Below are 55,563 nucleotides of genomic sequence, written 5' to 3'. Positions count from 1 at the left end.
CTGACAGCACAACGAGGGGTACGCCCCTTCGGCTGGGCACACGGCGGAGCAAGCTCGCCGTGGCCCAGTCCGGACAGGTCGCCGACGCGGTCCGCGAGCTGACGGGCCGCCCCGTCGAGCTGGTGGAGATCACCACGTACGGCGACACCTCCCGCGAGCAGCTCGCGCGGATCGGCGGCACCGGCGTGTTCGTCTCCGCGCTGCGCGACGCGCTGCTCGCCGGGGAGATCGACTTCGCGGTCCACTCGCTCAAGGATCTGCCGACGGCGCAGCCCGAGGACCTGACGCTGGCGGCGGTGCCGCGGCGCGAGGACCCGCGGGACGCGCTCATGGCCCGTGACGGGCTCACCTTCGAGGAGCTGCCGGACGGCGCCCGGGTGGGGACGGGCTCCCCGCGGCGGATGGCGCAGCTCAACGCCTGGGCGCGGTCGCTGGGCCGCCGTATCGAGGCGGTGCCGATACGCGGGAACATCGACACCCGGATCGGCTTCGTCGAGAAGGGCGAGCTGGACGGCGTCGTACTGGCGGCCGCCGGGCTCACCCGGATCGGCCGTATCGACGAGGCGACGGAGCTGCTGTCGCCCGACATGGTTCTGCCCGCCCCCGGCCAGGGGGCACTGGCGGTCGAGTGTGCCGCGGCCCACGCGGACCTCGCCGCCGCGCTCGCCGGACTCGACGACCCCTTCACCCGGGCCGCCGTGACCGCCGAGCGTTCCCTGCTCGCCGCCCTGGAGGCCGGCTGCTCCGCACCCGTGGGTGCGCTGGCCGACTCTCCCCCGAACGCTCGGCTCCGTTCGAGCGGAGGAGGCCCCGCGGCCGGCGAACAGGCTGTCACCGAAATGCGCCTGCGCGGCGTCGTCGGCACGACCGACGGCAGCGCGCTGGTGCAGCTGTCCACCACCGGGCACGTACCCGCCTCTCCCGACGACGTCACGATGCCGCTGCGCATGGGCCGTGAACTCGCCGCCGAGATGCTCGCCAAGGGTGCGGCCGGTCTTATGGGGGAGCGAGCACTTTGAACCCCACCGCCCCGAATCACTCCGCCTCCGGTCAGGTCACCTTCCTCGGTGCCGGGCCGGGAGATCCGGGTCTGCTGACGCTGCGTGCCGTGGAGGCACTGGCTCAGGCGGACGTCCTGATCGCCGACCCGCAGGTGCTGGACGTCGTGCGTACGCACGCCCGCCCGCAGGTGGACACTCCGCTGCAAGCGTCAGCTGACGAGGCGTCAAAGCCCGTCATGCCCGCAGAAGTTTCCTCGCTGCGCGACACCGCCAATCTTGTCATGGGGGCCGCGCGCTCCGGCAAGCGGGTCGTCCGTGCCGTGACCGGCGACCCCGGCCTGGACGGCAACGTCGCCGAGGAGATGCTGGCGTGCGCCGCCGAGGGCATCGTCTTCGAGGTCGTGCCCGGTATCGCCACCGCCGTGGGGGTGCCCGCGTACGCCGGGGTGCCGCTGCGCGACGCCGAGGGCACCGACGTCCGGTTCGTCGACGCGCGGACGGCGACCGGCCGCTGCTGGGCCGAGCTGGGCGGCTCCGACGCGACCGCCGTCGTCTCCACCAGCCTCGACTCGGTGGCCGCGGCCGCCGGTGAGCTGGTGTCGGCGGGCCGGAAGCCCGACACCCCGATGACGGTCACCGTCGCCGGGACGACGACCCGCCAGCGCACCTGGAACGCCACCCTCGGGTCGGTCGCGCAGGTGCTGAAGGCCGCGAAGGTGCTGCCGTCGCCGGACGGCGGGCAGCCGGTCATAGCCGTGGTCGGTGAGCGGGGCGCCGTGGCGCAGCGCGACCGGCTGTCGTGGTTCGAGTCCAAGCCGCTGTTCGGCTGGAAGGTCCTCGTACCGCGGACGAAGGAGCAGGCCGCGTCGCTCTCCGACCAACTCGTCTCGTACGGCGCGGTGCCGCACGAGGTCCCGACGATCGCCGTCGAGCCGCCGCGTACCCCGCAGCAGATGGAGCGGGCGGTCAAGGGCCTGGTCACCGGCCGGTACGAGTGGATCGCCTTCACCTCGGTCAACGCCGTCAAGGCGGTCCGGGAGAAGTTCGAGGAGTACGGGCTCGACGCCCGCGCGTTCGCCGGGATCAAGGTCGCGGCGGTCGGTGAGCAGACCGCGAAGGCGCTGATCGCCTTCGGCGTGAAGCCCGATCTGGTGCCGTCCGGTGAGCAGTCGGCGGCCGGGCTGCTGGAGGACTGGCCGCCCTACGACGCGGTCTTCGACCCGATCGACCGGGTCTTCCTGCCGCGCGCCGACATCGCCACCGAGACGCTGGTGGCGGGCCTGATCGAGCTGGGCTGGGAGGTCGACGACGTCACCGCGTACCGCACGGTGCGGGCGTCGCCGCCGCCGGCCGAGACCCGGGAGGCGATCAAGGGCGGCGGGTTCGACGCGGTGCTCTTCACCTCGTCCTCGACCGTCCGCAACCTCGTCGGTATCGCGGGCAAGCCGCACAACGTCACGGTGATCGCCTGTATCGGCCCGGCGACCGCGAAGACGGCGGAGGAGCACGGGCTGCGGGTGGACGTGATGTCGCCGGAGCCGTCGGTGCACAAGCTGGCCGAGGCGCTGGCGGACTTCGGCGCTGCGCGCCGGGACGCCGCGATCGAGGCGGGCGACCCGGTGACCCGGCCCAGCGAGCGGCGTCCGGGCTCGCGCCGCCGCCGCGCGACGCCGTAACGCCGGTCTCTGCCGTGCCCCGCCCCGTATCCGCTCCGGCGGGTGCGGGGCGGCGGCGTTTCCGGGGGCGGGGGCCCGACGCCGCGTCGGCAAAGGCAGCGGGAAGGCGGGCGTAGCGTGGACGGCATGACGAAGTACGGAACCTTCCCCGGCGCGCGGCCCCGGCGGCTGCGGACCACCCCCGCCATGCGGCGGATGGTTGCCGAACACCGTTTGCACCCGGCCGATCTGATCCTCCCGGCGTTCGTCCGCGAGGGGATCTCGGAGCCGGTGCCGATCTCGGCGATGCCCGGCGTCGTCCAGCACACCCGCGACACGCTCCGTAAGGCGGCGGTCGAGGCGCTGGAGGCGGGCGTCTCCGGGATCATGCTCTTCGGCGTGCCCGAGGAGGCGAAGAAGGACGCGGCGGGCACCGTCGGCACCGACCCGGACGGCATCCTCCAGGTCGCGCTGCGGGACGTGCGCGCCGAGGTCGGCGACGATCTGGTGATCATGTCGGACCTGTGCCTGGACGAGTTCACCGACCACGGCCACTGCGGGGTGCTGGACGCGGACGGCCGGGTCGACAACGACGCGACGCTGGAGCGGTACGCCGAGATGGCGCAGGTCCAGGCGGACGCGGGCGCCCATGTGGTGGCGCCCAGCGGGATGATGGACGGTCAGGTCGGCGTCATCCGGGACGCGCTGGACCAGACCGGCCACGAGGACGTGTCGGTCCTGGCGTACACCGCGAAGTACTCGTCGGCGTTCTACGGGCCGTTCCGCGAGGCGGTCGGCTCGTCGCTGCGGGGCGACCGCAAGACCTACCAGCAGGACCCGGCGAACCTGCGCGAGTCGATGCGGGAGCTGGCGCTCGACCTCGACGAGGGCGCCGACATGGTGATGGTCAAGCCGGCGCTGCCCTATCTCGATGTGCTGGCGAAGGTCGCGGACGCGGTGGACGTACCGGTCGCCGCGTACCAGATCTCCGGGGAGCTGGCGATGGTCGAGGCGGCGGCGGAGAAGGGCTGGATCGACCGGGACAAGGCGATCCTGGAGACGCTGACCGGCATCAAGCGGGCGGGCGCCGATCTGATCCTGACGTACTGGGCGACGGAGGTCGCGCGTGGGCTGTGAGCGGGAGCGCGCCCGTGGGGTGCGCACCCGGTGGTGCGGCGTCCGGTGACCGTGGAGGCGGTCACCGGACGCCGTCGTCGCTCCCGGCGGCAGCGGCGGTGGCGGCGTGCAGGAACGCGCGGAGCAGCGGGCGGCGCGCGTCGGCGGTGAGGTGGACGAGGCGGACGGGGACGGCGGGGGCGCCGGTCAGGGGGACGAAGCGGACGCCGGAGTGGGTGACGCGGCGGGCGGCCGGCGCCGGGACGACGCCGACGCCGCGGTCGGCGGCGACGGTCTCCAGCCATTCGTCGTAATTGGCGCACGGAATGACCGTGCGCGGGGCGGCCCCGGCGGGCCAGGAATCGGGGGTGGTGGTGCCGGTGACGGTATTCACCACCAGCGGCCACGCGGGCAATTCCGACCAGTCGAGGCTTTCCCGGTCCGCGAGAAAGGAAGAAGCCGACACGGCGGCGACGCGTTCCTCGTCGAAGAGCGGATGGACAGCCGCCCCGGCGGGCGCGGTGTGCCCGCGGAACACGGCGATGTCGACGGTCGCCGAGGCGAGGGCGGCGGCCGGATCGTCGACGCGTACGAGGGTGACCTCCGCGTCGGTGGCCCGCTCGAAACGGGCGAGGGTGCGCTGCGCCCACGGGTCGGGCAGCAGCCAGCTGAAGCCGAGGCGGAGCGTGCGGTGGGCGCGCGTCTCCCGGACCGCGCGGTCGAGGTCGCCGAGGACGCGGCGGGCGTGGCCGAGGAAGTCCCGGCCCGCGGGGGTGAGGGCGGTGTGCCGGGACGAGCGGTCGACCAGGCGGACGTCCAACGCCGCCTCCAGCTGCTGGATCGTGCGGGAGAGCGCGGGCTGGGTGAGGTGGGAGGCGGCCGCGGCGCGGGTGTAGGAGCCGTGGTCGGCGAGCGCGGTGAAAGCGCGCAGATGCCGCAATTCCAGATCCATGTCCGCGAAGCATAGTTCAGCGCCCGGAAGCATTTCCCGGCGCTGCGCCGGCTCCGTAAAGTGGCGGAGCGGCCGGGTTTTCCGGGCGGTTTCCGCTTTCGGCCCGTTCCGGCTTCCGGCCTTTCGCCGATTTCCGGTGGCGGGCCGGGAGGCCGTGTATTCCGGTTCGCCGGCCACGTCAGTTCCGTGCCCCGCACCGAAGGAGCCACCGTGTTCGACCTGTCCCAGTTGCGTATCCCGCTCGTGCAGGCGCCGATGGCCGGGGGCCCGGGTTCCGTCGCACTGGCGGTCGCCGTGAGCCGGGCCGGTGGCCTCGGCACCCTCGCCGCCGGGTACAAGACCCCGGCGCGGCTCGCCGAGGAGATCGCCGGGGTGCGGGCGGGGACCGGCGCGCCGTTCGGGGTCAACGTCTTCGTCCCGCAGGACGTCCCGCACCCGGACACGGTCGCGCCGTACCGCGCGGAGCTGGCGGCGGAGGCGGCGCGCCGTTCGGTGACGCTGCCCGAGCCCGACCGGGACGACACCGACTTCTGGGACGAGAAGATCGCGCTGCTGACCAAGGACCCGGTGCCGGTCGTGTCGTTCACCTTCGGCGCGCCGCCCGCCGAGGTGGCCGGGGCGCTGCGGCGGGCGGGCAGCCGGGTGGTCGTGACGGTCACCACGCCCGCCGAGGCGGCTCGGGCCGAGGCGGCGGGCGCCGACGCGCTCTGTGTGCAGGGCCCGGAGGCGGGCGGCCACCGCGGCACCTTCGACCCGTACGCCGAGCCGGACCCGACGCCGCTGGCCGCGCTGCTGCCGGCCGTCGCGGCGGGCACCCGGCTGCCGCTGATCGCGGCCGGCGGCCTGGCGACCGGCGCGGACATCGCGGCCGTCCTGGCCGCCGGGGCGACGGCGGCACAGCTGGGCACCGCGTACCTGCGGACCCCGGAGGCCGGTACGGACCCGGCGTACCGGGAGGCGCTGACCGGTCCGGAGTTCACCGCCACGGCCGTCACCCGGGCGTTCTCCGGCCGCTGCGCCCGCGGACTGCGCAACCGCTTCATCGAGGACCACGACGCGACCGCCCCGGCCGCCTACCCGCTCGTCAACCAGCTCACCAAGCCCCTGCGGGCCGCCGCCGCGGCCGCGGGCGACGCCCACGGCCTGAGCCTGTGGGCGGGCGTCAACCACCGCGGCACCCGGGCCGTCCCGGCGGGGGAGCTGACGGCGGCGCTGTGGGCGGAGGCGGCGGCGGTGTCGTCGGCTTCGTGACGGCGGGCCGGTGCGGTGGCCCGCCACCGCGGGCACGCGGGCCGGTGCGTCGGCGGATCAAGGAGCGGCGTAAGCGCCCAGCAGGGCTGTGTATGCCTCTTCCGCCGCACGGGCCGGGGCGCTCCCGTGGGGGGCGTGAGCGAGGAACGCGGCGGTGGTGCCTGAGTGCAGGAGCCGGCCGTCGTGCAGGACCGCCACATGGCCGGCCTCTTCGGCGAGGTCGGTGACGTCGTGGGTGGAGAGCAGAACTCGTACACGGTCGGTCAGCCCGCCCAGCAGGGTGCGGAAGACGCGCCGCTGGTGCGGGTCCATGCCGGCGGTGGGCTCGTCGAGGAGCAGGACCCGGGCGTCGTGGACCAGCGCGCCTGCGACACCGACGCGACGCAGTTGCCCGCCGGAGAGCCGGTCGGTGCGGACACCGGACCGCTCGCCGAGCTCGACGGCGGCGAGGGCTCCGGCGGACCGGTCCCACGCGTCGCTGCGGCTCAACCCCTTCAGCCAGCCCACGTAGGCGACGTATTCCCGCGCGGTGAGACCGGGCATGGCGGTGATGTGCTGCGGCATCCAGGCGACGGCGGCTCGGTACGCCGCACTGCGGGAGGACAGCCGTCCCAGACGGACGCTGCCGGAGCGCGGCTGCACCACGGCCGCCGCCAGCTTGAGCAGCGTCGATTTTCCGGCACCGTTGGGTCCGAGCAGGATGGTGAGGCCCTCCGGCAGCCGGAAGTCGAAGTCCCGCAGGACGGGGGCCTTGCGGCGGCCGTAGGAATAGGTGCAGGCAGTCAGTTCCAGGGTCATGACAGCTTCCTCGACATACGCGGCAGGGTCGCGATCCCGGCCAGGAACAGTGCGGCCGCCCCGAGGGCGGCGTGCGGGGCGCCGGGCGGTTCGGGCACCACGGTCCAGGGATACGGGTCGCCCGAAGCACGGAATCCCAGCAGGACGACGGCCATCAGCCAGGCGACCGGAACGAGAACGCCGCGCGGGCCGGTGACGGCCCGCGCACAGAGGAACAGCCCGGCGAGGAAGGCGGTGTTGCGCCCGGCGGCCGCCGCCTGTGTGGTGCCAGTGACGGGCACGAGCAGCAGCCCGAGGAGCACAGCTGTCATGACGACGGCTGTGACCAGCGTCGTGTCCCATCGGGCGACGCGGCGGGTACCCGAGACCTCGGCCGCGGGCAGCCGGGCGGACAGCACGACGGCGAGTCCGGCCACGACAGGCATGGGGGCGAAGGACGACAGCACCACGTTGCTCCCGCCGACGAGCGAGGGCAGCGCGACGAAGGCGTTGCGGGACACCAGGACGTACAGCAGATACGCGGCCAGCGCAGCCGGGAGGACGATCAGGGCGCGGCGTGCCTTGAGCCACCAGAGCAATTCCGTCACCCGCCGCCGTGGCACGCCTGACGGCGGCTTTCCTCGAACCAGCGGGCCTGTTCTGCGGCGGGCTCGCGGTACACCCTCCGCAGCAGCGTCTCCGCCGCCTTCCGTCCGCTCCGGGCGTCCGGGGCCTTCTCTTCGGACTGCCGGTGGCGCAGGGCCGACTCCTCGCCGGTGGTACGTGCTGCCCAGGAGGAGAGGGCGGTCGCCAGAACGGGGGAGGGGCGGCGGCAGCCGAGTCCGACGGCGGCGTCGGTGAGGAGTGCGCGGGCCTGTCCGGTGGCGGCCGCGGCGGAGAGCGGGATCTGCCACTCGCCGTGCCGGGAACGTCCGCCGAAACGCCCGTGGTTGATGCTGTCCGTGATGCGCCGTGGTGAGCGGTGGATGCCCGCCGCGGCGAAGTCCGCGAGGACGGACACGGCGGTGCGCCGCACGGCTTCCAGATGCTCCGACCGCTCCCGCGGCATGCACACCTCGGGTGCCGTTCCGGCGCAGCGCATCGCGCCGCGGCCGGTCGCCAGCGGTGGGTTGTGGTCCCAGTCGCCCACGAGGTGCAAGGCGCCCGCGGCCGGTACGACCGCGAGGGCGGCGGCCGGGACGAGGCGCAGCAGGCCACGCCGGACGGGAAGCCACAAGGCCGCCACCGCGAGGCCGATTCCTCCGGTGAACAACAGCGGCGGTGCGAGCGAGAGCCACGTCGCCTCCTCACCGAACATGAGGTCGCCCGGGAACTGCCCGGCCACATGGCGGGGCCGGTAATCCGTCGTGCTGTGGGAGAAGGCGACGAGGATCCACACGGCCACCGCGAGCAGAGGTGCGGAGATGAAGCGGGGGACGCGCTGCCCGGCACCGAACCCGATGACGGCGTGCGCGGCGCAGAGCACCACGGCCATGAGCAGCGGCTTGAGGCTCCCGGCGGTGGGAGTGGCCCCGGCGGCGACGAGCGCCAGCGCCGCCGGAAGTGTGAGAGTCAGCGACGCGGCGCAGACGACGGGCAGCAGGACCTCGGCCGCGACGCGGTACCGGGACCGGGCCGGAGCCAGGTCCCACACCCCGTACTCCTTGAGCCGCCCGCTCTCCCAGGCACCCAGGCACGATGCCATGGCGTACGCGAACGCGTACATGGGGGTGAGCGAGAGGGAGACGGCACGCGGCGCGTAGCGCAGGCCGTCATCCACAACCGGAAGGACGGTGACGAAGAAGTAGAAGGACGTCAGCGGGATGGCGAAGAGGGCGCCCCATGCGGCGCTGCTGCTGCGGAACCGCAGTAAGAATCTCAAAGTTTCTCCGATGGGGAGCGGTGCCCGTGCCTCCGGGCGCCGGTGAGCCGGCACGGCTTCGACGGTCCCGGGCCGGCCACGGACCGCCGCCGGATTCTCAAGGTGGCGGCGGCCCGCATACCGTGCTTCTGCATTTCCGGTGGTGTGGCGGCGAGTTCCCCGAAATCGCTGCTATTTATCAGCCGCACTGGTGTCGACGGCGACTTTTTCCACATCGACGTAAGCATTTCCGGCTTTGTTGCTCACGCCCGTGATGGCGAAGTAGTAATTTCCACTCGGGAGATTGTGCCACTCGCCCATGGAGCTGTCCGACGAGTTGAAGCAGGCGGTGAAACGCTTTTCGTCGTAGCCCGGGTCGGGCTGGAAAGGGAGGTCGCGGTAGTACCGGATGTCCGCGTTGTGGGACGTGGACCCCGACCCCGAGACGTAGCAGCCCTTCCACCAGAGCTGTGAGTAGGAACCGTCGGCCCAGCGCCGGGACTCGAAGCCGTCCCCGCCGTCCTTGATGGAGCTGGTCCAGTTCGCCCAGGCGGCCGGTGCGGCGGCGAGGAGAAAAGCGCCGCTTATGCCGATGACTGCCGCAACTCTTTTCTTTTTTAACACTGATTCCCCCCCGTGGGGATATTTTCCAGGGCGCTTTGATGCGACCTTGGGTGCCCAGTGATATTAAAGAGGTTCCCTTGTGTTGTCAAAAGGTTCTTGCTGGTTGGTTTTTGGTGCGTGAAGGGAAAAGCGGGGCAGCGAATTCCGCTGCCCCGCGGTTGTGCCGGGGGGATGCCTGCAGGGCCCGTCCCCTCACGTGAACGCCCAGATCCCCGCCAGCGACAACGCCCCCGCCAGCACCGTCGAGCCGGCTCCGAGGGCTACCGGGCGGGCGCCCGTGCGGATCAGTGACATCAGGTGGACCGAGGTGCCGAGGCCGAAGAGGGCGCCGGCCAGCAGCAGGGTGGTCAGGGTCTGGGCGGCGGTCAGGACGGACGCGGGCAGGACGCCGGAGCTGCGGACGGCGACCATCGCGATGAAGCCGAGGACGAAGAGCGGGACCAGGGGAGGGCGCTTGCCGGTGGCGTCGGCGGTGCCCCTGCGGCGGCGGAGGACGCTGTAGCCGGCGATGAGGGGGGCGAGCAGGACGACGCGGGTCAGCTTGACGACGGTGGCGACGGCGAGGGCGGCGGGCCCGGCGACCGAGGCGGTGGCGACGACCTGGGCGACCTCGTGGACGCTCGCACCGGACCAGACGCCGAAGGCGGTGTCGGACAGGCCCAGCGGGTGCTGGAGCAGCGGCAGCAGCACGATCGCCAGGCTGCCGAAGATCGTCACCAGGGCGACGCCGGTGGCGAGGTCCTCCTCGTCGCTGTCGCTGACCGCGTCCATCGCCGCGGCGGCGGAGGCGCCGCAGATCGAGAAGCCGGTGGAGACCAGCAGGGTGGTGCCGGGGCGGACGCCCAGCCGGCGGCCCAGCCACATCGTCCCGGCGAACGTCCCGGCGACGGTCACCGCGACCACCAGCAGCACCCCGGGGTCGAGCTGGAGCACCTGGGAGAGCGCGAGCTGGAGGCCCAGCAGGACGACGCCGGTGCGCAGCAGCTTCCTGGTGGCGAGCTTCGCGCCGGGCAGCACCCGGTCGCCGAGCAGCCCGGTGTTGCGGGCCAGCGCGCCCAGCAGCACCGCGATCGTCAGGGCGCTGACCGCCGGGACGAGCCGGTTGAGCCCGTACGAGACGGCGACGCCGACGACGACCACCGCCAGCCCCGGTCCGTGGTGGGCGAGCCACCCGGAGCCCTTGCCGGCACCGGGCGCGGGCCGTTCCGAAGAGGGCGGCGCGGCGCTCGGCGGGAGGGGAGTGGCGGCCGGTTCCGGGTCGCTGCGGTGGTCGGGGCGGGCGGTCCCGTCAAGAGAGGGCATGCCCTGATCGTCCGATCGGGGGACACCTCGCGGTAGCCACCAACCCCCTATGCACCCATAGACTTGTGCTATGGACGGCCAATACGCTATGAGGACGGACCTGCGGTCGCTGGAGATGCTGCTCGCGGTCGTCGACCAGGGCAGCATCGGTGGCGCCGCGCGGGCCCTGCAGGTCGCGCAGCCCTCCGTCACCAACCGCATCAAACGGCTGGAGCGGCACCTCGGGCTGACCCTCGTCGTCCGCTCGCCGCGCGGCTGTCGGCTCACCGACGAGGGCGTGGCGGTCGCCGACTGGGCCCGCGAAGTCCTCAGCGCCTCCGACCAGTTGGAGACCGGCGTCGCGGCCCTGCGCCGCAGCCACGACTCCCAGCTCAGCGTCTCCGCGAGCCTGACCGTCGCGGAGTACCTGCTGCCCCGGTGGCTCGCCGACCTGCGGCTGCGCTCACCGCGGACGGGGGTGGCGCTGCGGATGTGCAACTCCGAGCAGGTCGCCCAGGACGTGCTGCACGGCGCCGCCGACCTCGGCTTCATCGAGGGCCCGCGCACCACCGGCGGACTGCACGCCCGGGTCGTCGCCGTCGACGACCTCGTCCTCGTCGTCGCGCCCGGCCACCCCTGGTCCCGGCGCCGCCGCCCGCTCACCGCCGCCGAACTGGCCGCCACCCCGCTCATCGCCCGCGAGAAGGGCTCCGGCACCCGCGACACCCTCGACCACGCCCTCGTCCGCGCCGGGGCGGCGGGCTCCGCCGCGCCCCGTCTCGAACTCGCCTCGACCGCCGCGATCCGTACGGCGGTGCTCACCGGGCAGGGCGTCGGCGTCCTCAGCCGGTTCGCGATCAGCGACGACATCCGGGGCGGGCGGCTGCGCGAGGTCGCCGTCGAGGACGTCGATCTGCGCCGGCGGCTGCGGGCCATCTGGCGCGCCGGGTCCCAGCTCTCCGGACCCGCCGCCGACCTCACCAACTGCGCCCTGCAGTCGAGTTGGGGCCGCCCCGCCCCCGCGACCCGTCCGCGTACCGCTCCGGCGGAGCCGGCGGCGGGCTGACCCGGGCCGTCCGCGGACGGCCCCGAGGACGCGTACGGCCCCGGCGGGAAACCGGGGCCGTACGGTGCGCCGGGCGGGCGCGGGACGGATCAGAGGCGCTCGGGGGTGCGGATGCCCAGCAGCGCCATGCCCTGGTGGAGGGTGCGGGCGGTCAGGTCGCAGAGGAAGAGGCGGTTCTCCACCTGCTCGGGCGTCTCGGCCTTCAGGACCGGGCACTGGTCGTAGAAGGTCGTGTAGAGCGACGCGAGCTGGTAGAGGTACGCGGTCACCTTGTGCGGCGCGTACTCGGCGGCGGCGTCCGCGACGGTCTCCGCGAACTGGTCCAGGTGCAGTCCGAGCGCCCGCTCCGCCGGGGCCAGCGCCAGCTCCGGGTGGGCGGCGGGCGCCGCGTCGCCCGCCTTGCGCAGGATCGACTTGATCCGGGCGTGCGCGTACTGGATGTAGACCGAGGTGTCGCCGTTGAGCGAGACCATCTGGTCGAGGTCGAACTTGTAGTCGCGGTTGGCGGAGGTGGACAGGTCCGCGTACTTCACCGCGCCGATGCCGACCTGGGCGCCGCGCTCGGTGATCTCCTCCTCCGTCAGGTCCTGGGCCTTCTCCCGGACGACGGCCGCCGCCCGGTCGATCGCCTCGTCGAGGAGGTCCACCAGCCGCACCGTCTCGCCCGCGCGGGTCTTGAACGGCTTGCCGTCCGCGCCGAGGACGGTGCCGAACGCCAGCTGCTGGGCGGTGGTGCCGTCCTTCAGCCAGCCCGCCCGGCGCGCCGTCTCGAAGACCATCTTGAAGTGCAGCGACTGCCGGGCGTCGACGACGTACAGCAGGGTGTCGGCGCCGAGCTCGCCGACCCGGTCGCGGATGGCGGAGAGGTCGGTGGCGGCGTAGCCGAAGCCGCCGTCGGACTTCTGGACGATCAGCGGGACGGGGTTGCCGTCCGGGCCCTTGACGTCGTCGAAGAAGACACAGAGCGCGCCGTTGGAGCGGACCGCGACGCCCGACTCCTCCAGCAGGCGGCAGGTCTCGGCGAGCATGTCGTTGTAGCCCGACTCACCGACCACGTCGGCGTCGTGGATCTCCATGTCGAGCTTGTTGAAGACGGAGTAGAAGTAGACCTTCGACTCGTCGACGAACTTCTGCCACAGCGCGAGGGTCTCCTCATCGCCCGCCTGGAGGTCGACGACCCGGCGGCGGGCCCGGTCCTTGAACTCCTCGTCGGAGTCGAAGAGCGCCCGGGACGCCTTGTAGAGGCGGTTGAGGTTGGACATCGCCGCCTCACCGGCCTGCTGCGACGCCTCCTCGGGCTTCTCGGCGGCCTGGTGGTCCAGCTCCTGCGGGTGCTCGATGAGGTACTGGATGAGCATGCCGAACTGGGTGCCCCAGTCGCCGATGTGGTGGCGGCGGACCACCTTCTCGCCGGTGAACTCCAGGATCTGCACGACGGCGTCGCCGATCACCGCGGACCGCAGGTGGCCGACGTGCATCTCCTTGGCGACGTTCGGCTGCGCGTAGTCGATCACCGTCGTGCCGGGCTGCTCGGCGTACGGAACGCCCAGCCGGTCGTCGGCGGCGCGGGCGGCCAGCGTCGTCACGATCGCCTCGTCGCTGAGGGTGATGTTGAGGAAGCCGGGGCCGGAGACCTCGATGTCCTTGATCAGCTCGGGCGCGGAGATCTCCCCGACGACCTTCCCGGCCAGCTCCCGCGGGTTGCCCTTCAGCTTCTTCGCGAGCGCCAGCATGCCGTTGGCCTGGAAGTCGGCCCGGTCGCTGCGTCGCAGCAGCGGGTCGGCGGGGCCGGCCTCCGGCAGGGCTGCCGAGAGGGCGTCCGCGACGCGCTGGTGGACCGTAGCTGCGAGGGAGGGGACCGAAGCCATGGGGTGCTGCCGTTCCGTTGAAGGCGATCAGGGAAGTTGATCTGTCGGTAAAGGGTTTGCGGTCAGTATTCCACGGCGGTTCCATCGGTTTTCCGTCTGGGAGAATGGGGGAACCGGGCGCGTGCCCGGCACAGCAACCGTGAGCGAACGAACGCAGCGCGCAGCGCGGAGAGCGCCGTGAGCGCAGAAGAGGAAGGGCCGACCGTGGCTCAGAGCACCGAGACAGCCGACTGGGTCTCCCGTTACGCGGATGAGGTCATCGCCGAGTCGGAGCGTCGCGCGCCTGGCAAACCGGTCGTCGTCGCCTCCGGCCTGTCGCCCTCCGGCCCGATCCACCTCGGCAATCTCCGCGAGGTCATGACCCCGCACCTCGTCGCCGACGAGATCCGCCGCCGCGGCCACCAGGTCCGGCACCTGATCTCCTGGGACGACTACGACCGCTACCGCAAGGTCCCCGCGGGCGTCGACGGCGTCGACGAGTCCTGGGCCGAGCACATCGGCAAGCCGCTGACCTCCGTCCCGGCGCCCAAGGGCTCCACGTATCCGAACTGGGCCGAGCACTTCAAGGCCGCGATGGCCGCCGCTCTGACCGAGCTGGGCGTGGAATACGACGGCATCAGCCAGACCGCGCAGTACACCTCGGGCGTCTACCGCGAGCAGATCCTGCACGCGATGAGGCACCGCGGCGACATCGACGCGATCCTGGCGCAGTACCGCACCAAGAAGGCGCCCGCCAAGAAGTCGCAGAAGCCCGTCGACGAGGCGGAGCTGGAGGCGGCCGAGGGCTCCGGCGCCGCCGCGGAGGACGACGGCAGCGCCGGCGGCGCGGGCTACTTCCCGTACAAGCCGTACTGCGCCGGGTGCGGCAAGGACCTCACCACCGTCACCGCCTACGACGACGCCACCACCGAGCTGACGTACACCTGCGCCTGCGGCCACGGTGAGACGGTCCGCCTCGCCGAGTTCAACCGCGGCAAGCTGGTCTGGAAGGTCGACTGGCCGATGCGCTGGGCCTACGAGGGCGTGATCTTCGAGCCGTCCGGTGTCGACCACTCATCGCCGGGCTCGTCGTTCCAGGTCGGCGGCCAGATCGTCGGCATCTTCGACGGCACGCAGCCGATCGGCCCGATGTACGCCTTCGTCGGCATCAGCGGGATGGCCAAGATGTCGTCGTCCAAGGGCGGCGTGCCGACCCCGGCCGACGCGCTGAAGATCATGGAGCCGCAGCTGCTGCGCTGGCTCTACGCCCGCCGCCGCCCCAACCAGTCCTTCAAGATCGCCTTCGACCAGGAGATCCAGCGGCTGTACGACGAGTGGGACCGCCTCGGCGCGAAGGTCGCCGACGGCTCCGCGCTCCCCGCGGACGCCGCCGCGTACGCCCGTGCCGTCGGCACCGCCGCCGGTGAGCTGCCGAAGACGCCGCGTCCGCTGCCGTACCGCACGCTCGCCTCCGTCGCCGACATCACCGCCGGCCACGACGAGCAGACCCGCCGCATCCTCAGCGACCTGGACCCGGCCCACCCGGTCACCTCGCTCGACGAGGTCCGGCCCCGCCTCGACCGCGCCGAGCACTGGATCACCAGCCAGGTCCCGGCCGATCAGCGGACCATCGTCCGCGCCGAGCCGGACGCCGAGCTGCTGGGCTCGCTGGACGACGCGGCGCGCGCCTCGCTGCGGCTGCTGCTCGACGGACTGGAGACGCACTGGTCGCTCGACGGCCTGACGCACCTCGTGTACGGCGTGCCGAAGGTGCAGGCCGGGTTCGCGGCGGATGCCACGCCGAAGGAGCTGCCGCCGGAGATCAAGGTCGCCCAGCGGACGTTCTTCGCGCTCCTGTACCACTTGCTGGTCGGCAAGGACACCGGCCCGCGGCTGCCCACCCTGCTGCTCGCGGTCGGCGCCGATCGCGTCCGCACGCTGCTGGGCGGCTGACCCGGCCGGTACGCGGTCCGTACGCGACGGCGCCCGCCATCCCCTCGGGGGTGGCGGGCGCCGTCGCGTACGGGGGCGGGCCGTGAGGCGTCAGCTCTTGGCGTCCTTGGAGTCGTCCGCGCCCTTGGCGTCCTTGCCGTCCTTCGCGTCCTTGCCGTCGGACTTGCCGTCCTCGGACTTGTCGCCGTCCTTGGACTTCTCGTCCTTCTCGGCCTTGTCGGTGGGCTTGCCGCCGGCGCTCTCGGAGGCGTCCGGGGCGGCGGGCTTGCCGGTCGCCGCCTCCAGCGCCTCCTTGGCCGCCTTCTCCGCGTCCTTCAGCAGGTCACTGGCGTCGGGGGTGTCCCCGCCGGCCAGCCCGGCGCCGTTGTAGTTCAGCGTCAGCACGATGTTGGCGGCGCGGACCACGACCGTCTGGTTGCGGTAGTCGTTGCCCTTGCTCTTCATGTTGTACGTGATCCAGGTCGCCGCGTCGCCGGTGCCGTCGACCGCGCCGGACTTCACCTTCGTGGCGTCCTTGGTGGCCTTCGCCAGCTCGACCTGCTTGGCGTAGAACTCCTCGGCGCGCTTCTCACCGGTGGCGTTCACCGCCGCCTCGGAGTCGTACCGCTTGAAGCTGACGTCCAGCCAGCGGAACTGGCTGCCGTCGACGCCCTCGGACTTCGAGCTGTACCAGGAGCAGGTGGCGCTGGTGTTCGGGTCGGAGCTCTTGCCCTTCTCACCGGCGTCGTTCTTCGGCTTGGGCAGCAGCTGCTTGAGCGTGCCGTTGGAGAACACCGTGCACGGGTCGGGCAGCTTCGCGTACTTCGCCGGGGCCAGGCTCGGCGACGCCTTGCCCGCGGAGGTGGCGGACGACGCGGAGTCCGAGGCGTCGGCGGCGTCCTTCGAGCCGGAGTCGGAGCAACCGGCGACGAGCATCACCGGTACGGCCGCGCAGGCGAGAATGCTGGCGAGTCGCTTGGATGAACGGTGCATGGTTCCTTCGCTGTTCGTCGTTGTTCCGGCACATCAAGGCCGTTCCGGTGCGCCGGAACGTACGGCACCGGCGGTGTCCGGACCAGGGCGTACGGCGACAGACCCTAGACCGCACCGTACGTGGCGCGCGGACGATTCGCCCCGTAGATCACCTGGCGAAACGGACTGTTCGGCGACAAGCCGACAGAAGGATCAATCACCGCGAAGGGCGCATTACTCGCTGAGCGAGTCGGCCAGCTCCTCGGCCAGCGCATGGGCCTTGTCCTGCAGTTCCCCGCTTTCGGGGACCCGCGTCTTGTCGGTCGACCACTGGTCGTAGGTGAGTGTCACGATCACGTTCGACGTGCGGAACACCACAGTGATGTCGCGGTGCACCCCGGAGTCCGCCGTGGCCAGCGCGTCCTGGAGGAAACCCGCGTCACCGAGGTCGTCCAGGGTGTGCGCGGTGGTCCCGGTGGACGGCGAACCGCTCGGCGCGCCGCCCTTGCCGTCCTTGCCCTTGCCGCCGGAGCCGCCGTCCGCCCGGACCCCGCCCGCGGCGTCACCGGCCGCCCGCCGCGCCTCGGTCCCGCCGTCCTTGCCGTCCTTACCGCCCTTGCCGTCCTTCTTCCCGGGCTCCGAGGACGAACTGGGCGCGTCGCTCGGCGGCGCGGACTCCGTCCCCTCCTGCGGCACCCCCGCGGCCAGCGCCCGCTCCCCGTACAGCTCCCGCGCCCGGTCGTCGTCGCTGGTCTTCGTGGAGTACGAGACGACCCGCTGGATGTCGAGGGTCAGATGCCGGGTCCCGGCGGTGGACTCCCGCTTCCAGCGGCAGCCGACGCGGCGGTCCGTGTCGTACGTGACATCGGCCTGCCCGCCGTAGACCTGCGCGGCTTCCTCGCCGGTCAACCGCTTGCCGTCGCCGGGCAGCAGGGACCGTACGGTCGACTCGGCGGGCAGCCGGCAGGCGTCGGGGAGCGTCGAGTAGCGGCCCGGCTGACCGGACTGCGCCAGCGCCGCCGGGTCACCGCCCTTCTCGTCGGCGCCGCCCGTGGCGGAGGAGCCGCCCGAGCAGCCGGCGAGGCCGACGGTCAGTGCCGCGACGGCCGCCAGTGCGGCAGTGGGGACGAACGACCTGCGCTGCATCGTCCGGTGCTCCTTCCTGCGAATGCCCGGGAAATCCGGTTGCCGCCGGACGGCGGGCGATGGACACAATGTCTACCGCACGTCTCACCGCAGGCGCCGTCCGACCGTCCCGCATCGCATGGATGGTCCGCGTTTTGCGTTCTATGTCTTTTCGGGGGAATGAGGAAGGTATGTCGTACACCGAGCTGCCCGGTGCGCAGGTGCCGATCCGGATGTGGGCCGACCCGTCCACCGTCGAGGGCGCCGCGATGCAGCAGCTGCGCAACGTCGCCACCCTGCCGTGGATCAAGGGCCTCGCCGTGATGCCCGACGTCCACTACGGCAAGGGCGCCACCGTCGGCTCGGTCATCGCCATGCACGGCGCGGTCTGCCCCGCCGCCGTCGGCGTCGACATCGGCTGCGGCATGTCCGCCGTCAAGACCTCCCTCACCGCCGCCGACCTGCCCGACGACCTCTCCCACCTGCGCTCCCGCATCGAACGGGCCATCCCCGTCGGCCGCGGTATGCACGACGAGCCGGTCGACCCGGGCGCCCTGCACGGCTACCCGACGGCCGGCTGGGACGACTTCTGGTCCCGTTTCGACGGCGTGGCCGAGGCGGTCCGCTTCCGCCAGGACCGCGCCACCAAGCAGATGGGCTCCCTCGGCTCCGGCAACCACTTCATCGAGTGCTGCCTCGACGAGGACGGCGCCGTCTGGCTGATGCTCCACTCCGGCTCCCGCAACATCGGCAAGGAGCTGGCGGACTTCCACATCGGCCAGGCCCAGAAGCTCCCGCACAACCAGGGCCTCGTCGACCGCGACCTCGCCGTCTTCATCGCCGACACCCCGCAGATGGCCGCGTACCGCAACGACCTCTTCTGGGCCCAGGAGTACGCCAAGCACAACCGCGCCGTGATGATGGCCCTCTTCCAGGACGTCATCCGCAAGGAGTTCCGCAAGGCCCGCCCGGCCTTCGACCCTGTCATCAGCTGCCAGCAGGAAGATAGTCAAGGTCAGATGAGGACGGTCGAGTACCGCCCTGGCGTGATCAGCTGCCATCACAACTATGTCAGCGAAGAAACGTACGACGGGATGAACCTGCTCGTGACCCGCAAGGGCGCGATCAGTGCGCGCGGTGGGGAGTGGGGGATCATCCCGGGGTCGATGGGCACCGAGTCGTACATCGTCCGTGGTCTGGGCAACGAGAAGTCCTTCAATTCGGCCTCGCACGGCGCCGGCCGTCGGATGAGCCGGAACGCTGCGAAGAAGCGGTTCTCGACGCGGGACCTGGAGCAGCAGACGGCGGGTGTGGAGTGCCGTAAGGACTCCGGCGTCGTGGACGAGATCCCGGGCGCGTACAAGCCGATCGGCAAGGTGATCGAGCAGCAGCGGGATCTGGTGCAGGTCGTGGCGAAGCTGAAGCAGGTCGTCTGCGTGAAGGGGTGAGACGGCGGCTTCGCCTGGGCGAACTTGACCCCGGTCGGCGGCTCTGCGGCCACTACGTCACGTGGTGACTCTGTGGCCCTTCGCTGTCGGGGTGTCGCCGCTGTGGGTTCAGAGTCATAGCCGCTGTAGGCAGAGGGCTCCTGGCCAGGGAAGGGAATTCCCCGGTAGGGGCCCTCTGCAATCCCAGTTGTCCGTAGCGGTCTACCTGTCCTCGGTCTGAAGGGCCAGAGGAAGTGGCCGGTTCCGCCTGTGGCCCACTAGATATTGGTGCGACCGCCGAAGTATCCAGGGACCTCGGCGTTCAGGGTCTCCTTAACATTCTGATACACGCTGAAGTGGGACAGCGGAGTGTGGTGGAGCGCGAACCGAAGGTCCCTGACCAAATCGGCCAGCATCACTTCCTTTCCTGCCTCGGGTGCGTGCCGCTTCGCTTCGGCCAGAAGGTCAGAGAAGAGTGACACCGCACTGTTGCGGTTTGTCTCCCACAGCCAGGCGAATACGTTTCCGAATGGGTCTCCCGGGTGGGCTACGCCACCATCGGCGTAACTCCTGGCAAGCTCGATCCCTTCATGGCAGACGAACCCCGTGAGCAGGTGTTCGTACGTGCGTAGCGGGACCTCGGCGTTGTTCACTTCCACTCCCTTTGATGCAGCTGACAGGCTGTGCTTGGCGAACTCGAGGGCGATGCAGGTACGGACTCAGCTCGCATTGCCGTACTGAGCTCGCAGCCTGCTTACCAGCCCAGTGATCTCGGTCGGGGTAAACGCCGTGACCTCTGCGTTCTCGACGTCTCTGACTGCGGCCTCCCACCGGCCTCGGCGGTCTCTGGCAACCTGGATCGGTGGCTCATTCAGCCACTCGCGATCGATGCCCCGTCGCACGACCACGCCGATGAGCGCTGGATATTCCGGCATGAGGCCGAGCAAGGAGCCAGGAGTCATCAACAGGTCAGCGAGCGCTTCGATCGCGTCGTTGCCCCGCACTCCCTCGGAGGTGAAACGGAACTGCCCGTCCCCCTGATCCATCAGGGTCACGGCCAAGTACGTACAGTCCTCGAAGCGCTCCCACGGTGGAATTCTCCAGGAGAAGGTCATGGCCTCATCTTCCCCTCGTTTGCAAGAAGTTGATGGCGTATCGGACACACTCTGCGTAACGGTGATGTGATCCAGCCACGCTCCCGATTACACCTGCTCCTCACGCTGGGGCGGCGCTAGCATCCGCGAACTGAAAAGTCTAGGGAGGGCCGCCAACGGATGCTGCTGTCGCTTCTGCGCATACCCTGGCTGCGTCCCGTGGTGCAGCTGTTCCAGCACTTCGTAAAGCCTCATCGCGACCTCATCTATGAACGGTGCGTTGAGGCAGCGCTTGATGACCCAGGCAGGGCCCGAAAGCTGGGTAAAAGGCCAGGAACCTCCCGCGCGGACGTACTGCAAGGGATGCAGCACTCTTCGTACCGCAATGCCGCCTATGTCCAATCTGGCGGCTTGGACCGGGCCGACTACGACAGGTCTGTCGTCAATCTGGAACGTGCACGGGCGAAGCAGCAGGCCGCAGTGGACATGGCCGAGTGGAACTGGAAAGCCGTCTGCGGTCTGCTGGCTGTAGCTGTCCTGATCGTGCTCATCATCGGCGGCCCCATAGCCCTGGTGCTCGCCCTCGGGGGCGTAGCCCTAATGGTCTTCGTTCTGTTCTGGAGCGGCAGTGCGGTGTGGTTCAACCTCCGGTACTGCCTCCTCGCTGCAGTACTCGGTATCCCGTGCGTAGTCATACGTACCGAACTCGGCTGGCACGCGGCAGTGTGGGGAGAGACCCTCCTCAAGGACGGGGTCGTGCCTGTGATGGATGGCATGATCCGCCATCTGATGGGCGAAGACCCAGACTCCCTGTTCGTCTCGCAGGGGACATCGAAGGGTCTGCGCGCGCCACGCGCACCGGGCTATGTCGTCCGAACCGAAGCCATGGAGCAGCTGCACCGCAAGCTCAACCACCTGGGCGAGGGCACCATCGCGGTCTGCGGCCCTCGAGGCGTGGGCAAGTCCACCCTGCTCGAGAGTGCCACAGAGGAAGCCGACTTCGGTGTCCTGATCCAGGCACCTGCCACTTATGCCCCGCACGACTTCCTGGTGTCGCTCTCCGTGCGCCTGTGCCAGGACTACATCTCGTACGAGGGCTATCAGGCTCCCGATTTCACACGTCTGTCACCGTTCCATCGGCTCCTGAAGGGCGCGCGCCGCAAGATCAAAGCGCTGGGTGTTTGGTCGTTTTTCGCGTTGCCGGCTGCCGCGCTCCTTGTTCTGGGCGTCTCATCGCCCGCCCGCTCCCTGTATGCCCAGTACGGGAAGGCGGCTTTCGACCAGGCGCAGACCTGGGTGGATGCCGTTGAACGCTGGCTGATGGACGTGTGGAACGGACACACCGGTGCCACCGCAGTTGTGATCAGCATCGTCGGCATCGCTTGGTTCCTCTCCCGCCACGACCCATGGATTCTGCGGTGCCTTGGGCGCCTGTGGGCCAAATGCGGAGCCATGCTCGGTATCGTGATCGCCCTAGGCAGCTTGGCGAGCGCGCCCTTCGATTCTCAACTCCAGCAGCTCGTCCGCAATGTGCCGCCAGTTACCGGCCTGGTGGCCGTGCTGTTGATCGGCGGGTGGGCGTGGGCCTTTGTTACGAGTAACACCACCATGGCTCGCGTTGAGATCGGGCGATGGACGCTGTACGCCGATGATGTTTGCCAGGTCCTCGCCACCTGTCTGGGCACATACCTTCTGTACTTCCTCATCAGCACACCCGAGACCTGCGCGATGCTCGCCGACCCGGAAAACCCCCTCCGAATTGCCGGGCTGGTGGCTGGCACCTTGCTCGCCCGCGCGGCCGGTTGGCGGCCCGCCCCCGCGGAACCCGCGCTCGTCACCCGTTGCCGTAACCACCTCTACCGCCTACAGACCGTCCAGACGACGACCAACACCCTGACCAACGGCACCGCTGAGCTCATGACGTTAAGTGGTTCGCATGCCACGTCCGTCTCGACCGTTCCGCCCAACTTCCCCGCCCTGGTGGAGGAGTTCCGGGAGCTTTTGGCCTGCATCGCCGACGTGTTGGCCAGTCGAAGGAAGCGTGTCCTCATCGCCATCGACGAAGTCGACCGCCTTGGATCCGACGCTCAGGCCCTGGCCTTCCTAGCGGAGATCAAAGCCGTCCTAGGCGTCCGCCACGTCTATTACCTGATCTCGGTGGCCGAAGACGTTGGTGCAGCCTTTGTTCGCCGCGGCTTGCCCCATCGAGATGTCACCGATAGCTCGCTTGACGACATCATCCATGTCGAGGCATGCACTCTTGAGGAAGCCGGAACCATCCTCGGCAAGCGGTCAGAGGATCACACGCCGCACACCGTGTTCCTGGCGTACAGCCTCTCCGGGGGACTCCTACGCGATCTGCTGCGCTATAGCCTGCAGATCGAGGAAATACAAGCCAAGACCGAAGCCCACGAACTCGCACACCTATCCCGCCAGCTCATCCTGGAAGAACTCTCCGAAACTCTCGCAGGATTTCGCACGCTGCTGAGCAAGCAGCAATGGACGCAGGAAAGTAGCGATATCCTCAGCGACTTCCGCACGCTTTGCGGACATCTCAAGACCTCACAGTGCCTCTGCTTTGACCAGCCGCTGATGAGTGCTCTCGAATTCTTCGCTCACCAAGCTCCGGGTGCTCAGCCGAGTCACGCTGGTATCACCGACAATGCCCGCCAACTCATCGACGAAGCCGCTGCCTACAGCTACTTCTCCCTCACTCTACTGGAGATCTTCACCGCCTCTATGCTCGACCGACGTAGCGGAGAAGCCGCGGCACAAGGCGCTGACGGAGCTCGCGAGCGACTCGCCGAGGCTCGCCTCGAGCTCACCATCTCTCCCTACAGTGCACGCACCCTCATTGACAACATCCGCAGAGCCTGGTCCCTCAACGACAGCCCCAGCAGCGACTTAATCACAATCACCTTGCGTCAAATGAACTGCCCTTTTCATAGTTCAGGGACTGGTACTTTCTTTCGCAGGGGAGACAGTTGAGGATCACTGCTCCTCTACCCGCGGCCAATTACGTGTGCGGATATGTGTGATCGCGGGCCTCCGGGGCGTCGGTGCTTTCTGCGTCACGCCTCAGTCGGAGAAGGGGGAATTTGGCCGCACCAAGCGCTGGCGCCCTGGTTTACTGAAGCAGGGGCGAGTGGATCTGGCCTTACGAAGAGGCGGCGGCCCGCCTCCCCATGCAGGCCAACCGCGGTGCGTCTGGTGACAGTGGCTGTTGCTCCCCGATCACGATGTAGCCCCATCCTGCGTACAGGGCTTGGACCTTCCCGTCTCCGGCCTTGCTGTTCACGAACAGGGTGGCGTAGCGCTCGGGGCGGGCTTCCAATAGGTAGTCGTGCATCCGCAGGGCGATGCCCCGGCCGCGCCATGGCTTCACGATGCCAATCTCCTTGATCGCGACGGCTGGCCCGCTGGTGTACTCCTCCGGCGCTGGGGATTCCAACCGTGCCCACCATCGGTTCCCGGGCTCGATCGTGTTGGCGTAGGCGTAGCCGACGGGTTCGTCTTCTGCGTAGGCGACGACGGCTTCCCAGCCTGGTTCTGCCGCATGGCGGTCTAGGCGTTCTGTGAACGTGCTGACCTTGTAGTTCGGCAGGTGCAGCAGTTCGGACCGGACGTTCGCGTACAGGCCGGCAAGGGTCTGCCGGGTGACGGTGTCGAGCTTGGTGAAGCGGCGCAGGGTGATCGTGTCGGCGTTCATGTCAGGGCCTCTCGCTGGTACTGCGTCCAGGTGTGGAGGTGGGGGCTGTGGGGTGCGGTCTTGCGGAGATCGACGCTGAAGCTGTTGAGCATTCCGGCGACGCGTGGGTGTTGGGCGGTGTCGCGCGGGATGCGCATCGCCGAATTCACCGCCGGTTCGACGTCGCCCTGACCGAGCTGGGCGCGTGCGAGTCGCGCTGTGGTGATGGCGAGCGAACGGTGCATGTGCGGACGGAGCGTGCCCATGCAGCGGTGTGCGCGGGCCTCGGCCTCCTCCCAGTTGCCGAGCGCGAGATACGCGGCGAGACCGAGACTGTCCAGCTCGGACGGTCCGTAGAACGCCTTCAGCCACACCGGTCGGGGCTCGTCGGGACGTGTACGGCTCAGCGCTTCCTCGGCGTGCCCGAGGGATCGCCTTACGCCGGCCCGGTCTCCGGCCGCCCCTTGGAGTGCTGCGTGCCGGGCGTGACCGAGTGAGGCGAACAGCGGGTCGCGACGGGTGATGGGCAGGTTCCGGGCGACGTCGTTCGCTGCGAGACCTTCGGAGGGGCGACCCATGTGCCGGTAGAGAGTCCCGGCGTGCGACCAGATACGGAATTGGATCGCTTGGTCCCCTGACAGCGTGGCGAGGCTGGAGGCACGGTCGAGATGGCGCTGTGCTTCGGTGAAGCGGCGGCCGTCGATGGCTGCCCACATCGCCGACGAAGCGAATGCGGCGGCAGAAGCGTAGGCGTAGCTGCGGACTCGTTGGCTGGCGATTCCTGATTGCTGGAGGGCCAGTGCCTCGTCCGAGAGGGCAGCGGCCTGGCGTTCCACGGCGAGCTGACCGCCGTGCCGGTGATCGCTGGCAATGATGTCCGCGAACCGGCGGTTGAGGCGTTCCACATCCGATGTGCCGATGCGGCGGACCGGCGTGGCCGAAGCCACGACCGCCACGGCGAGGAAGTTGCGGCGATTCACGGGGTCCTCCTGTGGCGCTGGAGCAGACGACTGCTGGCCTCGCGGAACGAACCCTAAAGCCGTCGCCGGCACTCCGGTGACGTGCTCCAGGGCGGCGCGGGTGAGCGACTTCGGCCACCTGACACGGCCTGCTTTCCAGCTCCGTACCGATGAGCCGTCGAATCCGCCCAGGCGTCCCGTTAGCTCGCCGATGGCCTGGTTGACGGCTTCCGCAAGGGAGTTGGCGCTGTGCTTGTGCTCGGCCATCCAGGCCGTCAGCGCCTGGTTACGCGTCGCTGCCATGGCTTCACAGTAGGACGGCCCTCCCGGCCCACCTGGTAATCGCAAGGTCAAATCGCCCTAGGTGCGACGACACGAAGCCCAGCTCATCGCCCTAATTACCGGCCCCCAAAAGCCGTTTGAGTAAGGGACCGGCTCCGCCCCTCTTCCCCGTGGGGGTGGCGCCGCTACCCCGACTCCTCGCTTCCAGGAGGTACCCATGACAACCACGGGCGGCATGGACGCGGTGCTCTACGTCTGCGCGACTCGGCGCGGCCAACTTCGCGGCCTGGCCGAACAGCGCGCGGTGGAGGAAGGTCGGCGCTTCGCCGAGAAGCACGGCTTCCGTATCACGAAGCAGATCTCTGATCCCTACGGTGAGCCGAATCCGTGCGGGCGCCCTGGCTGGCTGCGGGTGAGGGGGATGGTCGAGCGCGGCGAAGTCGGTGTCGTGCTGACACGGTGGCCGAACGCCGTCTCCCCGACGCCGGAGTTGCGACACCCGGAGACGGGTCACCTCGTGAGCCATGGCGTGCAGTTGTTTTTCACCTGGGCACCGTTGAACGCGATGGCCGGCGTCGGGGGTGCGCGGTGAGTGGGCGTCATGCGCGACAGGAGGAACCGTCCCGTCTTGGACTCGCGGTGGCAGTGCTGGGGCTTCTCGGACTGACGCCGCCCGCTCTCGTGCTTGGCGGGGCGCGGGACGCTCATGCTGCCGTGCCCTCGGTGTCCCGCGCGGATGGAGACCAGCAGGCCGTTGCTGCGGTGCGGGATGGTGCGGATGCCAGGAGTGCCTGAGTGCCCGGTGCGTAAGCCGTCGATGGTGCCGTACGTCGCCGCATGGTCGGAGGAACTGACCGGTAGCGAAGAGATGCTGGATGTGAAGTGGGATGCGGCTGGTCCGAAGCTCGGGTACAAGGACGAACGTGCCTCGGACCGCGTCGGTCGTGACGAGGTGCTGTGGGCGCGGATGACCTACCAGCCCGGCGTGGGGCGGCCGCAGTTCAACTCCATGCACCCGGGGCGGCAGTACGTCGCCATGCGCTGGATGAAGTGCCAGATCTGCGGCGACACGGTGCCCCGCAGCAAGGACGGCTGGCTGTTCGTGGACTGGCGTAAGGACTACGACCCGCCGACCTGGCCGGAGGGCTCGGTGACGGCCATGCCGCCGCTGTGCGCGGACCACGCTCGGCTGTCCCTCGCTGAATGCCCCCACCTGCGGAACACGGACTTCCTTCTCCTGCATGTCCGGTCCCCGCGCATCTGGGGCTACTCCGGGGCCCCGTACAGGCTGACCGGCGACGGTTGGGCGGTGGGGGAGCGCGATGCCCTCCGCCGCGTCGGTGACCCGAGTCTTCGAGCGTTGCTCGCGTCGCGCGTCTACCGCGAACTGCGCAACGTCACCGTGGTGGACGCTGTCTGACCACAGGGCCGAGATGCCTGCCGACCGTGAGAAGCAGTGCTGGACTGCCTCGTGAGCCTTGCCGTACGTGGGCGATCTGGTTGGGGCATTCGCGGCGAGCCCCGGTGCCGATGGCGCCGGGGCTGTTGTCGTTCGTAGGGGCGGTCGGATTGGTGTGCACTGCTCGGCCTCAGCCACCGAAAGCCCGCCACGAGGCTCCGGCACATCGGCGATCACCCGTCACGTGTGCTGCGCTCAGCCCATGCGGGCCTGCACCACCCCATTTCATCTTTCGGTGACGCTGGCCCTCGCTGCTGCTGATGACCCGAGACGGTCAAGGCCGGGCAGGCTCGGACCCGGGTGCCCTGGGGCCGCGCACCCACTGCTTCGCCGTCCGGAGTGGGCAGTGGGCGGTGCTTGTGGGGGGGCGCCCTCTGAACCGCCGTGAGTGCTCCGTGCGGGCCTTGGTATCTCTCGCGCGCCAGTCACGGGCCGTTGCGAGCGGGGCGCAGACAGGAGCGGGCGGCGGCCGGGGGCGGCGCGCGGCGGGCCGCGTCAGCGGACCGCTCTTGAACCAGTAAAGGCGGTTTGAACGCACGCCCGGTTTCGGCGTCGCGTTGTCGCCTCGCTCTGGGGGGCGTTTGCCGTGCGTACGCCTGCCCCTGGGCCTCCCTGTCCGGAGACCGCGCATAGGCCATTGCCTGAATCCCTGAGTTCGCCCGATGCGGCGCGTGCTCTCGCGGCGGTGTGAGGCATGGGGGAGTGGCGCCCATCAGTAATTGATCTTGCTGTTTGGCGCGGCCGGAAATCGCGTCTACCTTGCTCTCCAGTCGGTCGAACCGCCGGCGTATGCGCAGCCGGAAAGCCTCTCCAGGGAAGGGTGTGGCATGGGGCTTATCGCTATTCGGGTACCCCAACAGGGCTTTCCGTGGGGGGTGTTGAGATGACGTGTGCCCCAAGCTGAAGGGATGCAGGAATCTAATTCCCGGAATTGTTTTCCGGGAATGACGGGTGGGACTTTTTCTCGGATTTCTGCTTGCATATTCACGAGGCCAGGGACGGACAGGGCGGCGCAACATAGCCGACGATCGGCGGTTGGGCAAACCGCCGATTCTCCGGAGACTTGTTGGTGCCGACGGAGCTTCCGTGTGGCGCTGTTCATCGTGTCCGTTGTCTTGAGGAGGTGTGTGTCTGCGGTGTCTCACTCGTCCCTGCTGGAGGGAGCACCCGTTGGAGGGCCGCCTTTACCAGGAGAACCCGGACTGGGGAATTTCGTGCCTACATCAGATCCTGAGTCCGGTCGCTGCCTGACCGTCCTGTTCCGTGCCGACCCAAGGAGTGTGTTGCAGAGATAACGATCTTCCTGGCCCTGATGCGCTGAGTGCGCGCAGTGGTCCGTGCGCGGTACAACCGTCACAACTTCTAGGGGCATTCCGCCCCGCCCTCTTCCTTCCCGCTTCCACGGTGCCGGGCTTTGTGCCCAATGTCGTGGTGCTGATCCCGTGCACCCTTTTCCGGGTGGTGCGGGCCCTTAACGAAAGGCTCCACATGCCCTTCCGGCAGATTCCCTACGCCACCGAAGACAGTGAATTCATGGCGGTCACGGCGACCGACGTGAAGATCAACATGCAGACGAACCAGCCTGCGACGGACCGCACCACAGGTGAAGTCCTCAAGACCGTCGGCCTGTTGGAGATGCGCAACGGCGCGGCCGACGTGCTGAAGGTGACCGTTCCGGCCTCGCAGATCCCCGATGACCTGGCGCTGGGCACCCACGTGCGTCCGGTCGGCCTGGTCGCCATTCCGTGGGTCCAGTCCCGCGGCAACGGCCAGCTGTCCGAAGGCATCGCCTACCGCGCCACCGCCGTCGAACGCTCCGCCCCCGCCTCCTCGCCCACGGCTGCCGTGCCCGCGTCCTCCCCGGCCGTGGCGGCTTCGGCCGTGAAGCCCTCCACCCCGATCCAGAAGACGGAGAACACCAAGTGACCGCACCCAACTCGCCCTCCACGACCGCCCGTCGCCCGGCCTACCCGGCGTATCCGGTGCCCCGCCCCGAGGAATGCGACGACCGGTTCTCGCCGGAGCTGATCGCCGACGTGGGCTGGGTCATCCGGCGCCACGGCTTCCCGGCCGTTGACGACCTGCGCGACCAGTCCGCGCTGGGGATGCACCTCTACCGCTTCCTCTACGGCGAGCGCTGACCCCACCCCACTCCCGGAGGGCCGCCCGGCCCCCACCCCTGGCTCCGGCCGGGCGGCCCGCCGCACCTCCCTCCCCACCCACTCACCGAAAGCTCCGTACGTTGCACGACTCGTCTCCCCGCTCCGCCTACCCGATACCGTCCCTGCCCGACGGTCCCGAATTCCCCCTCCTGCTGCGCGACGTGGGCCGACTCCTTCCCCGGCACGGCTTCCCCGTCATCGAGACGGAGACAGACGCTCTCCTCCTGAGCGTCGCTCTCTCCGCCTTTCTCCTCGACGATCCCGAGGACGCCCACCACGACGCTGCCGGGGATCGCTATCCGCTGCCCCCGCGTGAGGGCGATGACCTGCGGATCGTCTCGCTCGTCGGCGCGGCTGCCGACACCCTTCCCGACCATGGGTTCCCCGTGGTGCGGTCCGTCATCGACCACACCCGGCTCGCCGGAGCCCTGCACGGCTTCCTGTACCGCCAGAGGGAGGCGTCGTGACGGACCTGTCGAACGCTCCCGCGTACGTCGCGGCCGGCCTGCTCGCGCTGTTCGCCGTGGTCTGGGGAACGGTGATGTTCTACCGACTGGCCCGCTACCTCCTGGCGGACCCCATGACGCGGGCGAGCCTGCGCCTTCGGCGCCGTATCCGCCGCTCCTGGAAGCGGACGGCCCGGCTGCACAACCTGACGGTGACCGACCGGACCCCGACCACCGCCGGACAGCTCACCGCCCCCAACGGGCGCCCGGAGCCGAGGGTGATCGCCCCGGCCATCCGCACCCGCGTGGACCGCGTGGGCGTGACGATCCGGATGCGAACCCTGCCCGGCATCGGCCCCGCCGAACTCGGCGAAGCGGCCCCCTACCTGGCCGCCACCTGGAAATGCCCTCGGGTGTCCGTACAGGTCGACAAGCCCGGATGGCTGGTCCTGCGGGCCGTCCACACCGATCCCCTGACCCGGCCGGTCGACTACACCCCCACCGGCGACGCCCCGACGGGCAAAAATCTGTGGACCTGGCCGGTGGGCACGGATGAGTACGCCGCCCCCGTACTCCAGCCGCTCAACGAGGTGCCCGGCATGACGATCGGCGGACTCCCCGGATACGGGAAGACCTCGCTGATCAACTCCTTCATCGCACGCCTTGCGCCTTCGGACGCGGTGCAGTTCGCCGTGGTGGACGGCAAAGCCTCCGCCGCCGCGCAGAGCGACTACACCGACCTCGCCGACCGCCTGTTCCGCTTCGTGGGCAGCGACCTGGAAGAGGCGAATCGTTTCTTCCGCGAGATGGTGGACCTGCACGCCCGCCGCACCGAGCACTCCCGCGCCATGCTGGGCACCCAGAACATGTGGCAGGTCGGCCCCTCGGCCACCTGGCCATGGCTGGTGCTCGTCATCGACGAGGCGTACACCTTCTTCCGCGAGCAAAAGGGCAGCGACCCGCAGACGAAGAAGCGCGCAGCGCTCGCAGCGGAAAACGTGCGGCTCGTCGAACACCTGGTACGCCAGGGACGTAGCGCGGGCATCCTGGTCATCCTCGCCACCCAGAAGGTCACCGGCGACGCGCTGCCCACGTCGATCCGGGACGTCTGCTCCGTCAGCCTCTCCTTCGCGCAGCGCACGACCGACGCGGCCGTGGCGGCGCTGGGGGAGGACATCCGCAACTGGCCGGACGCCAGCCCGCTCCTGCTCCAGGACCCCGAATACGTCGGCGTGGCGTCGATGCTCACGCCCAAGCGGGTCGGATTCCTCCGCGTCCGAACCCCCTACCTGTCGGCTGCCGACGCCGGGCGCATCGCACGGGAAACCGCCCACCTCACCCGCGACCCGGCAACGCTCCTGCCCCCGCCTCCACAGGGCGCGGACTTCGCCAAAGCCGCCTGATACACGGCAAGTTCACCACCCGGGAGACGCGCCGGTGAGACCCGCACCGCCCGCGCCAGCCGACTCCATCCCGCCCTGACCGCCCTCGTGGCCGGTCGCCCCGAGCACCGCACGCCCACGGCTGCTCGGGGCGGCCCGCCCCGCCCCCGAGGACCCGCCCATGCACACCCACCACAACCCCCGCCACGGCACCTCGCCCGCCGTGCGGGACCTGCTTCACCTCGCCGCCCACCCCGACTTCGACCGCACCCGCGCCCAGGTCGAACGCCTCGGCGGCTGCTCTCGCCCCATCGCCCTCGTCGGCAAGACCACCACCCACCACGCCACCACCGGAGAAGTGCTCCACGCCTTCACCACCGCCGACGAACCCACCGGCCGCCTGCTGCTCCCCTGCGGCAACCGGCGCGCCACCCGCTGCCCGGCCTGCTCCCGCGTCTACGCCGCCGACACCTACCACCTCATCCACGCCGGACTCTGCGGCGGCAAAACCGTCCCCGAAACCGTCGCCACCCACCCCCGCGTGTTCGCCACCCTCACCGCCCCCGGCTTCGGCCCCGTCCACAACCGCCCCACCACCCCCGCCGAGGCCCGCCGCCCGTGCCGCTGCGGCACCCACCACACCCACGACGATCCGGCGCTGGGCACCCCGCTCGACCCGCTGACCTACGACTACTGCGGCGCCGTGCTCTTCAACGCCCATGCCGGCGCCCTGTGGGCACGCTTCACCACCTACCTCCGCCGCGAGATCGCCGCCCGCGCCGCACTGCCCCAACGCTCCCTCGCCGACCACCTACGCCTGTCGTTCGCCAAGGTCGCCGAATACCAAAAGCGCGGCATCGTCCACTTCCACGCGGTCATCCGCCTCGACGGCCCCGACGGCAACACCGAACGCCCGCCCTCCTGGGCAACCGCCGCCCTCCTCGCCGAAGCGATCCCGGCCGCCGCCGCCCGTGTCCGCCTCACCGTCGCCTCCGACACCGTCGGAGACCGCGAACTGACCTGGGGCGACCAGATCGACGTACGCGAGATAGCCCCCGCCACCACCGACGCACCCCTAACCGATCGGGGCGTCGCCGCCTACGTCGCCAAGTACGCCACCAAGGGCGCCGAAGCCACCGGCACCATCGACCGGCCCCTCTACTGCGCCCCCTGCCAGGGACGCGGCGCCACCACCACACCCACCGGCCACCGGACCGAATGCCCCGACTGCGCCGGAACCGGCCTCGCCGAACCGCCCGCTTCCCTCCCTGTCACCCGGCACGTTCGGCAGCTCCTCCACACCTGCTGGAGCCTCGGCCAACGCCCCGAGTTCGCCCACCTCAACCTCTGGAAGTGGGCCCACATGCTCGGCCATCGCGGCCACTTCTCCACCAAATCCCGCCGCTACTCCACCACCCTCGGCGCCCTCCGCACCGCCCGCCGCACCCACGCCACCGAACAAGCCCGCGCCCGCAACGGCCACCCCACCTACGACCACACCGAAACCCTCGTCCTCTCCGACTGGCGCTACCTCGCCACCGGCTACAGCCCCGGCGAAGAATTCCTCGCCGAGACCGTTCGAGGGCAACGGGCCGCCGCACTCCAGCTCAAGCACGAAGGAGAGGGGCGACCGCGATGACCGCAAACGAATCGGCGGCCACCCCGAGTACTACCGGGATGGCCGCCGACGACCTGACTGCGGAAGAGAGGGAATGGGGCTCCAAGTGGCTGGAGCGTTCCCCTGAGTGGAGCGCCGAGAAGTGGAGCAGCATCGGCCACGTTCTCGGCGTGCGGTTCAGCTAGAGGTTTCCGCCTTCCACACCGGAATGATCGTGCCCGGGTCGAACTTGTGAGACCCCTTCACGCCCGGAAGGACGATCACGGCTTCCAAGGCGTCGAAGATGACTGTCCGCTTCTGCTGTAGGTCCATGTCCTTCCACTGGGCCCGAACATCCGTGACCTCGTTCCGCAAGGTCTCCTGCCGGGCGGCCCACCCCTTCCGCTCGTTGCTGAGGCGCTTGATCTCCGCCTCTTCCTTCTTCAGCAGAGCGAAGAACGTGGAGTCGCTGATCTCCTCGGCGTGCCACTGCTCCTCCAGCGCGGTCTTCCTGCGCTGTGCGGCATCGAGCTGCGGTTCGTCGGCCCATGTCTCCTCGACCGGCTGACGCTCCGCGTCCCGCTTCTCCAGCTTGGCCAGTACGAGCTGCGTGATCAGCTTGTCGATGGCCGGGCCCTGGCGGCTCAGCCTGTCGCAGCCCCCGTCCAGCACGGCCCGGCAACGGTACGCGTGCGTCTTTCGGGCGGGGGCTCCGTTCATCTTGGTATGGCATGTCCGCCCGTCCTCCAGCTTCTTTCCGCACCGCAGTAGCCCGGTCAGCAGGTACTTGCGTGGCGTCCGCTTCCCGTCGCCCGAACCGTCCCAGCCACCCGCATTACGCCTCTGCTCCAGCAGGGTGGTGACCGCGTACCACTCCTTGGGAGTGACGATCGGCTCCCACTTACCGACGACGGGGTTGCCCTCGGAGTCGGTCACCAGCTCGCCGTTCAGCTTCCGGTAGCCGCAGATGCGAGGGTTGCGCAGGATCTGCTTGACGGTCTGGAGCTGCCAGCTGTTGCCCATTGTGGTCGTGACACCGGAGCCGACGAAGTTCCACGTCACCGTGGTGATGCTCTTTCCTGCCAGCAGGTCCTTGACCCCCTGGCGGACAACCCTCGCCTCGTCCGGGCGCAGCGTGAGCTTGTCCGCGTTCCAGCCGAAGGGGCGGCGCCCCGATACCGGCTCACCGCGCTCCGCACGGGCGAGATGGTTGAGGCGTGCCCTTCGCTTCTTCTTTTTCGTCTCCGAGCGGGACGCCGCGACGCCGAGAAGTCCCCGGTACTCCGCTCCGTCTCCGTAGAGGTCGTGGCGTCCGGTGTCGTCCGCGTAGACCCTGCCGGGGTGCGCGGTGAACGAGTCCACGAACCGCTCGTAGGCGTAGGCGCCCCGGTACAGACGGTCGTCGGCTACGCACACCACGCCGTCTACGGGAAAGCCGTTCTCCGTGGTGCCACGTTCCAGCGCGTCGATCATGCTGTCGAAGTCGGCTCGGACCACGTCCGCCTTGGACGCCGACTTGTCGTTGTCGATGTAGTGGTGGACGACCACGGCCCGGATTCCCGAGGCGATCCGGCCGCAGTGCCGCGTCTGGTCCTCCACGCCGTGACCGTCGCGCTTGTGGGCGTCGTCGGATATCCGGCAGTACGCCACCACCAGGCGCCAACCATCGGCCCGGAGGGCCTTGGCCTCCTCCAGGCCCGGGGCGTTGTCCGGAGCCCCGCGTAGGCGGCTGACCAGCTGTTCCACCTCTGCCGCGCTGAGTTTCCTCTTCGGTTGTTCCGCTGCCAACGTCAAGATCGATTCCACTTCGTACGGCGAGGCTCATCTGTTCGAGCCTCATATGAAGTTAGCAGTGTTGCTGCCACCACAACTACGTCAGCGAGGAGCGGTACGAGGGCCTGGACCTGCTGGTGACCCGTAAGGGCGCCATCCGCGCGGGCAGCGGCGAGTACGGCATCATCCCCGGCTCGATGGGCACCGAGTCGTACATCGTCCGTGGTCTGGGCAACGAGAAGTCCTTCAACTCCGCCTCGCACGGCGCCGGCCGGAAGATGAGCCGGAACGCCGCGAAGAAGCGCTTCTCGACGAAGGACCTGGAGGAGCAGACCGCGGGTGTGGAGTGCCGTAAGGACTCCGGTGTGGTGGACGAGATCCCGGGCGCGTACAAGCCGATCGGCAAGGTCATCGAGCAGCAGCGGGATCTGGTGCAGGTGGTCGCGAAGCTGAAGCAGGTTGTCTGCGTCAAGGGGTGAGGAGCAGGCTGCCCGGTCGCCCGGGTGGTGGGAGACGGGGCGGCTCGCGTCCGCCCCGGTCAGCCGGTGCTGATGTTGAGTACCGCGAGGACGGGCCAGCCCAGGCGGTACAGGTGCCAGAAGTGGCGGTGCGCGGTGCGGGCGTCGCGGGTCGTGCGGTACGAGCGGGCCGCGGCGGTCCGCACCGCGGCCAGCGGTGTCAGTACGGCGGCCGACCACCACGGCGCCGGGGACGTGCCGATCACGGTGAGGGTCAGGAGCAGGTCCGATGTGGCGAGGGCGGCCAGATAGCCGCGGTTGCCGCGCGGTCCGAGCGCGGTGGCCGCGGTCGCCCGGCCGCCGGCCCGGTCGCCGACGACGTCGGCCGAGTTGGCGTACGAGCTCAAGGTGACGTGCCAGACCCCCACCAGGAACGCCTGGGCCAGCAGGTTCGCGGACGGCATCCGGCAGGCGTCCGGCGCGCCCCCGAGCCACGCCGGGGCCAGGACCAGCGCCACCGAGAAGTAGACGAGCAGGGCTTCCCCCCAACCGTGGTAGCTCAGCCGGAGCCCCCAGGAGTACTGCGGGGCGCAGCAGGTCAGCGCGGCGAGCAGCGCGACCACGGCCACCGGTCGGCAGGCCGCCGCCGCCAGCACACCGCACCACAGCAGCGCACCGGCGAGCCAGGCGGTGTACGCGCACCGGGCCGCCTGCCGCGGTGAGATCAGTCCGGACAGCAGGGGCTTGCGCGTCGGATCCCGGAAATCGTGCGGGCCCCCGTAGTTGGCGGCGTCACTGCCGTCACGGTGCCCGTGCAGGTCGTCCAGGACGACGGTCGCCACGAAGAGGCAGGCAGCGGCCGCGAGTTCGGCACCTGCCAGGGGCGCGCTGCCGGGTGCGGCCCACGCGGTACGGGGCACGGCGGAAAGCCCGACGGCCACCGGCGCGGCGAAGATGCTCAACGAGTCCACCTTGAGCAGCCCCGCCCATGCCCGGAAGAGTCGCCGCACCGGAAGGTGCCCGGTCGGACGGCCGCCGCGCACCACATCGTCCTGGGTCATGGCCTGTCCAACGGCGCCCGCGCAGGCCGGACACGCCGGGACCGGCCCGATGTCCGGCCCAGAAGCGGGCCCCGCGGGAGCGACGCGGCCCTCGCCGCTCCCCGGGCGGGCTCCCCCGGGGAGGCGTTCTACTACATGTCTGTAGTAAGAAGGGGGAGCGGGTGATGTCACGTCAGTTCATCGGGGATTCGGTACGGCTGACGGGGCGTTGCGCTGCCCGCACATGCCGAATCGCCATACACAGGGGAGAAGTTATGACAGACCGAATGCGGCGTACGCGATTCGCGGCGAGCGCCTTGGCGGGCTGTGTGTCGCTGCTTGCGCTGGCGGCCTCGCCGGCCGCCGCTTCGGCGGAGGGGTGCACCGGGAACCCCGGTTCCACCGACGGCTCGGGCTCCGTCTGCCTCAACGTCAAGGGGACCAAACTCAAGGTCAACAAATTCACCCTCGACAAGCAGTCGAACAACCGCGCCTGGAAGGACAAGCCGGTCATCACCGCGGGGAAATGGAAGTGGACGGGTAAGACCGTCAGCGCCCGGCGCGTCGAGAACAAGAAGGTCAGCAAAACCATCAACAAGAGCTTCCCCAACAACACCCGGATGTGCGGATACTGGAGCAAGTACCCGGGCACCAAGGCGTGCATCACGATCCACAAATGATCCGGTGCTCTTGACCGGAATATGATCCGGTACTCTTGCCTGGCGGTGGGTGGGCCGCACCCTTACGGGGTGATTCCCGCCCACTCGCCGCCAGGTGCACGGAGCAGGTGGAACGAGGAGGGCGGATGCCGACAGCGCGGAGGAGTGCGACGCCGACGACGCAGCCCCGGGAGGTCAGGCGAAAAAGCAGCCGCCTCCTTCTCCCGCTCGGTCTCGCCGTGTTCGCGGGGTGGATCGCCGTGGTGGTCGTCGGCATCGCACGGGAGCCCGACCCGGGAGCGCCCTCACCGCAGAAACTCGCCTCCGGTGTGGAGGAAGATCTGCGGAAAGGTGACGCGGAGAACCTCGCCCGTTACCTCGACGGTGACGGCGCCGACGCCTACGCCAAAACACTGGTCGGCAAGGTGAAGGATTCCGGGGAATCCCCGGAGATCACCGTTTCCCACCCGAATGAAAAGCAGGTACAACTGCACGCGCCGCATCTCTGCATGACCTGGGATGTGGAAAAGAGCGACGGGCGCTTCTTCCTCGACCCCGTTCCGCCGGTGGCGCCGGTGCCGTGCTCGGCCCGTTGAATTATTCGGCGCGCTGAATTTTTCCGTGGATTTTTTCTCGGAATTATCGGGAGAGTTCTTCGGGGGATTCTCCGTGGGGCGAAGTTTGTGTGGCCGAAGTGCCGAAGTGCCGAAGTGCCGAAGTGTCGAAGTGCTGAAGTTCCGGGCTTCCGAGACATCGGAGGCTGGATTTGTTTGAATTCCGGCGGGATGTCGGGCGAGGTGTTCGTACGCCGGAACGCTGACGTGCTGAAGTCGATGCGCTGAATTCGGTTCCCCGGCCCCGTCGGCCTTCCCGGCGCCCCGTCGCGTCCCGTACCGGCCTCCGCTCCCCGTCCTCGCCTCGTCCCGTACCGGCCTCCGCTCCCCGTCCTCGCCTCGTCCCGTACCGGCCTCCGCTCCCCGTCCTCGCCTCGTCCCGTACCGGCCTCCGCCTCCGCCCCCCTTCGCTCGCCGGGCGCGGGCGCCGGTCCCGGGCACACAATGGAGGGGAGGCGTGCGGCAGGCGCGTCTCGGGGTAGCAGCGATGCCGAGGCGGCCCGGTCGGGGCGGGCGGCGGGGAGTGTGCCGATGCGGTACGTCACCGTGACCGCGCTGAGCCACACGGGGCTGGTCCGCGAGCAGAACGAGGACAGTCTGGTGGCCGGCCCCTGGACGCTCTGCGGAACCGTCACCGAGAACCCCCAGACCCTCGTCTTCCCGCTCGGCCACCCCCTGGTCGTGGCGGTCGCCGACGGTATCGGCGGCCAGCCCGGCGGAGAGGTCGCCAGCGAGCTGACTGTACGTCAACTCTCCATGTCCAGCGCCTCATTGGACTCGGAGGAGGCGCTGCGTGATGCGCTGGACGTCTGCAACCGCGCGGTCTACGACGCCGCCGACCGCAACCGCGCCCTGGCCACCATGGGCACCACCGTCGCCGGTGTGGTCGCCCTGGCCGACTCCGTCCTCGCCTTCAATGTCGGCGACAGCCGGGTGCTCGCCGCCGGACCGGACGGGCTGCGGCGGCTCAGCACCGACGACAACCCGCCGCTCTCCCAGGGCCGCCGTACCACCTCGCTCCTCACCCAGTCGCTGGGCGGCGGACTGCGCTTCACCCCCGTCGTCCCGCATGTCGCGACCGTCCCGCACACCCCCGACGCGCGGTACCTGATCTGCACCGACGGCCTCACCGACCCCGTACCGGAGGACGAGATCGACGACGTGCTGTGCCGGTACGCGAACGACAACAGCAAGGCCGCGTTCACGCTGTGGAAGGCCGCCATCGAGGCGGGCGGACCGGACAACATCACCCTCGCGCTGATCGGCATCGGGCTGGACTGACCGGCCCCGGACAGCCGTAAGGGCCGCCCGGAGACGGCCCTTACGGGTGGGGCGGGAAGGAATCAGGCGGCGACGGTACCGGCGTGGTACAGCGCGTTCCAGGTCTCGGGGGTCACGGCGCCGTCCGGCACCAGACCGTAGTTCCGCTGGAAGTTGACGATGGCCACGAGGGTGGGGGCGTCGAAGGTGCCGCTGAGACGGTTCCAGCCCAGGTACTTGCGGTTGGCCAGCAGGCACTGGATCTGCGACACGCGGTCGCCCTGGTCGCCGAAGGAGGTGGTCTGCCGGCCTTCGTAGAACGCGCAGGCGGCCGGGCCGTCCACGACGTTGTCGCCCATGGCGGCGAAGGCCGGACCGGCGGAGACACCGGCGGTCAGCGCGCCTGCGGCGACGGTCAGTACGGCGGCGCGCTTGAGGGCGCGGCCGGAACGGCGGATACGGGGGAGAGGGTTACGGAAGGTACTCACCCTTCTCCCCGTTCCCCGCGACGCGGATTCCATGTGGCCCACCAGGGCCCGATGTTGATCTTCATGGTGATCTTTCTGTGGGCGGGATGTGTGGGCGCGGTGAGCGGTCGCCGCGCCGCCCCGCAGCGCCCTCCGGAACGCCGCCCGACGGCGTCCCGGGTGCCCCGGCGCGCCGGTCTCAGGAGGTGCGGTGGACCTTGGAGTTGGACGCCTGGGCGCGCGGCCGGACCACCAGCAGATCGATGTTGACGTGGGACGGGCGGGTGACGGCCCAGGTGATCGTGGCGGCGACGTCATCGGCGTCGAGCGGCTCGGCCACTCCCTCGTACACCTTCGCCGCCTTCGCGGTGTCGCCCCGGAAGCGGGTGGTCGCGAACTCCTCCGTCTTCACCATGCCGGGTGCGATCTCGATGACGCGGACGGGCTGCCCGCACAGCTCCAGCCGGAGCGTCTCGGCGAGGACGTGCTCACCGTGCTTGGCGGCGACGTACCCGCCGCCGCCCTCGTACGTGCCGTGCCCGGCGGTGGAGGAGACGACCACGACGGTGCCGTCACCGGACGCGGTCAGCGCGGGCAGCAGCGCCTGAGTGATGTGGAGCGTGCCGAGGACGTTGACCTCGTACATGGCACGCCAGTCCGCCGGATCACCGGTGGCCACCGGGTCGGCGCCGAGGGCGCCCCCGGCATTGTTGACGAGCACGTCGCAGCGGCCGAGGGAGGCGGCGAACGCGTCGACGGCCGCCCGGTCGGTGACGTCGAGCACGTATGCCTCGGCGTCCGGGAGCGTGGCGGCCAGCTTCTCGATACGGTCCCGGCGGCGCGCGGTGAGCACGACGCGGTACCCGGCGTCGGCCAGCTGCCGCGCGGTGGCGGCGCCGATACCGCTGCTGGCTCCGGTGACGACGGCGGTACGGACGCCTGCGGTGCGCTCCTCGGCGGTCATGCGCTCTCCTCGGGACGGGGCGGAGACACCCGCCGCGACGACGGGCGCCCGGTGCGCCACCCAGGATAGGCGGCACGATCTTGGACGAAACGCGGTGCGGCGAGCGGCAGCGGGAGCAGCGGGGGGGGGAGGGCGGCACCTGGCCGCTTGAGGGGCCCATGGGAGGTGTGGGGGCGGGCGGTCGGGGTTGGCTGGGGTTGGGGCCCGGGTTGTCACGTCGGTCCCGGAGGGGTCAGCGGTTTCGGGGGGCGTACATGATCACGGCCATGCCGGCCAGGCAGATGAGGGCGCCGGTGATGTCCCAGCGGTCGGGCCGGTAGCCGTCGGCGGCCATGCCCCAGGCGAGGGAGCCCGCGACGAATACCCCGCCGTACGCGGCCAGAATGCGCCCGAACTCGGCATCCGGCTGCAACGTCGCGGCGAAGCCGTAGACGCCCAGCGCGATGACGCCCGCACCGATCCACAGCCAGCCTTTGTGCTCCCGCACGCCTTGCCAGACGAGCCACGCCCCGCCGATCTCGAAGAGCGCGGCAAGAACGAACAGCAAGACGGAACGGGCGATCACCATGCGCCCCAGCGTAGAAGCACCGCCTTTCCACGCCGCTCGGGCGAGTGATGGACGCCGGGAAGCGACGCCGACCGGAGGAGAGGGGAGGGAAGGAAAGAGGCGGGGCGAGGAAGGGGGGGAGAAGGGGCCGTGTGGGCCGTACCGTCTGGCATCTCCTTTCGGTGTGGCGTTTTCCGGGGTCGGCGGCCGGTGTTCGGCGGCCGTTGCCCGGCGGTCCGGGGCAGGGCATGGCGGTCGGTAACCCGATAGCCGGGGCCGGCGAGCGGCGGCCACCGGTCGGCGACCTGCACCGGCCGGGCCGAGGCGGTGCCTGATCCGAGGCCGCCGCACCGCACCGAGGCAACCCCCAGGCTCTCGCGGAGGGCGGCGGCCGGAGGAGAGGCCCGACCCGGAAACGGACTCCACGGCCGCTTGCCCCACCCGGACGATCAGGCCGCAGCCGGCCCGGGGGCGTGGCGAGCGGTGCGATCGGTGGCTTGGGCGGAGGGCCGGTCGTCGGTGGGGAGGGGCGCTCCCGTCCAGCGTCGGAGCGCGTCCCGGAGGGCCGGGGCGCGGGTCGCCGGGTCGGTCGCGTCGTCGGCCCAGGCTATGTAGCCGTCGGGGCGGACGAGCAGGGCGGTGCGGCGGTCGCTGCGCCAGGAAGTGGTGGTCAGACGGTCGCTCGGGGCGTCCGGCGTTTCGTCGGGCGGGGTGATGAGGACGAAGGTGCCGCGGCGCAACAGGGCGTAGAGGCGGTCGCCGTCGGCCAGGTGGAGATCGGGGGCGCGGCGGCCGGTCAGCGGGTGGGCTCTGCGGGGCGCCGGATAGGAGAGGGCGAGACCGGAGAGCTGGCGGACGGCGCCCCGGGCGAGCGGCGGGACGTGGTTGACGAACTGCGCCACAGCCGCCCGCGCGGCGCGCTGCGGCGGGGTGTGCAGCTGAGCGAGGCGGAGCAGGGCGCCGCTGGTGCGCAGCACCGCCGCGCCGACCGGGTGCCGCTCGGCCTGGTAGCTGTCCAGCAGGGAGTCCGGGGCGTGGCCGTGGAGGACGGAGGCGAGCTTCCAGCTGAGGTTGGCGGCGTCCTGGAGACCGGTGTTCATGCCCTGACCGCCCGCGGGGGAGTGGACGTGCGCGGCGTCGCCCGCGAGGAACGCCCGGCCGATGCGGTAGGAGGGGACCTGCCGCTCATCGCTGTGGATACGGGAGATCCAGCGGGCGTCGTGCATGCCGTAATCGGTGCCGAAGGCGAGCCGGGTGAGGGTGCGGACCTCGTCCAGGTCGGCGGGCGTGTCCTCGGCGGGCTGGTGGTGGGGGCTCCAGCCCGTGACGCGGTACCAGCCGTCGCCGAACGAACCGATGAGGGCGACGGCGTCGCGGGTGGCCTTGAGGGTGAACGGGTGCGGCGGGGGCTGCGCCAGCCGCACATCGGCGAGGATCAGGGAGTTGAGCACGGAGCGGCCGGGGAACGGCACCCCGAGCGCGGTGCGGACCGTGCTGTGGACCCCGTCCGTGCCGACGAGGTAGGCGGCGCGGAGGCGGTGTATCCCCGCGGCGTCGCGGACGCGGACCGTCACCCCGGACGAGTCCTGCCGGACGTCCTCCACCGCGGAGTCGTACCGGAAGGTGACCCCCGCCTCACGGGCGCGCCGGATCAGCAGCCGCTCCACCTCGTACTGCGGGATGGCGAGGACGAAGGGGAAGCGTGACCGCAACCGGCTCGCGTTGACGGTGACGCCGCCGAAGAGCCGCAGCTGCCGCAGCGGATGGCCGGCGGCGACGAGCGCGTCCGCGAGACCGCGGGCGTCGAGCTGCTCCAGGGTGCGGGCATGGACCACCAGGGCACGGGTGAGGTTGCTGACGGTCTCCGGGCGGCGCTCCAGGAGCGTCACCCGCACCCCCGCCTCGGCGAGGTCCCCCGCCAGCAGCAGCCCCGTCGGCCCTGCCCCGACGACCAGCACCTCGGCCGGGACGTCGGCGGATCCGGGACCGGAGGGCGCGGTGTTCCCCTGCTGCACCGCGTCTCCCGCCCCCTTCTCCCCCTCGGCCCCGACCGCTTCCCGCCCGGCCGCACCGCCCCGCGCCGCCGGGTGCGGTGGCTCGCCCGCGACGTCCGGCCTCTCCGCGCCGGCCCGGCCACGGGCACCCGCCGGTGCCTGGGCGACCGCGGGGTCCGCCGCGTCTCTCAGCACGTCCGCGCGCTCCGCGCCCGACCCCGTACCGGATGTGTCGTGCATGCCGTTCATGGCCGCCTCCCCGTGCCACACGTACTGCCCAACCTGATGCGACCGACGTGCTGCTGGCGGTGCGGGACGCCTCCTAGGTGACCTACGCGGCCGACCGGCGGTGGCGCTCCGACATCATTGCCAACACTTGTTGGTCAACGCTTGTTGGCAAGCGTACGTCCGCCACGGCCGCCGAGTCAACGGTTGTGGGCAAAGGGATGCGGGTGGGTCCGTGCGCTCCGTCCCGTCGCAGGTCAGGGCGGGTGTGCTTCTGTTCCGGCCGGGTCGCGGAGCTGCCGGGGCCCACGTCTGTGGGCATACAGTTGTGGGCATGGCCGAGCGCGCAGCTTCCGTACCCTCCCCCGACGCCGTGGCGGCGGACGTCAACGCCGCCACCGTGGTCTCCGGCGCCCGCCCCCGCCGCTCCGACGCCACCCGGGCCGCGATCCTGACCGCCGCCCGCGAACGCTTCGCCGCCGACGGCTACGAGCGCGCCACGATCCGCGCCATCGCGCGTGACGCCGGCATCGATCCGTCGATGGTGATGCGGTACTACGGCAACAAGGAGGGCCTGTTCGCCGCCGCGTCCGCGATCGATCTGCGCGCGGAGCAGCTGGCGGCCGTGCCCCGGGAGGAGATGGGCGCGCGCCTGGTCCGCCACTTCCTGGAGCGCTGGGAGTGCGACGAGACGCTGACCGGCATGCTCCGCGTCGGTGTGACGAACGAGGCGGGCGCGGAGCGGATGCGCGGGGTGTTCCGCGACCAGATGGGGCCGGTGATCGCACGGGTCTGCCCGGCACCCGAGGAGGCGCCGCGCCGTGCCGCGCTCGTGGCCTCGCAGATCCTGGGCATGGCGCTGTGCCGCTACGTCCTGCGCCTGCCGCCCGCCGTGGACCTCGGACGGGACGAGATCGTGGCCTGGCTGGCCCCTGTGGTGCAGCGCTACCTCACCGCCGCCCGCCCCGACGGGATGGACACCGCACCGGGCGTCTGAACGGCCGTACGTCGCACGGTGGTGCCACCCGCCCGGATCAGCCCCGGGGCAGGCGCGCCGCGAGAGCGGTCAGATGCCCGTCGAAGACCTCGCGGGCCCGCGGGGTGAGGGTCGTGAGGGCGACCAGCGCGGTCACCACGACGTCGCACAGCTCTTGCTGCACGTCCTCCCAGGTGTGGCTGTGGCCCTTGCGGGGGTTCTGTCCCAGTGTGCCGATGACGGCCTGGGCCACTTCGCCCGCCTCCTCGGAGAGCTTCAGCACCCGCAGCAGCCGCTCCTGCTCGGGCGGCAGGGCGCTCTCCCGGTCGAGCCAGGCCACCAGCGCCTCGACGGTCTCCCAGGCGTCGGTGCCGAGCGGGGATTCCGCGGCCGTCGGGGAAGTCCCGCCGGCCGGCCCCTCGGGCGCCACGGCTACGGCCACACCAGGCAGTACGCCTGGTGACCCGCCTCGTGGAGCCGGTGGCTGAAGTCCTGCCACTCGTGCAGCAGCTGGTAGACGGTGTAGGCGTCGCGCGGGCCGCCGCGGTCGGGGACGGTGGACCATATGAACGCGGCGGCGCCGACGGACTCCTCGCCGATGCCGCGCAGCGGGTCGACGACCGTCATCGGCAGCTTGACCACCGCGTAGTCGGGGTGCAGGACGACGAGTTCGAGCGGCGGGACCTTGTGGAGCGGGACGCCTTCGATGCCGGTGAGCACCATGGCGGCCATGGTCTCCGGCTTGATCTTGGTGAACATGCCGCCCATGCCCAGCTCGTCACCGCCGAGTTCCTCGGGACGCATCGAGATCGGCACACGGGCGGCGGTGGCGCCGTTCGGCGCGCCGAAGTACTTGTACGTCACCCCCATGCGGCCGCCTCTGCTGTGCCCACCCTTGATCCCGTCGCGCCGGTGGCGGCCGCGCTGGGCGCGTTCCGGGCCCCGGTCCTCGGTCCCTTCGCCCAGTCCGCCACCGCGATGCATATCTCCCACCCGACCACTCGCAGCCTCAGCCACGCAACCCGATCATCGTCTCAGAATCTCCCCCGTCACCGGCGCGTGAAACCGCCCCGCCGCACGCCCCCGGGCGCCTCTGAGACCATGGGTGGCGTGACCCCTTCGTACGATGCCCCAGTTTCGCAGACGCGCGGGGGCTGACGCCCGGCCGAGAGCGGGAGGAATCCAGAGGACCGAGAAGGAACGGCGTGGGCCGGGCCGGTCGTGCGCCAGGGTTTCCCGCACCGTTGTCAGCCGGGCCGTGTCCGTGTGGCGCCGCCCTTCCTCCGTATATGCAGGTCAGGATCGCTGTGACTTTTCCTTATGAAGCCCCTGTTTCGCAGTCGCTGTTCGACCGGGCGTCCCAGGTGACGCCCGGTGGCGTGAATTCGCCGGTGCGGGCCTTCCGGGCCGTGGGCGGTACGCCCCGGTTCATGGTGTCCGGCACCGGTCCGTACCTGACGGACGCCGATGGCCGGGAGTACGTCGACCTCGTGTGCTCGTGGGGACCGATGATCCTCGGACATTCCCATCCCGAGGTGGTCGCGGCGGTCCAGGAGGCGGTCGCGCGCGGTACGTCGTTCGGGACGCCCGGTGCGGGCGAGGTGGAGCTGGCGGAGGAGATCGTCGCGCGGATCGCGCCGGTCGAGCAGGTGCGGCTGGTGTCGTCCGGCACCGAGGCGACGATGTCCGCGATCCGGCTGGCGCGCGGTTTCACCGGCCGGGCCAAGGTCGTGAAGTTCGCCGGCTGCTACCACGGGCACGTGGACGCGCTGCTGGCCGCGGCCGGTTCGGGTGTGGCGACCTTCGGGCTGCCGGACACCCCGGGCGTGACGGGCGCGCAGGCGGGCGACACGCTCGTGCTGCCGTACAACGACATCGAGGCGGTCCGGGCGGCGTTCGCGGCGTACCCGGGCGAGATCGCGTGTGTGATCACCGAGGCGTCGGCGGGCAACATGGGCGTCGTCCCGCCGCTGCCCGGCTTCAACCAGGGGCTGAAGGACCTCTGCGCGGCCAACGGCGCGCTGTACATCTCCGACGAGGTGATGACGGGCTTCCGTGTCTCGAAGGCCGGTTGGTACGGCATCGACGGCGTCACCCCGGACCTGATGACGTTCGGCAAGGTGATGGGCGGCGGCTTCCCGGCGGCGGCGTTCGGCGGGCGCGCCGATGTGATGGCGCATCTGGCGCCGGCCGGCCCCGTCTACCAGGCGGGCACCCTGTCCGGGAACCCGGTCGCGACCGCGGCGGGCGTCGCGCAGCTGCGGCTGCTGGACGACGCGGCGTACGCGAAGGTCGACGCGGTCTCCGCCGAGGTGCGGGCGCTGGTCGGTGCGGCGCTGACCAAGGAGGGCGTGGCCCACCGCGTCTCGGTGGCGGGCAACATGTTCTCGGTGTTCTTCACGGACGCCGAGGTGACGGATTACGAGGCGGCGAAGGCGCAGGAGTCGTTCCGCTTCACCGCGTTCTTCCACTCGATGCTCTCCCAGGGCGTCTACCTCCCGCCGTCCGCGTTCGAGTCGTGGTTCGTGTCGACCGCGCACGACGCCGCGGCGGTGGAGCGGATCGCCGCCGCGCTGCCCGCCGCCGCGCGGGCGGCGGCCGAGGCGAGGGCCTGAGCCGGAGCGCGGCCGCCCGGCGCGTACCGGCCGGCCGCGCGCCCCGGGCAGGACTGTGCTTCCACGGCCCCACGCCCCCCACGGCCCTACGGACCGACGACTGAATGAATGGGTGACATGAGCAGCGAAGACTTCACCGTGGTGCATCTGATGCGGCACGGCGAGGTGCACAACCCGGAGGGTGTCCTCTACGGGCGCCGCCCCGGGTACCACCTCTCGGATCTGGGCCGGAAGATGGCCGACCGGGTCGCCGAGCACCTCGCGGACCGCGACATCACGCATGTCGTGGCCTCGCCGCTGGAGCGGGCGCAGGAGACGGCGGCGCCGATCTCGGCGGCGCTGGGGCTCACGACGGCGACCGACGAGCGGCTGATCGAGGCGGCGAACGTCTTCGAGGGGAAGACGTTCGGGGTCGGCGACGGCGCGCTGAAGAAGCCGGGCAACTGGAAGTACCTGACGAACCCGTTCCGTCCGTCCTGGGGCGAGCCGTACATCGAGCAGGTCGTGCGGATGATGGCGGCGCTGGGTGCGGCGCGGGACGCGGCGCGCGGGCACGAGGCGGTGGCGGTCAGCCATCAGCTGCCGATCTGGATCGTGCGGAGCTTCGCGGAGCGGCGGCGGCTGTGGCACGACCCGCGGCGGCGGCAGTGCACGCTGGCGTCCCTGACGTCGTTCACGTTCCAGGGCGACAAGATTGTTTCCGTGGGTTACAGCGAACCGGCGAGGGATCTCGTCCCGTCTCATCTGCTGGCGGGTGCCAAGCCGGTGAAGGGGAAGGCGAAGGCGTTCGGCGCGTGAGGTGAGCGTGGTGTGTCCCAGGGGCGGCCCGGTCGTGGGCCGCCCCTTCGTCGTCCGGGGAGCCGGTGGGCTGACGGCTTGTCAAGGCTGACTCGCTGGAAGCGGGAAAAGTCATAAGAATTAACTGAATAGCGCGGAACCTCCTTGTTCGCCAAGCCATCTAACCGATTGTCCATTTATATGGATATTGAAATCGGCGAGCACGGATGGGGACGACGCTATGCGCGCAATCAGTCGGCGGAACCTGCTGGGAATGGGTATCGGGGCGGCCGCGGCGCTGGGCGTCGCCGGCTGCTCGACCGGTTCGGACACCGCCTCGGACAAACAACGGGTCAAGAACGCGATCCAGGCACGGCCCAAGCTCATCGGCGACGGCTCGACCGCCGACTACGGACGCCAGCCCCACCAGCCCGGGAAGCCCGAACGGCTGGAGCCGGGCCAGACACCACCACAGTTCGTGATCTTCTCCTGGGACGGTGCGGGCGAGGTCGGCAACGGCCTCTTCCCCCGCTTCCTGCAACTCGCCCGGGACCACGGCGCCGCCATGACCTTCTTCCTCTCCGGCCTGTACCTGCTGCCGGAGAGCAAGAAGCACCTCTACCTCCCGCCCAACAACGCGCCCGGCGCCTCCGACATCGGCTACCTCACCGACGAGCACATCAAGGCCACCCTCAGGAACGTCCGTCAGGCGTGGCTCGACGGCCACGAGATCGGCACCCACTTCAACGGCCACTTCTGCGCCGGCTCCGGCACGGTCAAGAACTGGACGCCCGACCAGTGGAGCTCCGAGATCGACCAGGCCGTGGACTTCGTCACCAAGTGGCGGACCAACACCGGCTTCACGGACCTGGAACCGCTGCCCTTCGACTACCGCAAGGAGCTGATCGGCGGCCGCACCCCCTGCCTCCTGGGGCAGGAGAACCTGCTGCCCACCGCCGAGAAGCTCGGCTGGCGCTACGACGCCAGCTCGCCCGGCGGCCTTCAGATGTGGCCCCGTAAGAAGGGGAACATCTGGGACTTCCCGCTCCAGCAGATCCCGTTCCCCGGCCACACCTTCGAGGTGCTGTCGATGGACTACAACATCCTCGCCAACCAGTCGAAGAACTCCACCCGCGCCCCGTCCGCCAACTACCCCGGCTGGCGCCGCCAGGCCACCGACTCGTACATCTCCGGCTTCCAGCGGGCGTACGAGACCAACCGGGCGCCGTTCTTCATCGGCAACCACTTCGAGGAGTGGAACGGCGGCATCTACATGGACGCCGTCGAGGAGGCGCTCAAGCACATCGCCAACGAGCAGAACAAGGATGTCCGGATGGTCTCCTTCCGGCAGTTCACCGACTGGCTCGACGCGCAGGACCCCGCGGTCCTCGCCAAGCTCCAGTCGCTCCAGGTCGGCCAGCAGCCCGCCGGCGGGTGGAAGAGCTACCTCGGCGCGGCCTGACGCGCCCCCGTGCGCGGCCTGTCCGACGGCAGCGCACGGCCGTGACATGCCGTTTCGTGGCGGGAACCGCCCGGTGAGGGGGGCGCCAAAGATCCGGAATCCGCCCATGCGAAACTTTTCACATGAGTGCCTGCCGCGTCCCCCGCCGCCTCACCGGCCGCCGTCGCCTCACCCTGCTCGCCGCGGGGACGGTACTCGCGTCGCTGACGCTGAGCGCCTGCGGCGAGGGCACCTCCGGCGGCTCCTCGCAGACCCGGTTCGTCCAGGGCAAGAACGGCGTCGCCAGGGTCGCCGCGGCCGACCGGCAGCAGGCGCCGGACATCGCGGGCGAGACGACCACCGGCGGACACCTCGACCTCGCCGACTACAAGGGCAAGGTCGTCGTCCTCAACGTCTGGGGATCGTGGTGCGGGCCGTGCATCGCGGAGGCGCCGAACTTCGCGAAGGTCGCCAAGGACACCGAGAAGCAGGGCGTCCAGTTCGTCGGGATCAACACCCGCGACAACAAGACGCAGGCGACCAGCTTCGAGGACCAGCACAAGATGCCGTACCCGAGCCTCTTCGACCCGGCCGGCAAGCTGATGCTCCGCTTCCCCAAGGGCAGCCTCAACCCGCAGTCCATCCCGTCGACCATCGCCATCGACCGGCACGGGAAGATCGCCGCACGCTCCCTCGGCCCGCTCGCCGAGGACGACCTGCGCGCGATGCTCAAGCCGCTGATCGCCGAGAAGTGATCGCGTGACCACGCTCGCCGCAGCCGTGTACAACGACACCGTCATGACCGGCGCCCTGCTGGCGGCGGTGCCCCTCGCCCTCCTCGGCGGGCTGGTCTCCTTCTTCTCGCCCTGCGTCCTGCCGCTCGTACCGGGCTACATGTCGTACGTCACGGGCGTCACCGGCACCGACCTCGCGGAGGCCAAGCGCGGCCGGATGTTCGCCGGGGCGCTCCTCTTCGTCCTCGGCTTCACCGCCGTCTTCGTCTCCGGCGGCGCGCTCTTCGGCTTCTTCGGGCAGCGGCTCCAGGAGAACAAGGAGATCATCTCCCGGGTGCTCGGCGCCCTGATGATCCTGCTCGGGCTGGCCTTCGCCGGTGTCCTCAAGCGGTTCGGCCAGCGCGAGGTGCGCTTCCACAAGAAACCCGCGATGGGGCTGGCCGGCGCGCCGCTGCTGGGCGCGCTCTTCGGCGTCGGCTGGACGCCGTGCCTGGGCCCCACCCTCACCGCCGTCAACACCCTCGCCCTCAACCAGGCGAGCGCCCCGCGCGGCGCGCTGCTCACCGTCGCGTACTGCCTGGGTCTGGGCCTGCCGTTCATCGCCGTGGCGCTGGCGTTCCGCCGGATGCTCGGCGCGTTCGGCTGGGTCAAGCGCCACTACGTCTGGGTGATGCGGATCGGCGGCGGCATGATGGTCGCGCTCGGCGTCCTCCTGGTCACCGGCGTCTGGGACGGAATGATGTCCGGGCTGCAGAGCTGGACGCAAAGCTCCACCGTTGGGATCTGAACCGATGTCCACCACGACCGACACCTCTCGCGACGCGGAGTCCGGCGCCCCGCGCGACGGCGACGCGGGCTCCGACCTCGGCGCGGCCGGCTCGCGGCTCTCCACCGCCCCCAAGGAGGAGATCAGTTTCCCCGCGCTCGGCCCGATCGGCTGGGTGCGGTGGTTCTGGCGCCAGCTCACCTCGATGCGGGTGGCGCTGCTGCTGCTCTTCCTGCTCTCGATCGGCGCCATTCCGGGTTCGCTGATCCCGCAGACCTCCATCGACCCGACCAAGGTCGACGCCTTCAAGGCCGACCACCCCACGCTCGGGGACGTCTACGACAAGCTCGGGATGTTCCACGTCTACAGCTCGGTGTGGTTCTCCGCGATCTACCTGCTGCTGTTCATCTCCCTCATCGGCTGCATCGTGCCGCGCACCTGGCAGTTCGTCGGCCAGCTCCGCGGCCGCCCGCCGGCCGCGCCGCGCCGGCTGACCCGGCTGCCCGCGTACGCGACGTGGCGTACCCAGGCGGAGCCGGAGGCGGTGCTGGAGGCGGCGCGGCGGCTGCTGAAGAAGCGGCGGTTCCGCGTCCACCGGGCCGGTACGGCGGTGGCGTCCGAGAAGGGGTACGTGCGGGAGCTGGGCAACCTCGTCTTCCACGTCGCGCTGATCGTGATGCTGGTGGCGTTCGCCGTCGGCAGTCTGTGGAAGTCCGAGGGCGGCAAGCTCATCACCGAGGGCGACGGCTTCGCCAACAACCTCACGCAGTACGACGACATCAAGTCCGGTCCGTTCTTCGACCCGGACACGATGGAGCCGTTCGGCTTCACCCTCAACAGCTTCGACGCGACGTACGAGCGCACCGGTCCCGAGCGCGGCACGCCGCGCACGTTCCGCGCCAACGTCACGTACTTCACCGGCCCGGACGGTAAGGAGCACCGCACCTCGATCGAGGTCAACGAGCCGCTGGACATCGCCGGCTCGCGGGTCTACCTGCTCAGCCACGGCTACGCGCCGCAGGTGAAGGTCAAGGACGGCCGCGGCAAGGTCGTCTACGACGGCGCGGTGCCGTTCCTGACGCAGGACCCGAAGAACTTCACCTCCACCGGTGTGGTGAAGGTGCCCGGCGCGCAGACCAAGGACGGCAAGCGCAACCAGCTGGGCTTCCAGGGCTTCTTCGTGCCGACCTTCGGCGGCAAGGGCTCCGGCTCGATGTTCTCGACGTTCCCGGCGCTCGACTACCCGGTCCTCACGCTCACCGCGTACCACGGTGACCTCGGGCTGGACTCGGGGCTCTCGCAGAGCGTCTACCAGCTCGACCAGAAGCACCTGAAGCAGTACACGGTGAAGAACCGCAAGCTGGCGCAGATGATGCTGCCGGGCGAGACGATGAAGCTGCCGAACGGCGACGGCTCCATCACCTTCACCGGCGTCAAGACCTGGGCCAGCTTCAAGATCACCCATCAGTCGGGCAACGGTCTCGCGCTGACCGGTGCGGTCGCGGCGCTGCTGGGCCTGGCGGCCTCGCTCTTCGTCCAGCGCCGCCGGGTGTGGGTCCGCGCCGAGCCGGGCCCGGACGGCACCACCGTCGTCGAGATCGCCGGCCTGGGCCGCAGCGAATCGTCCCGGCTCCCGGAGGAACTCGCCGACCTCGCCGCCGCGCTGACCCCGGACGCACCGGTCGCACCGGACGCGGCACCGGACGCGGCACCGGACGCGGCGCCGGACGGTGGCTCCGCCGCGGACGGCGCGGCACCGGCCCCCGGCGAGGCGCCCGCCGGGACCCCGGCCCCCGGCACGTCCCCGGACGAGGCCGAGGCCCCGGGCAAGGCCCCGGCGTCCCCCGAAGGCCCCGAAGACCCGGCGCAGCCCACCGACTCCGCCGACCCCGCTGACCCCTCCGAAGGAGCGCGCGCGTGAACATCGCGGCCGCAGCCAACGAGACACTGGCGCACAACAGCAATCTGCTGGTCTACGGCGCGATGGCCGTCTACACCCTGGCCTTCCTCGCGCACATGGCCGAGTGGGTGTTCGGCAGCCGCAGCAAGGTCGGCCGCACGGCCGCCGCGCTGACCGCCGAGGTGGAGCAGCCCGCCACCGTCACCGTCCGCGCGGCGGCCAAGGGCGGCACCGCGGTACTGGACCGGCCCGCGGTCGTCACCCGCTCCGCGCCCGGCTCCCGGGACGTCCCCGACGGCCCCGGCGCGGCCGGCGGCACCGAGAAGGGCGACCTCTACGGCCGGATCGCCGTCTCCCTGACGGTGCTGGCCTGGGCGCTGCACGTCGGCGGCGTGGTCACTCGCGCCCTGTCCGTGGAGCGTGCCCCCTGGGGCAACATGTACGAGTTCTCGACGACGTTCGCCGCCTCCGCGGTCACCGTCTACCTGGTCCTGCTGGTGTTCAAGAAGAGCGTCCGCTGGCTCGGCCTGCCGCTGGTCACCTCCGTCCTGCTCACCCTCGGCCTCGCGGTCTCCGTCCTCTACACCGCCAGTGACCAGCTCGTCCCGGCGCTCCACTCGTACTGGCTGTGGATCCACGTCAGCTGCGCGATCATCTCCGGCGCCGTCCTCTACATGGGCGCCGTCGCCACGCTCCTCTTCCTCTTCCGCGACCGCTACGAGGAGCGGCTCGGCGACGGCCGGGTCGCCGCCCTGCACGAGCGCCTTGACACGCTGCGCCGCTCGGGCAAGGACAAGCAGGAGCCGACGTTCTGGCTGCGGGTCCGCATCGGCACCAACGACGTGCTGTCCCGGCTGCCCGCCGCCGCCTCGCTCGACAAGTTCGCCTACCGGGTCAACGCCACGGTCTTCCCGCTGTGGACGTTCACCATCATCGCGGGCGCCATCTGGGCCGAGGCCGCGTGGGGCCGCTACTGGGGCTGGGACCCCAAGGAGGTCTGGTCCTTCATCACCTGGGTCGCGTACGCCTGCTACCTGCACGCCCGCGCCACCGCCGGCTGGAAGGGCCGCAAGGCCGCCTGGCTGGGCCTGATCGCCTTCGCCTGCTACCTCTTCAACTACTACGGCGTGAACATCTTCGTCACCGGCCTGCACTCCTACGCCGGCGTCTGACGCACCCGTACGCACCACCGGAGGCGGTCCCGTTCGCGGGGCCGCCTCCGGGCGTTCCCGGGACGGCACGCGGCGCAGCGTCGCGTACGGGCCGGGCGCGCCGCCTACGGTGAGCGCATGGAACAGCGCATCACCCTGATCACCTTGGGCGTCACCGATCTCGCCCGCGCCAAGCGGTTCTACGAGGCGCTGGGCTGGCGCGGCCAGGAGGTCGAGGAGACGGTCTTCTTCCAGGCGGGCGGCCTGGGGCTGGTGCTGTGGGACCGCCGGAAGCTGGCGGCGGACGCCGGGCTCGAACCCGGCGCGCCGGGCGGTTTCGGCGGCATCGCCCTGGCCCACAACGTCCGCTCCGACGCCGAGGTCGACGCCCTGCTGGCGACGGCGGAGCGGGCCGGCGCCACCGTCACGAAGCCCGCCGCCGTCAACCCGATCGGTTTCTACTCCGGTGTCTTCACCGACCCGGACGGCCACCCCTGGGAGATCGCGCACAACCCGGGCTTCCCGTTGGCGGCGGACGGCTCCCTGACGCTCCCGGACTTCGGCGCCTGACCCGGCGCTGTGCCCGGCGGCCGGCCGGCTACGCCGGGGAGAGCGCCGGGGTCTCCGGCGGAGCCGGGTAGGGCGGTTCCGCGGGCAGCAGCGCGGTGGCGGCAGTGGTGTCGCCCGCGCGCACCAGGGCGTGGATCTCGCGGGCCAGCGGGGTGACGTCGGTGATGGCGACCGTCCACTCGTCGGCGTAGCGCCGGGCCGCCTCCCCGGCGAGCCCCAGCTGGAGGGAGCGGTACGGCAGCGGGCGCAGCGCGAGGTCGCGCTCCGGGTCCCACTGGAGCCGCACCGGGGACGCCGCCAACTGCCGTCGCCAGGCGTCGCGGTCGGGGTGGACGCGCGGGTCGTGGTGGGAGAGGCAGGCGGTGCGCAGCGCGTCGTCGAAGCCCGCGCGGTCGATCTCGACGGCGAGCACCGTCTCCTGACCGGGCTTGGTGGCCCAGCCGCAGCGGTACATCATCCACAGGAACGACGGCTTGATCCACGTCATACGGTCCCGCTTCCAGGCCGCCGGGAACCGCCCGTCGCGGGCGGCCGGCCCGCCGAGCGACGGGGTGTACGCCTGGTAGACGGTGACGGTGCGTGCGGTGTGCCGGGCCCGGACGCGCCGGGCCGGCTCCTCGGCGGCGGGGCGCCGGGCGGGAAGATCCATGGCGCCAGGGTGGCCCGGCGGGGCGGGCGGGGTCCACCGGGTTTCGGGGCCCCGGACGAGCGGGGCCGGGGGCCGGTCCGCTCCGCCGGGCCGTGCCTGAGCCGGGCGCCGGGCCCGTCACCCCGCGTCCGCCGCCCCGCCCCCGCCCCGCGCCGGGCCCGTCACCCCGCGTCCGCCGCCCCGCCCCCGCCCCGCGCCGGGCCTCACTCCGTTCCGCCGCCCCCGATGTCCTCCCGCCACAGCTGCGGGTTCTCCTCGGTGAACTCCCGCATCAGCGCGGTGCACTCCGGGTCGTCGAGGACCACGATGCGGACGCCGTGGCGGGCCAGCCAGTCGTGGCCGCCGTGGAAGGTGCGGGCCTCGCCGACGACGAGCCGGGAGATGCCGAACTGCCGCACCAGACCGCTGCAGTACCAGCAGGGCGAGAGGGTGGTGACCATCGTGGTGCCGCGGTAGCCGGGGCGGCGGCCGGCCGCGCGGAACGCGGCGGTCTCGGCGTGCGCGGACGGATCGCCGTCCTGGACGCGGCGGTTGCGGCCACGTCCCCAGAGCGCGCCGTCGGGCCCGTAGAGCGCCGCGCCGATCGGCACGCCGCCCTCGTCGCGTCCGGCGCGCGCCTCGGCCAGCGCGGTCGCCAGCATCGCGCGGGCCTGTTCCTGGAGGTGGCGGGGGTCGCCGGGCAGGGTGGGGGCGGGGCGGTCGTCCGTGCCGTCGCGCATCAGCGCGTCGCGGTCACGCGCCCATTCCTGGCGGCCGGACCCGGAGGGGGCGTCCATGCCGCCAGACTGTCAGTCCTTGGACGGCGGCGGGTTCTGGCCGGGGCCGTTCGGCGTGCCGTCGTCGCGGCGGCGCAGCTCCTCCTCGCGGCGGCGCAGGTCCGCCTCCCAGTCCTTGAGCAGCGCCTCGTCCTTCTTGTTCTCGTCCTTGAGGGACCGGAGGAACTCGGGGTTGTCATCGGGCGCCACCCAGGTGGCGCGGGCGCGCGGCGCGCCGCCCGCGGGCGTGCGGACCTTACCCGCGACGAGCCAGGCGACCGGCCCGACCAGCACCTCGCCGAAGAGCAGGATGATGAGCACCCAGATGACCTTGGGCAGGCCGCGGATCTGCGATTCCGGGGTGTTGACGCAGTCGATGAACGCGTAGATCCACAGGGCCAGGACCAGAAGGAACGGCAGATACCTGAGCATTGCGGAGAGCCCCCCGGACGCGGCGGCGGGCCCGCCGCGGGGCCCGGTGACCCGTCCAGGGTAGTGCGTACCCGATACTGGGACGTATGGCTTATGACGATCTCCGCTCGTTCCTGCGGGCGCTCGACCGGGAGGGTGACCTCAAGCGCATCAAGGCCGAGGTCGATCCTCATTTGGAGGTCGGCGAGATCGTTGACCGGGTGCAGAAGGCGGGCGGACCCGCGCTCCTCTTCGAGAACGTCAAGGGCGCGGCGATGCCGCTGGCCATGAACGTCTACGGCACCGACCGCCGCCTGCTGAAGGCCCTCGGCCTGAAGTCCTACGGCGACATCAGCGACAAGATCGGCGGGCTGCTCCGGCCCGAGCTGCCGCAGGGCTTCGTCGGGATGCGGGAGGCGTTCGGCAAGCTCGCCGGGATGACGCACGTGCCGCCGAAGAAGGTCAAGGGCGACGACGCGCCCGTCCAGGAGGTCGTGCTCCGCGGTGAGGACGTCGATCTGGACGCCCTCCCGGCGCTGTTCACCTGGCCGAAGGACGGCGGCTCCTTCTTCAACCTGGGCCTGACGCACACCAAGGACCCCGAGACCGGCATCCGCAACCTCGGGCTCTACCGCCTCCAGCGCCACGACAGGCGCACCATCGGCATGCACTGGCAGATCCACAAGGACAGCCGCAACCACTACCAGGTCGCCGCCCGCCGCGGTGAGAAGCTGCCGGTCGCCATCGCCTTCGGCTGCCCCCCGGCCGTCACGTACGCGTCGACCGCGCCGCTGCCCGGCGACATCGACGAGTACCTCTTCGCCGGGTTCCTCCAGGGCAAGCGGATCGAGATGGTCGACT

At 70.7% G+C, this 55,563-nt stretch carries 53 protein-coding genes and 1 pseudogene (2 of these 54 only partly in view); 30 read left to right on the top strand and 24 right to left on the bottom strand.

The window, feature by feature from the left end:
* From hemC to hemB, 3 genes are all read left to right on the top strand, one after another.
* Window positions 1-1,019: the 3' portion of a hydroxymethylbilane synthase gene (gene hemC, locus ACZ4M8_RS22590; RefSeq protein WP_467609962.1), read on the top strand. Its footprint begins 4 nt before the window's first position; 1,019 of the gene's 1,023 nt are visible here — the last part of the coding sequence; its start codon lies beyond the left edge, outside the window; it ends in the stop codon at window positions 1,017-1,019.
* A complete protein-coding gene (locus tag ACZ4M8_RS22585) occupies window positions 1,016-2,677 on the top strand; it encodes a bifunctional uroporphyrinogen-III C-methyltransferase/uroporphyrinogen-III synthase (RefSeq protein WP_467609960.1) in 1,662 nt (553 codons plus the stop codon). Before hemC ends, ACZ4M8_RS22585 begins: the two co-directional genes overlap by 4 nt.
* Before the next feature lie 126 nt (window positions 2,678-2,803).
* A complete protein-coding gene (gene hemB, locus ACZ4M8_RS22580; protein ID WP_467609958.1) occupies window positions 2,804-3,793 on the top strand; it encodes a porphobilinogen synthase in 990 nt (329 codons plus the stop codon).
* Window positions 3,794-3,854: 61 nt separating this feature from the next.
* Here the strand turns inward: hemB and ACZ4M8_RS22575 are convergent, their stop codons facing one another.
* Entirely contained in the window at window positions 3,855-4,724 is an 870-nt protein-coding gene (locus ACZ4M8_RS22575; protein WP_467609956.1) for a LysR family transcriptional regulator, read from the bottom strand.
* Between the two features lie 210 nt (window positions 4,725-4,934).
* On the opposite strand from ACZ4M8_RS22575, the gene ACZ4M8_RS22570 reads away from it, so the two are divergent.
* The gene (locus ACZ4M8_RS22570; RefSeq protein ID WP_467609954.1) at window positions 4,935-5,975 is read left to right on the top strand and encodes a nitronate monooxygenase; all 1,041 of its coding nucleotides are present in this window, start codon (window positions 4,935-4,937) and stop codon (window positions 5,973-5,975) included.
* Window positions 5,976-6,032: 57 nt separating this feature from the next.
* Here ACZ4M8_RS22570 and ACZ4M8_RS22565 read toward each other — a convergent pair whose 3' ends face one another.
* The 5 genes from ACZ4M8_RS22565 to ACZ4M8_RS22545 form a co-directional block, all read right to left on the bottom strand.
* Window positions 6,033-6,773 (bottom strand): ABC transporter ATP-binding protein, encoded by a 741-nt coding sequence (locus ACZ4M8_RS22565; RefSeq protein ID WP_467609952.1) that lies wholly within the window; start codon window positions 6,771-6,773, stop codon window positions 6,033-6,035.
* A complete protein-coding gene (locus ACZ4M8_RS22560) occupies window positions 6,770-7,360 on the bottom strand; it encodes a hypothetical protein (RefSeq protein WP_467609950.1) in 591 nt (196 codons plus the stop codon). The genes ACZ4M8_RS22565 and ACZ4M8_RS22560 overlap by 4 nt, the downstream gene beginning before the upstream one ends.
* On the bottom strand, window positions 7,357-8,634 hold the full coding sequence (locus ACZ4M8_RS22555; RefSeq protein WP_467609948.1) for a DUF7224 domain-containing protein: 1,278 nt from the start codon (window positions 8,632-8,634) through the stop codon (window positions 7,357-7,359). Before ACZ4M8_RS22555 ends, ACZ4M8_RS22560 begins: the two co-directional genes overlap by 4 nt.
* Before the next feature lie 171 nt (window positions 8,635-8,805).
* The gene (locus ACZ4M8_RS22550) at window positions 8,806-9,237 is read right to left on the bottom strand and encodes a hypothetical protein (RefSeq protein WP_467609946.1); all 432 of its coding nucleotides are present in this window, start codon (window positions 9,235-9,237) and stop codon (window positions 8,806-8,808) included.
* A 192-nt stretch (window positions 9,238-9,429) separates the two neighbouring features.
* Window positions 9,430-10,539, bottom strand: coding sequence for a YeiH family protein (locus ACZ4M8_RS22545; RefSeq protein ID WP_467609944.1), 1,110 nt, complete (start codon window positions 10,537-10,539; stop codon window positions 9,430-9,432).
* A 70-nt stretch (window positions 10,540-10,609) separates the two neighbouring features.
* Between ACZ4M8_RS22545 and ACZ4M8_RS22540 the strand changes: the two genes are divergently transcribed.
* Complete coding sequence (locus ACZ4M8_RS22540) at window positions 10,610-11,584, top strand: LysR family transcriptional regulator (protein WP_467609942.1); 975 nt, start codon at window positions 10,610-10,612, stop codon at window positions 11,582-11,584.
* Window positions 11,585-11,673: 89 nt separating this feature from the next.
* Here ACZ4M8_RS22540 and argS read toward each other — a convergent pair whose 3' ends face one another.
* A complete protein-coding gene (gene argS, locus ACZ4M8_RS22535; protein WP_467609940.1) occupies window positions 11,674-13,452 on the bottom strand; it encodes an arginine--tRNA ligase in 1,779 nt (592 codons plus the stop codon).
* A 177-nt stretch (window positions 13,453-13,629) separates the two neighbouring features.
* Here argS and lysS point away from each other — a divergent pair, with 177 nt between their 5' ends.
* Window positions 13,630-15,384: a lysine--tRNA ligase gene (gene lysS / locus ACZ4M8_RS22530; RefSeq protein ID WP_467609938.1), complete on the top strand. Its 1,755-nt coding sequence runs from the start codon at window positions 13,630-13,632 to the stop codon at window positions 15,382-15,384.
* A gap of 90 nt (window positions 15,385-15,474) precedes the next feature.
* On the opposite strand, the gene ACZ4M8_RS22525 is transcribed toward lysS, so the two are convergent.
* Window positions 15,475-16,356 (bottom strand): DUF3558 family protein, encoded by an 882-nt coding sequence (locus tag ACZ4M8_RS22525; protein ID WP_467609936.1) that lies wholly within the window; start codon window positions 16,354-16,356, stop codon window positions 15,475-15,477.
* A gap of 213 nt (window positions 16,357-16,569) precedes the next feature.
* Entirely contained in the window at window positions 16,570-17,481 is a 912-nt protein-coding gene (locus ACZ4M8_RS22520) for a hypothetical protein (protein ID WP_467609934.1), read from the bottom strand.
* Between the two features lie 170 nt (window positions 17,482-17,651).
* Here ACZ4M8_RS22520 and ACZ4M8_RS22515 point away from each other — a divergent pair, with 170 nt between their 5' ends.
* Entirely contained in the window at window positions 17,652-18,908 is a 1,257-nt protein-coding gene (locus tag ACZ4M8_RS22515) for an RtcB family protein (protein WP_467609932.1), read from the top strand.
* Between the two features lie 257 nt (window positions 18,909-19,165).
* On the opposite strand, the gene ACZ4M8_RS22510 is transcribed toward ACZ4M8_RS22515, so the two are convergent.
* Together ACZ4M8_RS22510 and ACZ4M8_RS22505 are read right to left on the bottom strand one after the other, a co-directional pair.
* Window positions 19,166-19,540 (bottom strand): hypothetical protein, encoded by a 375-nt coding sequence (locus ACZ4M8_RS22510; protein ID WP_467609930.1) that lies wholly within the window; start codon window positions 19,538-19,540, stop codon window positions 19,166-19,168.
* Window positions 19,541-19,606: 66 nt separating this feature from the next.
* Window positions 19,607-20,002 carry a hypothetical protein gene (locus ACZ4M8_RS22505; RefSeq protein WP_467609929.1) on the bottom strand — a complete coding sequence of 132 codons (396 nt, stop codon included), beginning with the start codon at window positions 20,000-20,002 and terminating at the stop codon, window positions 19,607-19,609.
* Between the two features lie 159 nt (window positions 20,003-20,161).
* Here ACZ4M8_RS22505 and ACZ4M8_RS22500 point away from each other — a divergent pair, with 159 nt between their 5' ends.
* Complete coding sequence (locus ACZ4M8_RS22500) at window positions 20,162-22,969, top strand: hypothetical protein (protein ID WP_467609927.1); 2,808 nt, start codon at window positions 20,162-20,164, stop codon at window positions 22,967-22,969.
* Between the two features lie 169 nt (window positions 22,970-23,138).
* On the opposite strand, the gene ACZ4M8_RS22495 is transcribed toward ACZ4M8_RS22500, so the two are convergent.
* Both ACZ4M8_RS22495 and ACZ4M8_RS22490 read right to left on the bottom strand, forming a co-directional pair.
* A complete protein-coding gene (locus ACZ4M8_RS22495) occupies window positions 23,139-23,690 on the bottom strand; it encodes a GNAT family N-acetyltransferase (RefSeq protein ID WP_467609925.1) in 552 nt (183 codons plus the stop codon).
* Window positions 23,687-24,931 carry an XRE family transcriptional regulator gene (locus ACZ4M8_RS22490; protein WP_467609923.1) on the bottom strand — a complete coding sequence of 415 codons (1,245 nt, stop codon included), beginning with the start codon at window positions 24,929-24,931 and terminating at the stop codon, window positions 23,687-23,689. The genes ACZ4M8_RS22495 and ACZ4M8_RS22490 overlap by 4 nt, the downstream gene beginning before the upstream one ends.
* 196 nt (window positions 24,932-25,127) lie before the next feature.
* Here ACZ4M8_RS22490 and ACZ4M8_RS22485 point away from each other — a divergent pair, with 196 nt between their 5' ends.
* The 8 genes from ACZ4M8_RS22485 (at window position 25,128) to ACZ4M8_RS22450 (ending at window position 32,162) form a co-directional block, all read left to right on the top strand.
* Window positions 25,128-25,502 (top strand): hypothetical protein, encoded by a 375-nt coding sequence (locus ACZ4M8_RS22485; RefSeq protein ID WP_467609921.1) that lies wholly within the window; start codon window positions 25,128-25,130, stop codon window positions 25,500-25,502.
* A 186-nt stretch (window positions 25,503-25,688) separates the two neighbouring features.
* Window positions 25,689-26,330 carry a hypothetical protein gene (locus ACZ4M8_RS22480; RefSeq protein ID WP_467609919.1) on the top strand — a complete coding sequence of 214 codons (642 nt, stop codon included), beginning with the start codon at window positions 25,689-25,691 and terminating at the stop codon, window positions 26,328-26,330.
* Between the two features lie 1,455 nt (window positions 26,331-27,785).
* Window positions 27,786-28,295, top strand: coding sequence for a hypothetical protein (locus ACZ4M8_RS22475; RefSeq protein ID WP_467609917.1), 510 nt, complete (start codon window positions 27,786-27,788; stop codon window positions 28,293-28,295).
* Window positions 28,292-28,510, top strand: coding sequence for a hypothetical protein (locus ACZ4M8_RS22470; protein ID WP_467609915.1), 219 nt, complete (start codon window positions 28,292-28,294; stop codon window positions 28,508-28,510). Before ACZ4M8_RS22475 ends, ACZ4M8_RS22470 begins: the two co-directional genes overlap by 4 nt.
* Window positions 28,511-28,611: 101 nt before the next feature.
* Window positions 28,612-28,998, top strand: coding sequence for a hypothetical protein (locus ACZ4M8_RS22465; RefSeq protein ID WP_467609913.1), 387 nt, complete (start codon window positions 28,612-28,614; stop codon window positions 28,996-28,998).
* A complete protein-coding gene (locus tag ACZ4M8_RS22460; protein WP_467609911.1) occupies window positions 28,995-30,380 on the top strand; it encodes an FtsK/SpoIIIE domain-containing protein in 1,386 nt (461 codons plus the stop codon). The genes ACZ4M8_RS22465 and ACZ4M8_RS22460 overlap by 4 nt, the downstream gene beginning before the upstream one ends.
* Before the next feature lie 160 nt (window positions 30,381-30,540).
* The gene (locus ACZ4M8_RS22455) at window positions 30,541-31,998 is read left to right on the top strand and encodes a replication initiator (RefSeq protein WP_467609909.1); all 1,458 of its coding nucleotides are present in this window, start codon (window positions 30,541-30,543) and stop codon (window positions 31,996-31,998) included.
* Window positions 31,995-32,162 (top strand): hypothetical protein, encoded by a 168-nt coding sequence (locus ACZ4M8_RS22450; protein WP_467609907.1) that lies wholly within the window; start codon window positions 31,995-31,997, stop codon window positions 32,160-32,162. The genes ACZ4M8_RS22455 and ACZ4M8_RS22450 overlap by 4 nt, the downstream gene beginning before the upstream one ends.
* Here the strand turns inward: ACZ4M8_RS22450 and ACZ4M8_RS22445 are convergent.
* Window positions 32,155-33,750 carry a recombinase family protein gene (locus ACZ4M8_RS22445; RefSeq protein ID WP_467609906.1) on the bottom strand — a complete coding sequence of 532 codons (1,596 nt, stop codon included), beginning with the start codon at window positions 33,748-33,750 and terminating at the stop codon, window positions 32,155-32,157. The genes ACZ4M8_RS22450 and ACZ4M8_RS22445 overlap by 8 nt on opposite strands.
* Window positions 33,751-33,815: 65 nt before the next feature.
* Here ACZ4M8_RS22445 and ACZ4M8_RS22440 point away from each other — a divergent pair.
* Window positions 33,816-34,208: pseudogene (locus tag ACZ4M8_RS22440) on the top strand (RtcB family protein); the annotation flags it as partial.
* Between the two features lie 59 nt (window positions 34,209-34,267).
* Here ACZ4M8_RS22440 and ACZ4M8_RS22435 read toward each other — a convergent pair.
* Complete coding sequence (locus tag ACZ4M8_RS22435) at window positions 34,268-35,248, bottom strand: UbiA family prenyltransferase (RefSeq protein WP_467609904.1); 981 nt, start codon at window positions 35,246-35,248, stop codon at window positions 34,268-34,270.
* Window positions 35,249-35,514: 266 nt separating this feature from the next.
* On the opposite strand from ACZ4M8_RS22435, the gene ACZ4M8_RS22430 reads away from it, so the two are divergent.
* From ACZ4M8_RS22430 to ACZ4M8_RS22420, 3 genes are all read left to right on the top strand, one after another.
* The gene (locus ACZ4M8_RS22430) at window positions 35,515-35,907 is read left to right on the top strand and encodes a hypothetical protein (protein ID WP_467609903.1); all 393 of its coding nucleotides are present in this window, start codon (window positions 35,515-35,517) and stop codon (window positions 35,905-35,907) included.
* 239 nt (window positions 35,908-36,146) lie between these two features.
* Window positions 36,147-36,482: a hypothetical protein gene (locus ACZ4M8_RS22425; RefSeq protein WP_467609901.1), complete on the top strand. Its 336-nt coding sequence runs from the start codon at window positions 36,147-36,149 to the stop codon at window positions 36,480-36,482.
* Between the two features lie 549 nt (window positions 36,483-37,031).
* A complete protein-coding gene (locus ACZ4M8_RS22420; protein WP_467609899.1) occupies window positions 37,032-37,781 on the top strand; it encodes a PP2C family protein-serine/threonine phosphatase in 750 nt (249 codons plus the stop codon).
* Between the two features lie 62 nt (window positions 37,782-37,843).
* Here the strand turns inward: ACZ4M8_RS22420 and ACZ4M8_RS22415 are convergent, their stop codons facing one another.
* The 4 genes from ACZ4M8_RS22415 to ACZ4M8_RS22400 form a co-directional block, all read right to left on the bottom strand.
* Window positions 37,844-38,248: a peptidoglycan-binding domain-containing protein gene (locus tag ACZ4M8_RS22415; RefSeq protein ID WP_467609897.1), complete on the bottom strand. Its 405-nt coding sequence runs from the start codon at window positions 38,246-38,248 to the stop codon at window positions 37,844-37,846.
* 178 nt (window positions 38,249-38,426) lie between these two features.
* Complete coding sequence (locus tag ACZ4M8_RS22410) at window positions 38,427-39,191, bottom strand: SDR family oxidoreductase (protein ID WP_467609895.1); 765 nt, start codon at window positions 39,189-39,191, stop codon at window positions 38,427-38,429.
* Between the two features lie 232 nt (window positions 39,192-39,423).
* Entirely contained in the window at window positions 39,424-39,759 is a 336-nt protein-coding gene (locus ACZ4M8_RS22405; protein ID WP_467609893.1) for a YnfA family protein, read from the bottom strand.
* A 428-nt stretch (window positions 39,760-40,187) separates the two neighbouring features.
* Window positions 40,188-41,981 (bottom strand): FAD-dependent monooxygenase, encoded by a 1,794-nt coding sequence (locus ACZ4M8_RS22400; RefSeq protein WP_467609891.1) that lies wholly within the window; start codon window positions 41,979-41,981, stop codon window positions 40,188-40,190.
* A 310-nt stretch (window positions 41,982-42,291) separates the two neighbouring features.
* Here ACZ4M8_RS22400 and ACZ4M8_RS22395 point away from each other — a divergent pair, with 310 nt between their 5' ends.
* On the top strand, window positions 42,292-42,954 hold the full coding sequence (locus ACZ4M8_RS22395) for a TetR/AcrR family transcriptional regulator (protein ID WP_467609889.1): 663 nt from the start codon (window positions 42,292-42,294) through the stop codon (window positions 42,952-42,954).
* 37 nt (window positions 42,955-42,991) lie between these two features.
* Here the strand turns inward: ACZ4M8_RS22395 and ACZ4M8_RS22390 are convergent, their stop codons facing one another.
* The gene (locus ACZ4M8_RS22390) at window positions 42,992-43,375 is read right to left on the bottom strand and encodes a MazG-like family protein (RefSeq protein ID WP_467609887.1); all 384 of its coding nucleotides are present in this window, start codon (window positions 43,373-43,375) and stop codon (window positions 42,992-42,994) included.
* Window positions 43,366-43,917 carry a hypothetical protein gene (locus ACZ4M8_RS22385; RefSeq protein WP_399088974.1) on the bottom strand — a complete coding sequence of 184 codons (552 nt, stop codon included), beginning with the start codon at window positions 43,915-43,917 and terminating at the stop codon, window positions 43,366-43,368. Before ACZ4M8_RS22385 ends, ACZ4M8_RS22390 begins: the two co-directional genes overlap by 10 nt.
* A gap of 323 nt (window positions 43,918-44,240) precedes the next feature.
* Between ACZ4M8_RS22385 and hemL the strand changes: the two genes are divergently transcribed.
* The 8 genes from hemL to ACZ4M8_RS22345 all read left to right on the top strand — a co-directional run bounded on the left by hemL (window position 44,241) and on the right by ACZ4M8_RS22345 (window position 52,887).
* Entirely contained in the window at window positions 44,241-45,548 is a 1,308-nt protein-coding gene (hemL, locus tag ACZ4M8_RS22380; RefSeq protein ID WP_467609885.1) for a glutamate-1-semialdehyde 2,1-aminomutase, read from the top strand.
* 117 nt (window positions 45,549-45,665) lie between these two features.
* Window positions 45,666-46,346 carry a histidine phosphatase family protein gene (locus ACZ4M8_RS22375; protein ID WP_467609883.1) on the top strand — a complete coding sequence of 227 codons (681 nt, stop codon included), beginning with the start codon at window positions 45,666-45,668 and terminating at the stop codon, window positions 46,344-46,346.
* A gap of 220 nt (window positions 46,347-46,566) precedes the next feature.
* The gene (locus ACZ4M8_RS22370) at window positions 46,567-47,787 is read left to right on the top strand and encodes a polysaccharide deacetylase family protein (protein WP_467609881.1); all 1,221 of its coding nucleotides are present in this window, start codon (window positions 46,567-46,569) and stop codon (window positions 47,785-47,787) included.
* A 122-nt stretch (window positions 47,788-47,909) separates the two neighbouring features.
* Window positions 47,910-48,521 carry a TlpA family protein disulfide reductase gene (locus ACZ4M8_RS22365; RefSeq protein ID WP_467609879.1) on the top strand — a complete coding sequence of 204 codons (612 nt, stop codon included), beginning with the start codon at window positions 47,910-47,912 and terminating at the stop codon, window positions 48,519-48,521.
* A 43-nt stretch (window positions 48,522-48,564) separates the two neighbouring features.
* On the top strand, window positions 48,565-49,287 hold the full coding sequence (locus ACZ4M8_RS22360) for a cytochrome c biogenesis CcdA family protein (RefSeq protein WP_467610024.1): 723 nt from the start codon (window positions 48,565-48,567) through the stop codon (window positions 49,285-49,287).
* A gap of 4 nt (window positions 49,288-49,291) precedes the next feature.
* On the top strand, window positions 49,292-51,187 hold the full coding sequence (resB, locus tag ACZ4M8_RS22355) for a cytochrome c biogenesis protein ResB (protein ID WP_467609877.1): 1,896 nt from the start codon (window positions 49,292-49,294) through the stop codon (window positions 51,185-51,187).
* Entirely contained in the window at window positions 51,184-52,338 is a 1,155-nt protein-coding gene (ccsB, locus tag ACZ4M8_RS22350) for a c-type cytochrome biogenesis protein CcsB (RefSeq protein WP_467609875.1), read from the top strand. Before resB ends, ccsB begins: the two co-directional genes overlap by 4 nt.
* A 117-nt stretch (window positions 52,339-52,455) precedes the next feature.
* Window positions 52,456-52,887, top strand: a complete 432-nt coding sequence (locus tag ACZ4M8_RS22345; RefSeq protein ID WP_467609873.1) for a VOC family protein — start codon at window positions 52,456-52,458, stop codon at window positions 52,885-52,887.
* A 28-nt stretch (window positions 52,888-52,915) separates the two neighbouring features.
* Here the strand turns inward: ACZ4M8_RS22345 and ACZ4M8_RS22340 are convergent, their stop codons facing one another.
* The 3 genes from ACZ4M8_RS22340 to ACZ4M8_RS22330 all read right to left on the bottom strand — a co-directional run bounded on the left by ACZ4M8_RS22340 (window position 52,916) and on the right by ACZ4M8_RS22330 (window position 54,723).
* A complete protein-coding gene (locus tag ACZ4M8_RS22340; RefSeq protein ID WP_467609871.1) occupies window positions 52,916-53,536 on the bottom strand; it encodes a DUF4291 domain-containing protein in 621 nt (206 codons plus the stop codon).
* 203 nt (window positions 53,537-53,739) lie between these two features.
* Window positions 53,740-54,312, bottom strand: coding sequence for a nucleoside deaminase (locus tag ACZ4M8_RS22335; RefSeq protein WP_467609869.1), 573 nt, complete (start codon window positions 54,310-54,312; stop codon window positions 53,740-53,742).
* Window positions 54,313-54,324: 12 nt separating this feature from the next.
* Complete coding sequence (locus ACZ4M8_RS22330) at window positions 54,325-54,723, bottom strand: PLD nuclease N-terminal domain-containing protein (protein ID WP_450956468.1); 399 nt, start codon at window positions 54,721-54,723, stop codon at window positions 54,325-54,327.
* Window positions 54,724-54,809: 86 nt separating this feature from the next.
* On the opposite strand from ACZ4M8_RS22330, the gene ACZ4M8_RS22325 reads away from it, so the two are divergent.
* Window positions 54,810-55,563 carry the 5' portion of a menaquinone biosynthesis decarboxylase gene (locus tag ACZ4M8_RS22325; RefSeq protein WP_467609867.1) on the top strand. 704 nt of this gene lie beyond the right edge of the window, so 754 of the gene's 1,458 nt are visible here — the first part of the coding sequence; the start codon lies at window positions 54,810-54,812; its stop codon lies beyond the right edge, outside the window.

It is taken from the genome of Streptomyces sp. NPDC027185 (genome assembly GCF_055567035.1).
The sequence above is the reverse complement of the archived record's forward strand: the minus strand, read 5'-3'. Positions and strand labels throughout refer to the sequence as shown.

Excerpts from the sequence above, each read along its gene's own strand:
- hemB (WP_467609958.1), top strand. The coding sequence starts at position 2,804 with ATGACGAAGTACGGAACCTTCCCCGGCGCGCGGCCCCGGCGGCTGCGG.
- ACZ4M8_RS22575 (WP_467609956.1), bottom strand. The coding sequence starts at position 4,724 with ATGGATCTGGAATTGCGGCATCTGCGCGCTTTCACCGCGCTCGCCGAC.
- ACZ4M8_RS22565 (WP_467609952.1), bottom strand. The coding sequence starts at position 6,773 with ATGACCCTGGAACTGACTGCCTGCACCTATTCCTACGGCCGCCGCAAG.
- ACZ4M8_RS22545 (WP_467609944.1), bottom strand. The coding sequence starts at position 10,539 with ATGCCCTCTCTTGACGGGACCGCCCGCCCCGACCACCGCAGCGACCCG.
- ACZ4M8_RS22540 (WP_467609942.1), top strand. The coding sequence starts at position 10,610 with ATGGACGGCCAATACGCTATGAGGACGGACCTGCGGTCGCTGGAGATG.
- argS (WP_467609940.1), bottom strand. The coding sequence starts at position 13,452 with ATGGCTTCGGTCCCCTCCCTCGCAGCTACGGTCCACCAGCGCGTCGCG.
- ACZ4M8_RS22525 (WP_467609936.1), bottom strand. The coding sequence starts at position 16,356 with ATGCACCGTTCATCCAAGCGACTCGCCAGCATTCTCGCCTGCGCGGCC.
- ACZ4M8_RS22520 (WP_467609934.1), bottom strand. The coding sequence starts at position 17,481 with ATGCAGCGCAGGTCGTTCGTCCCCACTGCCGCACTGGCGGCCGTCGCG.
- ACZ4M8_RS22515 (WP_467609932.1), top strand. The coding sequence starts at position 17,652 with ATGTCGTACACCGAGCTGCCCGGTGCGCAGGTGCCGATCCGGATGTGG.
- ACZ4M8_RS22505 (WP_467609929.1), bottom strand. The coding sequence starts at position 20,002 with ATGACCTTCTCCTGGAGAATTCCACCGTGGGAGCGCTTCGAGGACTGT.
- ACZ4M8_RS22500 (WP_467609927.1), top strand. The coding sequence starts at position 20,162 with ATGCTGCTGTCGCTTCTGCGCATACCCTGGCTGCGTCCCGTGGTGCAG.
- ACZ4M8_RS22495 (WP_467609925.1), bottom strand. The coding sequence starts at position 23,690 with ATGAACGCCGACACGATCACCCTGCGCCGCTTCACCAAGCTCGACACC.
- ACZ4M8_RS22490 (WP_467609923.1), bottom strand. The coding sequence starts at position 24,931 with ATGGCAGCGACGCGTAACCAGGCGCTGACGGCCTGGATGGCCGAGCAC.
- ACZ4M8_RS22485 (WP_467609921.1), top strand. The coding sequence starts at position 25,128 with ATGACAACCACGGGCGGCATGGACGCGGTGCTCTACGTCTGCGCGACT.
- ACZ4M8_RS22480 (WP_467609919.1), top strand. The coding sequence starts at position 25,689 with ATGCCAGGAGTGCCTGAGTGCCCGGTGCGTAAGCCGTCGATGGTGCCG.
- ACZ4M8_RS22455 (WP_467609909.1), top strand. The coding sequence starts at position 30,541 with ATGCACACCCACCACAACCCCCGCCACGGCACCTCGCCCGCCGTGCGG.
- ACZ4M8_RS22450 (WP_467609907.1), top strand. The coding sequence starts at position 31,995 with ATGACCGCAAACGAATCGGCGGCCACCCCGAGTACTACCGGGATGGCC.
- ACZ4M8_RS22435 (WP_467609904.1), bottom strand. The coding sequence starts at position 35,248 with ATGACCCAGGACGATGTGGTGCGCGGCGGCCGTCCGACCGGGCACCTT.
- ACZ4M8_RS22430 (WP_467609903.1), top strand. The coding sequence starts at position 35,515 with ATGCGGCGTACGCGATTCGCGGCGAGCGCCTTGGCGGGCTGTGTGTCG.
- ACZ4M8_RS22420 (WP_467609899.1), top strand. The coding sequence starts at position 37,032 with ATGCGGTACGTCACCGTGACCGCGCTGAGCCACACGGGGCTGGTCCGC.
- ACZ4M8_RS22410 (WP_467609895.1), bottom strand. The coding sequence starts at position 39,191 with ATGACCGCCGAGGAGCGCACCGCAGGCGTCCGTACCGCCGTCGTCACC.
- ACZ4M8_RS22405 (WP_467609893.1), bottom strand. The coding sequence starts at position 39,759 with ATGGTGATCGCCCGTTCCGTCTTGCTGTTCGTTCTTGCCGCGCTCTTC.
- ACZ4M8_RS22400 (WP_467609891.1), bottom strand. The coding sequence starts at position 41,981 with ATGAACGGCATGCACGACACATCCGGTACGGGGTCGGGCGCGGAGCGC.
- ACZ4M8_RS22395 (WP_467609889.1), top strand. The coding sequence starts at position 42,292 with ATGGCCGAGCGCGCAGCTTCCGTACCCTCCCCCGACGCCGTGGCGGCG.
- ACZ4M8_RS22385 (WP_399088974.1), bottom strand. The coding sequence starts at position 43,917 with ATGCATCGCGGTGGCGGACTGGGCGAAGGGACCGAGGACCGGGGCCCG.
- ACZ4M8_RS22375 (WP_467609883.1), top strand. The coding sequence starts at position 45,666 with ATGAGCAGCGAAGACTTCACCGTGGTGCATCTGATGCGGCACGGCGAG.
- ACZ4M8_RS22370 (WP_467609881.1), top strand. The coding sequence starts at position 46,567 with ATGCGCGCAATCAGTCGGCGGAACCTGCTGGGAATGGGTATCGGGGCG.
- ACZ4M8_RS22365 (WP_467609879.1), top strand. The coding sequence starts at position 47,910 with ATGAGTGCCTGCCGCGTCCCCCGCCGCCTCACCGGCCGCCGTCGCCTC.
- ACZ4M8_RS22360 (WP_467610024.1), top strand. The coding sequence starts at position 48,565 with ATGACCGGCGCCCTGCTGGCGGCGGTGCCCCTCGCCCTCCTCGGCGGG.
- resB (WP_467609877.1), top strand. The coding sequence starts at position 49,292 with ATGTCCACCACGACCGACACCTCTCGCGACGCGGAGTCCGGCGCCCCG.
- ACZ4M8_RS22345 (WP_467609873.1), top strand. The coding sequence starts at position 52,456 with ATGGAACAGCGCATCACCCTGATCACCTTGGGCGTCACCGATCTCGCC.
- ACZ4M8_RS22340 (WP_467609871.1), bottom strand. The coding sequence starts at position 53,536 with ATGGATCTTCCCGCCCGGCGCCCCGCCGCCGAGGAGCCGGCCCGGCGC.
- ACZ4M8_RS22335 (WP_467609869.1), bottom strand. The coding sequence starts at position 54,312 with ATGGACGCCCCCTCCGGGTCCGGCCGCCAGGAATGGGCGCGTGACCGC.
- ACZ4M8_RS22330 (WP_450956468.1), bottom strand. The coding sequence starts at position 54,723 with ATGCTCAGGTATCTGCCGTTCCTTCTGGTCCTGGCCCTGTGGATCTAC.